The sequence below is a fragment of the Metabacillus sp. KUDC1714 genome, from assembly GCF_014217835.1.
In the GTDB taxonomy this organism is placed as follows: domain Bacteria; phylum Bacillota; class Bacilli; order Bacillales; family Bacillaceae; genus Metabacillus; species Metabacillus rhizosphaerae.
The window spans coordinates 3,969,973-4,027,643 of sequence record NZ_CP055263.1 but is presented as its reverse complement, the minus strand read 5'-3'; the positions used below and the strand labels follow the sequence as shown (position 1 = coordinate 4,027,643).

The window sequence follows — 57,671 nt, the reverse complement described above, 5'->3', positions numbered from 1 at the left end:
TCCATTGCAATCCCCTCACCTATATCTATATAGAGTATGTATGATTATACCATAAAATAGGCATGTTAAGTTGGATAAAACTACGTTTCCTCACAAACGATTAACTACTTATCTTCTCAAAAATTCTTAGCATTTTTCTCCATAAAAAAGAAACAGGCAGCGAACCCATTTCTTATCTGTATATTAAAAAGGAAATTGATTCAACCATTGTCCACCATCCATCGTGATACATTCTCCATTGATATAAGCAGCATCCTTTGATAAAAGAAATGCGGCAAGCGCGGCAATTTCTTCAGGTGTACCAAGTCGTCCAAGTGGTACACTATTAAGAGTTCTTTTTGCAGCTTTCTCTGACTCCCATAATTTTTCAGCTCCACCAGTCCTCTCGATAGGCCCTGGTGCTATAGCATTTACTCTAATACCATATTTTCTCCCCCATTCAACTGCTAAGGTTCTAGTCATAGACAAAACACCAGCTTTTGCAGCAGCTGAGTGGATTACTCCCGCACCTGCATTCCAGGCGTATGTAGCAACCATATTCAAAATGGCACCCTTCATTTGTTTTTCAATCCAGTACTTTCCAACTGCAGAACTGCAATAAAATGTCCCATTTAACACAATATCAATGACTGACCTCCACCCATTATTCGATAGATTTTCAGCTGGACAAATAAAATTCCCAGCGGCATTATTTACAAGAGCATCAATTCTACCAAATTTTTCATCGACAAAAGTTATCATTTCAGAGACTTTTTCATCATCACGAACATCCAGTTGATAATGGTATACTTGTCCTTCATACAACTCAATTTCTTTTTTGGCTGCTTCTAGCTTTTCTAATGTTCTACCGAGAATAACAACCTTTGCTCCATCAGCGGCAAAACGTTTTGCCATTCCTTTCCCCATCCCATTAGATCCACCAGTAACAATGATGACTTTATCCTTCACCATAATACCCCCCGCCTAAAATGAATGACCATTCATTTTTATTTTACCATATTTTATCACTTTATTCTATTAATAAAAAGTCAATTAAATGACAGTTCCGATTTTAAATAGAAGTCTTAATTTAAACCGTGATATACTTATACCAATACTAGTACATTTTAAAGTAGGTTGTACTTAATATTAATAAAATAAGGCTTTGTTAAAGATCACTATTGATTTTTGCACTTTGTTGATTGGAGTGGATATGTGAGACTCATGCAAGTGCAAAGCACCGAGGAGGTTCCTGAACCGCCCGTGAAAAGCGAACTCCAAAACGTAAATCAACAACCAAGTATAACAGAGCCTAAAATAACAAAATTGAGAGATACTCAATTCTTAGATAAAACTATGGAGAATGGTTGGTAATCATGACAAAACAATATTCAAGAAGATCTTTTTTAAAAGGTCTTCTTTCCTTTTCCTTTGCTGGCATTTTTACTGCAGCTGGCGGTTATACATATGCTCGATATATTGAACCATCCTTATTAGATATTACAAAATTTTCGATCATACATAAAAAAATTCCAAATGCGTTTAATGGTTTTAAAATTGTCCAGTTTAGCGATACTCATTTAAGTAGTTTCTTTACATTAGACAGGTTAGAGACAATTGTAAAAAATATTAACAATCTTTCTCCTGACCTTTTATTTTTCACAGGTGATCTGATGGATGAACCAAACCAATATACAGAAATTAATAAAATAGTCCCTATCCTAGGAAAATTAAATGCTCCCTTTGGAAAATACGCAGTTTATGGAAATCATGATCATGGTGGTTATGGAACTGAGATTTACAAAAATGTCATTAACATGTCAGGCTTTACCCTTTTACAAAACGAAGTAACAAATGTTTCGATGATTGATGGTAGTAAAATCGGAGTTGCAGGTATTGATGATTTAATGTTGGGGAAACCCAGTTATGAAGGTACACTTGGCAATTTAAACAAAGATCTCTTCAACATCTTATTAGCGCATGAACCAGATGCAGCATTAGAAGCTAAGAGATTCAATGTGGATTTCCAGTTATCTGGACATAGTCATGGTGGACAAATACAGGTTCCATTTTATGGACCTCTTATTACACCTCCGTATGCTTCCGTTTATCCAGAGGGTATGTATGATGTGGATGAAATGAAGCTATATGTGAATCGTGGCTTAGGAACGACAAGACTCCCGTTTAGATTTTTTTCCGTTCCTGAAATATCACAATTCACGCTTTATTCTGAGTGATTTATCAGTCATAGAAAAAAACTCATCTTATTCAATTCAAGTGCAAATTTGAATTGAATAAAGTCGAACATCATTAAGGATAGAATAAAACTAGCTGAACATATGAATCCAAAACTCACGTCTGCCACATTAAGTTCAAGAAAGCTGACACACAGTCAGCTTTTTTGATTTTCCCTATTTAAAACTTCAGGATGGACCGGTTTGCTAAATAAATAACCTTGCCCTTTTTGACATTTCATCCTTGAAAGAAACTCAAGCTGTTCTTGTGTTTCAATACCTTCTGCAACAACAGAGAGATCTAAATGATATGCAAGATGCAAAATCGTCGTTACAATTGCTTCATCCTTTTTGTCATTCAGTACATCTTTAATAAATGATTGATCTATTTTCAAGGAATCAATTGGGAACTGCTTTAAATACATGAGTGAAGAAAAGCCTGTACCAAAATCATCAACAGAAATCATGACTCCTAAATTTTTAAGTCTCTGTATCATCACTAATGCTTCCTCAGCATTTTGTAATGCACCCTCAGTAATTTCAAACTCAATATGTGCGGGGGTAATTGAATAAGTGTTAAATAAGGATTCGATCATATCCACTAGGTGTGGCTGCTGGAATTGTTTTGCCGATAGATTTATGGCCACAATTGTTTCCGAAACACCAGCTTCATTCCATTTCCAAAGTTGCTTACAAACTTCCTCTATTACCCATTCACCTATTGGAATAATTAGTCCTGATTCTTCAGCAATTGGAATAAACTTTGCAGGTGACATGATCCCAAGTTCAGGGTGTTTCCATCTTAGTAAGGCCTCATAGCTTACAATCTCACCTGAAGCTAGTTCAATTTGCGGCTGATAATACAAAACAAGTTCATCATGTTCAACTGCTCTCCGTAGAGCTGTTTCTATCAAAAGTAGCTCATTTGTGTTATTTTCCATTTCTTGTGCATAAAACTGATAGTCTGCTCGACTCCTTTGCTTCACATAATATAACGCCTTGTCTGCCATAGTTATTAAGACATCTTCGGTTTCACTATCATCCGGAAAAATACTAATGCCAATACTTAATGAAATAAAATAGAGAATTTCATTTATATAAAAGGGCTCCTTAAACATCCGAATCATCTGCTCAGCTACACATTCAGCACCATTACGGCTAGTATTTTGTAATACAACAATGAACTCATCACCACCATATCTATACACATTAAAATTTTGGTGATTGATTTGTTCAAGTCTTTTACTAACCTCAATTAATAGCTTATCTCCGCTGTTATGCCCAAGCGTATCATTCAACATTTTGAAACGATCTAAATCCATAAACATTAAGACTAATGGCTGTTTGTTTTGTTTACTAAGAGCAAGTAATTCTTTTAAATCTATTTTTAGCGCACTTCGATTTAATAAACCCGTTAGTGGATCATGATATGCCATATGCTCAATTACAGTTGCTTGCTTTGCCTTTTCTGTTATATCTCTAAGAAGTAAAAAGATACCGCTTACCTCTTCATTTGTAATAATAGGTACTGTTTTGTAATGAACATTCATATTTTTTTTAGCCAATAATAGGCTCGCTTCTCCCTCTGAAGCTATGCCCTTAACTGTTTGGTCAAATGATTTGTTAAGAACGCTTTGGAATTCATGCTGAAATAAATCAAAGATACTTAAGCCAATTAAGCTATTTTCAACATTCATCATAGAAATGGCTGATGGATTTACAGATCGTATTTGTCCTTCTAAATCTAGTGAAAAGACCGCATCCATATTATGATCGACAAGTGATTTATACATTTGCTGACTTTCAACTAGCAAAGCTTTTTCATTCATTCGCTCTGTAATATCTCTTGTTACACCTATAATATAAACAACTTCTTCTTTCTCATTTAAGATCGGTGTTAGAATCGTTTCACCGTAAGTAAACGTATCTTTTACAACTTCCAATTTATCCTGAAAAGAATAAGGCTGTTTTTGCTCACGTACAATAGAGTACTTTTCATGTAGATGATCGGCAATCTCTTTTGGCTGCAGATCATAAAATGTTTTCCCACTGTACTTAGATCCAAACTTTGCATGTTGGATCCCAATATCATTCACAAACAAATACGTGAACGAATCATCATTTTCTACCTTCATTATAAAAATTAAATCTTTAATATGCTTAAGAATAATCTCAAAAATGAATGATTCAATTTCAGTAAACTTTTTATCATTATGAAAATCTTTTTTTATTAAGTTAAGAAAATTGTCCATCCTTCTATATCCTATGTCTTTCTCCAATTTATATTTTAGTAACATATTTTATGCTTATTATAGTATCACAAAGAAAGATTCAAATCATAAGAATTTATATAACGAGATTTATTGAGGTGTGGAGTTAACTTCTATTAAGAATGTGATAAAGTAGCAAGTAGTTTCCCAATAGAAATACCTAGAATGCCTCCGCTTATCGTTAATAAAATATATAAAAGAAATAATAGATATTGTTTTTTTTGAATGAGTTGAACTGCCTCAACACTAAATGTTGAAAAAGTTGTAAATCCTCCACAAAAGCCTGTAGCAAAAAATAATAAAATTTGATCATTGTTTACTGTTGTTACACAAAAACCAAGCAAAAGTGAGCCGATTATATTAATGATAATAATTGAAAGTGGTAACTTCACTTTTTTAGTTACTGTTTGCAATAACTCCCCCGCTAAATATCTTACGACAGCACCTACTGCACCACCTAAAAGTACACTAACCATTACTCAAACCCCATTCTTGTGAGAATCCCAGTAGCAATCTTCATACCAAGCATGGCAAAAAGAAGACTTAATATTATGGAGCAAAACATATAAATAGCTGCTTGTTCCACCGGTAAAATAGTCAATTCTAAGCAAAAAGTTGACATCGTCGTAAACCCTCCACAAAAACCTGTACCGAGCAGTAACTTTAACCATTCCTTTTCTTTTCGTTCTATTAAAAAGGCGGTTATAAAACCGAGTAAAAAACTTCCTAAAATGTTTACAAATAAAGTAGAAAAAGGCCCAAATTGATGTACAAAAGAAATGATATATCTCAATAAAGATCCGCAAGCTCCACCAATTGCAACATAAAAGCTATTGATCAATTTTTTCATCATTCTTAACTTCCTCATTTCCTTAACACAATGATAAATCTTTTATGATTATCTCAAAGTCACGATATTTTTCAATATGTAAAATTAATAAGACTGTTTATAAAAAACATTGTTGCTATTTACCAAGTAATGCGGATTGGTTTATTCCAGTGAGATGCTCGCTTTCCGCGGGGTGGGTTCAAAAAAGAGATAAAAAAAAAGAAGCAGACATCCTTCACTGAAAGGAGTCTGCTTAAATATGTAATACAATTATTCTTCATCATCCATGACCTGATATGCTTTTCCAAATAATAATAATTGACTATCAATCACAGGTTCATTATTGCTTTCCACATAATGATAATTACCGTTTTCATCCTGTTCTCTAGCTTTTACATTGTCAGCTAATGCACTTGCTAAAATACTATTTATACGCATTTTAATATCACCATCAAATATCGGAAATAATATTTCTACTCGTTTTTCCATATTTCTGGTCATCATGTCAGCAGATGAAAGAAAAGTTTTTTCCTCACCATTATGATGGAAGAAATAAATACGACTATGCTCTAAAAATCTTCCTACAATACTTCGTACTTTTATGTTTTCACTTACCCCTTTAATCCCAGGGCGCAAGCAGCATGTTCCACGAATAATTAGTTCAATTTTCACACCAGCATTTGATGCCTCATAGAGTTTCATGATAATGACTTTGTCTGTTAATGAATTCATTTTTGCTACGATTCGACCATTAGCAAATCTTTTGTGAAAGTTTATTTCTTCATCAATAAAACGGATAAAGTCTTTTCGAATGTCAAAAGGTGCAACTGATAAATGATGAAAATCTGGTTTTTCCGTATATCCACTTAAATAATTAAAGAAATTTGTAGCATCAATACCAAACTTTCTTTTGGATGTAATTAAGCCCATATCGGTGTAAATTTTAGCTGTTTGATCATTATAATTCCCAGTACCTAAATGAACGAAACGTTCAATTCTATTATTCTTTCTTCGGACTACAAGTGTAATTTTACTATGTGTTTTCAGGTACGTCATACCATAAATAACGTGACACCCTGCCTTTTCAAGTTCTTTAGCCCATTGAACGTTATTCTCTTCATCAAAGCGGGCTTTGAGCTCAACTAAAACTGTTACTTGTTTGCCCTTTTCGGCTGCTCTCTTTAATGCATCAATAACAGGTGAATCACCACTTACACGATAAAGAGTTTGTTTTATCGCTAATACGTCTGGATCATCAGCTGCTTCAGTAACAAAGTCAACAACAGGTTCAAATGATTCATATGGATGATGTAAAAATACATCCTGTTCAGAAACTTTCTCAAAGATATCTTCATCAGATGCTATGTCACGAGGTGGTTGGGGAATTAATGTTTCATATATTAAATGCTCTCTAATTCTAGCCATTTCCTTATAAAAACCAAATAATATCGTCAAGTCTAAAGGTCCATCAATTTCATACACATCTTTTTCGTGGACTTCAAGTTCTTCAATTAAATATCGTAAAATATTTTGATCAAAACCATTTCGTTGAATTTCAAGACGAACTGCAGAACCCCATTTTCGCTTCTTCAATTCCTTTTCTATCTCTTTAAGTAAATCACGTGCACCCTCTTCATGGATCGTCATATCAGCATTTCTAGTAATCCGAAAAACAGAGACAGAAACAACCTTATATCCTTTAAATAATTTATAAATAAAATAACTTATTATGTCTTCTAATTGGATAAACTGCACTTTATTATTGGATGTTTCAAGTCGGACAAATCGATCTAAAACCGCCGGCACCTGTACAATTGCAGTTTTTAAGCGATTTTCTACAAATTCATCATAATCTTCAATAACGATTGCAAGATTTAAGCTTTTATTTAACAGCATTGGAAATGGACGATATGCATCCACAGCCATTGGGGTTAGAACAGGAAAAATATGTTCATCAAAATAATCTTCTATATTTTCCCGCTGTTCCTTTGTTAAGTTTTCCATCTTAAGAAATTCAATATTTTCTTCATTAAGCTTTGGTAAAAGTACTTTATTATATGTTTCATATTGAAGTTCTACTAGATTGTGAGTTTTGAGAGCAATTTCATTTAATTGTTGTTTTGGAGTCATTCCCGCTTTATTTTCAGGTTTATTAAATCCAGCCTTCACTTGATCCTTGAGTCCTGCAACACGTACCATAAAAAACTCATCTAGATTTGAGCTAAATATCGACAAAAATTTCAAACGCTCTAACAAAGGGTTTCGCTCGTCAAGAGCTTCTTCTAATACACGTTCATTAAAAGCAAGCCAGCTAAGTTCTCTATTGTTGTAATACATTGGACTATTAAGTTCCACCGCATTTTTATTTATTGTTTTCATTCTCTATGCCACCCTTTTATTCGACAATAACCTACAATTACATAATATCATTTACCTTTATTTCAATTGTAAATTTATTGTAAACTTATTGTTATTATTTTGTAAAAAGGAATATTCCGAATATATAAAAAAGAACTTATTCGAATTTAGTTAACTGTTAATGCTAAGTCACGAATAAGTTAATTTCAGGATGATGTATGTTATTTAATTTATTGAAAATTGCACTGTAATTGATTTTTTTATTTGTTTTTCCAAATGCTTTTTCTGTTTTTCTACTTGATAATGCTCAGGTTTCCAATCCTTGTTGCATGTAACTTCTAATAAAAGTCCTTCACCTTTTGCTTCCAATCCAATATGATCGATGATATTTCGTTTTGTTGCATGTAAACTATAAGCGAATTTTATGATTGCTCCTAATAAACGGTATTTAGTTAGCTCTTCCTTCGTAAACCATTGACTATATGGTGTTACGTTTCTTTTGAAAGCTGCCTTACTTGTAAAAGAAGCAATAAGAGCTATGATCAAACGTTCCTTATGAAGCAACCCATCTATTGTTCTGTTTGCTAATAGATAAAAAGTATGTTGACTGCTAGATTCAGAATCTATGTATGATCCGAGATTATAAACAAAGACACCACGTTTTATAAGTTTTGCATCCTCCTTGTTAATTGAAGAATATCCAGCCTTGTTCAATAATTGCGCGATCTTCATGGCACTTTCTGTCACATTGAATACATGATTTATATTAATATTATAGTCTGTTGCTAATTCATAAAAGCTTTCCTCAATGACATTTGGAAAGATAGATAGTCCAAATTCTTTTGTTAGCTCTTCATAAAATACTCCGTCTCTTAATCCTTTTCTACTTAGCGCAAACTTGTCTGTATCCACACAATCCATTAAGCACTTAAATACTTCCATAGCTGGAATTATGATGTCTGCACGATCTTTTGAAAGTCCTTCAACACGCTGCATCTCAGAAAAGGTTATTGATTGTAAAAAATGATTAATTTCGTTAACATCTTGTTTACTCATCATATATTGATGAACACCTGCAAGTGGATAGTCTGTATACTCTTGATGAACTTGCACCATATTTCTTGCACTTCCACCGATTCCAATAATCGGTAGGTTTTTATTCATGATCCAGTCTAGTGTTTTAAATTGATTGATTATAAACACTCTAAGTGAATTCAGCTCTTCCACTGTTGGCGTTTCGTCTTTTACAAATTGTTTCTTTAAAGACAGTGCACCAAAAGGAAAGCTATGATAACTTATTAATTTTCGATCCTCAAAATAAGTGAGTTCTGTACTTCCTCCACCAATATCAATGGTGATTCCGCTTTCAAATGGAGTTGAATTGACTACTGCTAAGTAACCAAAGTATGCCTCCTCAAACTCAGATAAAATCTGCATTGAGAAATCTGTTTCATTCTTGACTCTTGCAAGAACTTCGTTTTGATTTTTAGCTTGGCGAATTGTCGCAGTTGCAACACATTTTACTTCCTCTAGTTGATGATGTCTTGTTACTTCTTGGAAGCTATGCAATGTATTTATTAAAATGTCGATCCCTTTATCCTCTAAAAAGCCCGCTTCTGTTAAATAATTTCGAAGTCGTGCAACAGCCTTTACATTTTGAATTTCTTTTAATCTACCACTTTTATCTCGTAAATAAATGACAAGCCTCATTGTATTTGAGCCAATATCAACAATTGCATACTTTTCTTGGTTCACTTTCAACACTCACACCCTAACTCGATAAAATAAGGTACATTATACCACATTCAAACATAAGGTATACTGTGTTTTTTAAACATTATTAGACATAGTAATTCAGCATTTTAGGAGGGCTTCTATGATTCATATAGTTAAGGCAGGGGAATCACTTGCTATTATTGCAGCGAATTATCGAATATCTTTAAATCAATTAATAGCAGTCAATAAAATAAGCAATCCAAATATAATTTATATAGGGCAACAAATAAACATACCATCCTTACCTAATCCTGACTCAATTCCTTATTCAATTCACATTTCAGTTTCCTCTAAACGTTTAATACTAAAGAGAGAAGGACAAGTTGTAAGGGAGTATCCTATCGCTGTTGGTAAAATCGTAACTGCTACACCTGTAGGAGATTTTGTCATTGTTAATCGGGAACCAAATCCAGGCGGACCTTTTGGTGTGATGTGGCTAAGTTTATCGAAAATCCATTATGGGATTCATGGAACGAATAACCCAGCTTCAATAGGAAAAGCAGTATCACTAGGCTGTATAAGAATGTATAACAATGATGTATTAGAACTAGCATCTATGGTACCAAATGGCACTAGAGTTTTTATTAGACCTTAAGATTTTATTAATATTTTGTAAGTTGCGTATTCAAATTGAATAAAATCCCTTATAATGACAAATGAAGTAATTGATCCAAACTACAGAGCCTTGTTCAACCACGAAAAGCACTTTAAGGGACTTAGGCTAGGCACCTAACACTTCTTAAAGTCTTGCTGCGGGAGCTAAACGATATAGCAATGTAAGGAGCAAACAAATGAAAATTTTTCGTAACCGGAATTTCGTTAGATTATTTTATGCAGCTCTTTTCTCACAAATGGGGACCACAATAGGAAATATGGCATTTGCCTTTTATCTTCTTGACCACTTTAGTCATCAACCTTCCTACGCAACAATGGCAGAGCTTATGTATTCATTACCAACCATTTTAGTGTTTTTTATTGTTGGTGTTGTTGCAGATCGATTTGATCGGAAAAAAGTTGCAGAAAACTGCGACTGGATTAGAGCAGCACTAACAATTGTTTTATTTTGTGCATTGTTCTTAAACTCTGTCCCGCTCGTATTTCTTATATTATTTTTACGCAGTGCTGTAACAAAATTCTTTTTCCCTGCAGAAAATAGTCTTGTCCAAGGGATTTTAAACAAAGAACAATACGCTCAAGCGGCTGGTTTAAATCAAATGCTTTTTAGTATATTCATGGTTTTTGGTGTTGGAATTGGCGCAGCAATTTATAAAACGATTGGGATTCATGGAGCTGTAGCTGTAGATTTTGTAAGCTTCGTTATCTCGGGATTATTAATTCGTTCCTGTAAAATCCCTACATCCGCGAGACTTCCAAATGGGAAACTTGAATGGAAGGATATAAGCCTCAAATCGTCTATGGGTGACTTTAAAGCTGGTATAGCTTATATTATAAAAAACCGTTTGTTAGCCGTTTTAGTTTTTGGTTTTTTCATCTTCGGCATTGTTAATGGTGCCTTTGCAATTTTACCAATGTTTACAATGAAATATGAACTAACACCTGATAATTATGAATGGTATGCATCATTTTTTGCCATATCACTTGGATTGGGTTTATTAACTGGTAGTGGCATTGGTACTCTTGTCGCTTCAAAATTCAAACCATACCAATTAATGGTGTTTCCGATATTTGTTACAAGCTTGCTTATTTTCTTTTTAGGGTTTACCGATAATGTAACAATCTTTTTAATTATTGTCTTCGTAATTGGTACTTGCCTTGGACCAATTAATATAGCAATTGGCGGCTGGATGCCAAAAATTGTCCATCCAAAATTAATGGGAAGAGTAAGTGGCTGGATCGATCCTTTAATGATGCTAGCACAGTCAATTACTTTAGGACTAATTGCACTTCTATTCCCTAAAATAATTGAAACAATTGATTATTTGTATTATGGAATGGCAATTATCATACTTTTTGTTTCACTTTTCTATGCATTTACATTACCAAGATTAAGTAATGCATTTGAAGCTAAAGAAAAACGAGTCCAACGTAATCAACGAACAAAACCTGGTCCTAATATTAATTCAATTTAAAGAAGCTGATGTCTTACTATCAGCTTCTTTATTTTAATCACTAAATTTCCTCTACATTTTACTGACCTACAAGGTAGATATGTTTATGGTTCATTTTTATTATTTCATATTAATACCGAACCAATTCAAAGACATATTCCATACATGGTATGCCCTTTACATATTAATTTGAATCCCAACTCACTTGATTTTCCCACATGAGAAGTTTAAATCAGATAAAAAATCAGATTTTAAAGTGATTTTACAAATCATGCCTAATTACTTGTTGCAATTTACTATTCTCGAAGTATAATTTAAGTAAGAATGGCTCAAACTGAAAGTGTTCCAGAAAAGGAGAGAAACAATGGACGATCATATTCGACTCGATCCAACCAAACAACCAACAACTGAAAACCTCGCACGTGCTATTTATGTAGTAAACCGTCATGCAAAAACCGCACCAAATCCTAAATTTCTTTATGGATTAAAAAAGAAGGCCTTGATAAAGCTTGTTCATGAAGGAAAGGCGAAAAAAGAAGGACTTCATTTTTCTAACAATCCAAAATATAGTAAACAACAATCTGACGTACTAGTATCAGCTGGAGAGTATTTCTTTCATATGCCTCCTACAAAAGATGACTTCGATCAACTTCCACATTTAGGATCCTTGAATCAAACATATCGTAATCCCAAAACACATATGTCACTATCAAAGGCAAAAATCCTTTTACAAAATTATGTAGGAATGAAAGAAGACAAACTCCCACCTAATTCATTCCAGTCTAAAAAAACACGTACATACGAAAAACCAGTGTTCAAAAGACTTGGTGAAAGTTATAGGTGAATAGAAATGCGGAAGCGCATTTTTCAGCCTAGAAAAGCATAAGACGCTCCTGAATAGAAGGTGTTCTTTACCTTCAGTTCAGGAGTGGCTTATGCTCGAAGGGCTAGGCGCTGGAGCTAGACACGAAAACTTGTTGAAAAGTTTTCCATCTTATCTGTAATAAAATTGGAATCGTATTTTTCAGCCCTGAAAAGCATAAGGCGTTGGAGTTAGATATATTATAATTCCAACGATGTATTATTTCTAGTGATCAAAAACCTCCAAACAACTCTTCAATATTCCTTTTAACATCGATAAAATAACTTGGTACCTCTGAATTATCCAAACCATAATATACTGCCTCTAAAAGATTTTGGTAATACCAAGCTTGCTTATCAAAGCCACGATTAAAATAACTCCAAACCTCGTCTCCATGAAGTCTATGTTGTTTCAACAAATCAGAAGTGTTATCTAACTTATCTGCTGCAATCAATGCTTTTATCTCCAATGATGCTGTTTTGGCTTTTTCTATCGTTTCGTTTTTTCGCTCTTCCCATTCTAATGATTTATTTTCTGAATTTGCTAAAACAAGCTCCACTACCTCGTTGCCAAATAAATTCGAAATTTGCAACTTTGTTACTTTTGTATCCTCAATAATATCATGTAAATAACCTGCAGCTACTACATTATTTGAAAAGCCTGCATTGAATAATGTTAAAGCTACATTCTCAAGATGCGTAAAATATGGAGTGCCACTTATTTTTCGCAGTTGACCTTGATGAGCCTTTTCAGCAAATTTTTTTGCTTTTGTAATAATCATTCCTTCACCCCAAAAAAAGCCACAAGAACCATTATCCCAAGTGGCTTAAAAAATTTTATTTATATAACGAATTCTCTATAGGATTAATTCATCAATTTTAGCTATGAGTTCACCTATTTCTGGTTTACTTATTTGTGAACTTGCCCCAACAACTTCACCTTTATGGCGCAAATCATTAGTTATGAGAGATGAAAAAATGATAATAGGAAGAATCATTAACGATTGATCATCTTTTATTCGTTTCGTAAGATGATGACCATCCATTTGTGGCATTTCAATGTCTGTTATAACTAGCTGTATCTCGTCTTCTATTGCCTTTCCTGATTCAATAATTGAAAGTAAATATGATAAAGCATCTTTACCGTTCTCAAAGAATTCAATATTTTGGAACCCTGCTTCGTTTAATGTCTCTTGTAAGAGCTTTCGTAATAATGGTGAATCTTCAGCAACGATAAGCTTTTTGACAGAGCGTTCTCTTGTCCCTAACTTTTTCACTTGCTCAACATTAATACTAGATTCAGGATTAATATCAGCAACGATTTTCTCAAAGTCTAACATTAACACCATTTCATCATGAATTTTGACTACCCCTGTGATCTGACTTTCTAAGCCTTGATAAATGCTTGATGGTTTTTCGATTTTATCCCAAGAAATACGATGTATTTGCGTAACTGAATGAACATGAAAAACAATCTTTGTTTTATTAAATTCAGTTATGATGAATTTATCACTATTCGGATCATCACTGTGGCTGTACCCAAGTGCGTTTGCAACATTTACAACAGGTAAAATCTCTCCACGGATTTCAATTATTCCTTCTACATTAGGATGAGAATGAGGAATTTTAGTTATCTTAACAGGCTGAATGATTTCTTTTACTTTTATTACATTGATTCCAAAATTATTTTTACCTATACTAAATTCTACAATTTCTAATTCATTCGTTCCACTTTCAAGTAAAATTCCTTTTTGTTGGTCCATCTTTTTCTTCCTTCCATGTAATCAACTTTTGCATTGTTTATATCGGCTTATATTTTTGAAACTAAAGTATAATTTTAAAGTCGAGTTAGTTAAATAATAAATGACTAGCATGTCCACTTGTATTTAACGTACTACACATTTTATGTATTTATTTAATATAGTTTAATGAAAATAAAGCTTGGAAACAAATCCAAGCTCCATTAATACAAATAATTTAATACTCTTTCATCAGCAAGGTTAGTGTCAATTGGACATTTTTTTGAATTCCGCCCATATTGCCATAACCATACATTTGCTTTACAGTTTGGCTTCGCTGGATTATACCTAGGTGCCTTTCGTTCTGAAGTGGCTCCAGTTTCAGGTTCTGCACTCCAAAGAATTCCTTGAACAGCAACTTCATTATTTTGATGGACAGCCTGACAATAAGCTTGTGAAAAATCTCCTTTTAGAGGATCATGGTAAAAACCTGAACGATATTCTGAACGTAAAAGCGTTTCAACCCATCCTGTGATCCATGCTGCATCTACTTTAAAAAAATTCTCAACACTAGCAAATAATGCAATATTTTTCGGAAGTCCTAATCTCCTAGCATGGTAAACTGCATTTCTTGCAGCTACTCTCGCCTCTTCATAACCTACAGCTTCCGTGATGACATTGTAAATTGGTAATATCTTAATACCTTTACTTCTTATAAAAATAATTTCTTCTTTAGTTAGCCCACTCGAAACATTTACTTTTTCAGATAAATATCTTCCCCAATATTTAGGTAAACCAAATTGATTCTTCACACATTCATAAAATTCTTGATCAACCGGATTATTCGAGTCAACTCCCCATACCTTTCGTGCCAGAGACCTCACACCCTTTCTCTCTAAGCTCTACTCATATATATGAGATAAATGGTTGTCTCAAACATACTACGTTACAAAGTTTTAATCCTAGGTTTCGAAAAAATATCAAAAAATAGTGTTAGGAGCTTTTATCACCAAACTCTTTTCCTCTAGTTTCTGAATGGAAATAAAAAATTCATGCATGATAAAAAGAGACTTATCTTAAAAATTTGGATCTGTTAAACTTGGTTGTTGATTTCTGCTGCATGCGTTTGCATTCTGTGGGCGGTCCGGGATCTTACGTATTCGTTGCAATCAACAATTTGCCTAAAACAACAGTGAGCTTTAAAAGATCCTATAATTTATAAGAAAAATAATGCATAAATGTAACTCTCTTGATACAATCTTATGTACGATTATACGGGATGGGCTGAGGGTTACACTTAAGGAAGGTAAACATTGAATAAATTTTTTCAACTTAAAGACAACAAAACAACTATTAAAAATGAAATACTTGCAGGAACAGTTTCCTTCTTTACTATTGTTTATATTGTCGTCGTTAATGCTGCAATCTTATCTGATGCAGGTATTCCATTAGAAGCAGGAATAATCGCGACTGTGCTAACCTCGTTTGCAGGATGTTTTATCATGGGGTTCTACGGAAATACTCCAATTATCCTTGTACCAGGTATGGGAGTAAACGCATTATTTACCTATACGATTGTTTTAGGGATGGGGTTATCATGGCAAGAAGGACTAGCTGTTGTTTTTGTATCAGGTTTATTATTTACTGTTATTGCTTTTACAAAGCTAGCATCGATTATTTCAGAATCGATCCCTCATTCCTTAAAAGAGGCCATTACAGTTGGTATTGGTTTATTTCTTACTTTTATAGGCTTGCAAAAGGGTGGAATTATCATTTTAAATAAAGAGACATACGTATCATTAGGTGACTTTAGTGATCCAGCTGTTATATTAACACTAGTTACATTATTAATAACAATTGCGTTATTTGCAAGGCAGATTCCTGGTAATTTCTTAATTAGCATCCTACTTGGTACACTTTTAGCTGGATTTTGTGGTCAACTTTCATTTGAATCTGTAACACATCCAGAAAATGCCATACATGCGTATAAATATGTAATCGCCGCTATGTCTTTCGAACGAATTGCTGATTTAACTTTCTGGACAGCTACATTCTCACTAACAATGGTTATTGTTTTTGAGAATATTGGACTTGTGTTTGGACAGGTTCATATGATTGATCGACCAAACACGTACAAACGTTCATTACGAGCCAATGCATTATCAACTATTACATCTGGTTTATTTGGTTCAAGCCCAACTGTAAGTACTGTTGAAACAGCAGCAGGAATTACTGCAGGAGGTCGCACTGGCTTAACCTCTGTTACAACTGGGGTTTTGTTTTTAAGTTCATTATTATTTTTACCCTTTATTAAAGTAATACCTGATAGCGCGATAGCACCTATATTAATCTTAATTGGGAGCTTGATGATTCAAAATATACAGCATATTGATTTAACTGACTTTAGTGAAAGCTTCCCATCATTTTTAATTATCGCCTTAATTCCATTTACATATAGTATTGTAGATGGAATGGCATTTGGATTTATTATCTATCCATTTTTGAAGGTTTTATTAAATAGAAGGAAAGAAGTAAAACCTCCTCTTTATTTTATTGCAGGGTTATTTTTACTTAACTTCATCTTACATGCTCTTCATTAATTTACTAAGGCAGACCAAAAAATGGTCTGTCTTTTGTTTTAGGATTATTTATTCGCACACAGTGTTTTGTATAAAAAACCTCGACTATTTACAGAATATATAGTGTGATGATGTTTACTACAGAAGGTACTTACATTGTGAGGTGTATGATGAAATATTTAGTGATATTTATGTTCCTATTAGCCTGTACTGCCTGTAATACAGTTGATAAAAGTGAGGCATTAAATGAACGCAATAACGAAGAAAAAGGCTTGCTCCAAACTGGGAATGACAATACAAGGACGAGCGATGACTTATTAGTTGAATCAAGAGAAGAATTTAATCTAGATAATGATCGCGATCCATTGCACCCAACTAAAGCCGAAGAGCTTGTAAGAGAGAAACTCGACTTGCATGAAAATGAGGATATGATTGTTCAATATGATCACTTAGAAAAAGGTAATTATATTATCCATGTTTATTCAGTTGTGGGCGTACAAGAAAAAAGTGAAGCTTGGTATATGGTTGACTTAGAAACAGAGGATGTAGAACCACTTAAGCGTTAAAAAGAGGATGATGCAAAGGAAAAGCTTTGCGTCATCTTCTTTTTTTATCCTAAGATCTTTGTTAAAGCTATCTGTTGGTTTAGGCACCTTATTGATCGTATCGTAATGTGTCAGACTCCTGCGGGTTTGCGAGTCCAAGGGAGACCCCGCAGTTGCAAAGCACCAAGGAGTCTTCTGGATCCGCATGCAGCGGAAATCAACAACAGAGTTTAACAGAACCTTTTTTTTAAAAAAACAACTAGGTATATAGAACTATTAAAAAAAGCCATATTTAATAAGCATTACAGTATATTCCTCTTAAAAATTTACACTAACTTAACAAATTAAATGTAGGCAGTATAGTAAAATAGGAGTAAATCAAAGCCTGTAAAATAATAGGAGTCGTGAGTATATGTTAACCATAGGGGATATTTCAGAAAAGGTACCCGTTGTTTCATTAACTACCAAAAGTGCTGAAGTAAACTTACTTTTTGAAGTTAATCCCGATCTTGAAGGAATACTTGTTGTTGAAGATGATAAACCTGCTGGATTGGTTATGAAATCTCAATTTTATCGTAAAATTTCAACAAAATATGGCTTTGATCTCTTTATGGGTAGGCCGATAAATCTAGTCATGGATACAAATCCATTGATCGTTGAATTCTTTGATCCAATCACATTAGTTAGTTCTAAAGCAATGGCCCGAAGCCAAAAGAATCTTTATGATTATGTTGTTGTTTTACAAAATGAACGTTTACATGGAATTGTTAGCATTAAAAACCTACTAATTAAGCTAGCTGAAATCCAAGTAAACCAGGCTATGTACACAAATCCTTTATCTGGACTACCAGGTAATGTTCTTATCGAGGAAAAAATGCTTGATTACTTACAAAATGGAACAAAACCATTTTCTCTCTTATATCTAGATCTTGATCATTTTAAGGAATACAATGACACGTATGGTTTCAAAAAAGGCGATTTACTAATTAAAGAAGTTTCTAATCTACTAAGTAAATATGTTCTGTTAAATAATCATGAGGACTCGTTTGTTGGTCATATCGGAGGAGATGATTTTGTCGCTATTCTACCAAATCATAACTTCGAGCCAACTTGTCAAGCAATCATGCAAGAATTTAGAAATCGAATAAAAGAGTACTATGATGACAATGACTGGAAAAATAAATATGTATTTACCAAAGACCGTAATGGCCATTTTGGGAACATCCCTCTTGTGACCCTTTCTATCGCGGTTGTGACAAACGAATATCACACCTATATTTCAATAGATGAAATTAGTAAGATAGCTTCTGATGTCAAAAAACAATGTAAATCATATGATGACAGTTGCTACATTCATTTTGAAAATAAGAATAATAATTTAATCGAACAAACGAATTGTAGTTGTACATAATTTCTGCTTTTTAGACAACTCAGTTATTACAAAAATCTTTAAGAAGTTGCTTTAATAGCTTTTTTCTTTCTTTTTTATGTTTCTAATTTCTCAATCATACTGTCGGTGATTTTCTTATTCGCTTCATACTAGCTGTCATTTGATCTTACATGAACGACATTTAGTTCTATGGGTAGACATTAGCAATCAACTTTCATGAATAGACGTTCACCTATTGCTTCCCCCCTGCATATCGTAACCTTGAAGGTTCATGTGAGAGGAGAGAAATTTAGAATGTATCCATATCATCGTCAATTTACAATTCAAATCCCTGGATTCCCACAATTTGGTGGTCAAGGAGGATTTCCACCTGTTGGCCCTCCAGGTGGTTTTGGTCCTGGTCAGCCACCATTTGGTCCTCCTGGTCAAGGTGGAGGATTTGGCGGAGGTCCTGGTCAAAGCGGTCCCCCATCAGGTCCACCACCAAGTACAATTCCTCAAGAACAGGGTCAAGGACAATTTGGTGTTTTTGCGGTTGATCCAGGTGGAATTCGTGGATGTCTCTACCGCTTTACGTACATTCGCTTAAATAATGGCCGTGCGTTTTGGTACTACCCAACATTTGTAGGCAGAAACTCTGTAGCAGGCTGGCGTTGGCGCAGAAACCAATTTCGCTGGGAATACTTCGGCATTGATTTAGATCGTATTCGTTCGTTCAGTTGTAGGTAAGAAATAATCGCAAGAGCCCTTTCTCATTTTCTGCACTTGCACAAGGGATCGCGCCATTGCTAGAATTAAAACAAAATACAAAAACATTTTCAATAGGAACCGATCATTATTAGGTTCCTTTTTATGATTCCTTTTCCCCAATTCCTCTCTCATCTTTCGTTTTTTCACATAGGTTAGGTAGATATTGTAAAAATAAACCACTAACTTTTGTACAAAATTAAGTTTGTCTTTACTTTGTACAAGGAGGGAAAATGATGACAAAACGAAATCGACGAACAAAATCTGGCCTGCAAACAGCAAAAGCTATTACAGATCCAGAAATTGCAAAGGAAATTTCCCCAAATACGAATAAAAAAGCAGAAAAAACACATCCGAGAAACCAGTAACAATATAAACAATGTGATGGTAAGATTAGGGAAATAAAAAAATAAAGTTAAAGGCAAAAAATCGTCAGGAATCTAAATCAATGACTAAAATTCCCTTAACATTTTTGTTTTTCTATCTCATTAAAATATACTCGGACGGACATCATAAAATAGAGCATCTTATCGTGCTCAACGTTCCTAAACCATTCAGGAGGGGTGTTTGACGATGGCTAGAAACAAATTATTAGTGCCTGGTGCAGAAAATGCTCTGAATTCCATGAAACAGGAAATTGCGAATGAATTAGGGGTTGAACTGGGTGCCGATACGACAGCTCGTGCAAATGGTTCTGTTGGTGGAGAGATGACAAAGCGATTAATCGCGATGGCCGAAAACCAACTTCAGAATCATACACATTAATTTTCCCAAGGGAACCTCATTATATTGAGGTTCCTTTTTAAAAACTAATGTATATTAGCCAAATCCAAAGTTATTCGATTATGAAAATTTTTAAGAGGCCATTATAAAAAGAGTGCACTTATAAGCAAACAAACAAATGAGATTTTGCTGCTTTTAAGCGCACTTCTTTAATTATATAAAGTAAGTAATATCATGCATTTACTTCTTTTGAATAGTTAAGAAAGAATTGATGTCTTCGTTTGGCTTGAGAAATAATCATTTTTATTTCGTTTTTATAAAAGTTCAAATGTGCTAGTGTTAGTGCTGAAAGCATTTCTGTTTCTAATTTAGCAACAATATCTTGTTCTTCTTTTGTTAACAACCCTTTTTCAACAATCATCTTTTTCACCTCTTTTATCATTTGGCCAAAAAGTGTTTACACTAATATGTATTCGTTTGTTTGAAGTGTTTATGTCGGTATTATAATTTTGTCCCTTTATGAAAACGAAACCAGCCCATTCTGTAGAAGAACCAAATCATTGCTACACTAATGGCTAACATGATACCCAATACAATAAAATAACTATATTTCCCCGCCAATTCGGGCATATAGTCGAAATTCATTCCATAGACACCTGCAATAAATGTTAAAGGTAAAAAAATCGACGACATCACTGTCAATGTCATCATAACTCGATTCATTCGATCTGAACTAATAGATAAATAACTATCTCTAATATCTGCAGATAATTCCCGATTAGCATCAATCATTTCAACAAGCTTTAATAGATGATCATAAATATCATGAAAATAAACCTGCTTCTCTTTTAATGTATTCAATCTAGAGGATGAAATGATACGATATAAGAGATCGCGCATAGGAATTATCGTTCTTCTTAGTTTATTTAGCTCAGAGCGAATGTCGAAAACCTGCTCCATTAATTCACTAATTGTTCGATCACTTGTATTATCTTCAATTTGATTAATTAAATCTTCTAATTTATAGACAGGTGGAAAATAATCATCAACGAGATGATCGATAATATGATACATAATTTGCATTGCATTATTTTGTAAAGTTTTCTCCTTTTTCACACGGAACCAGATGTTATTTATATCTCTGATTGGCTTTTTATGAAATGTCACAACATAATTATCTGAAACAAATAAATCTACCTCATCCGCTTCAATTGTTTTCTGATTAATGGAATGAACAACAATAAAAAGATAATGATCATAAAAATCCATTTTCGGTCGTTGGACATATTCTATACAATCTTCAATAGCTAGCGGATGAAAGTGAAAATAATTTGATAGAAGCTTCACCTCTTCATTTGATGGCTCGTGAAAATCTACCCAAAACCACTGAATCTGCTGATTTTTTAGCGACTTTAGAGGTAAATCATAAACAACTTTATTGTCTGCTGTAATTGCTAATGTACGGATCAATACCTTCACTACCCTCTTTAACCATATCTTTAAAACTATTCCCCCATATTACTTTTACTAAACTTATTGTGGGATTAAAAAAATAAGCAATATTCGAAAATGATTATTGTTTTTTTGTGTTCATAGCTGTACAGAAGATGGTAAAATAACACCTATATATTCATTTAATAACGACAAATTTCGAGTGGTGATAGAAGCACCATCGAAAAATGGAGGTAATGATGGAACACTTAGTAAATTCACGTGTTAAACAAATTGAACTCTCAGGGATTAGAAAATTCTTTAATATGGTAGCAGATTATGAAGATGTTATTTCTCTCACGATAGGTCAACCTGACTTTGATACTCCAGTGCATGTTAAAAATGCTGGAATAGAAGCCATTCAACAAAATTTCACTACATACACTCACAATGCTGGTTTTATCCAACTTCGCGAGGCAGCGAGTCATTTCTTATTTAAAAAGTATGGTCTTACATACTCTCCTGAAAATGAAGTAATCGTGACAGTAGGAGCAAGTCAAGCGATCGATTGTACGTTTCGTACATTATTAGAAGAAGGCAGTGAAGTAATATTACCTAGCCCAGTTTATCCTGGTTATGAACCGCTGATTAAGCTTGCTGGAGGGACACCTGTTTATGTGGACACAACAACTAATCAGTTTAAGCTAACGGCTGAGTTACTTGCACCATATATAACTGAAAAAACAAGATGTATCGTGCTCCCATATCCATCAAATCCTACAGGAGTCACGTTGGAGGAGGATGAGTTACAAGAAGTTGCTGAATTAGTCAGAGATAAGAACATATTTATCTTATCAGACGAAATTTATAGTGAGCTTGTATATGGAAAGCACCATCATTCGATTGCTCGCTATTTACGAGAACAAACAATAGTGATAAATGGACTTTCTAAATCACATAGTATGACTGGATGGCGTATAGGTTTATTATTTGCCCCTGAAGCTGTTGCCAAGCACATATTAAAGGTCCATCAATATAATGTGTCATGTGCAACCTCTATCTCACAAAAAGCCGCATATGAGGCACTTACTACAGGTATTGATGATGCAACAGTTATGAAGGATGCATATCAAGAACGATTAGAATATGTATATACCCGTTTGGTTAAGATGGGTTTTGAAGTTGTTAAACCAGATGGAGCTTTTTATTTGTTTCCTTCTATAAAGAAATTCAATCAATCTTCCTTCGATTTTGCACTATCACTAGTTAAGAATGCTGGAGTAGCACTAGTTCCTGGTAGTGCGTTTTCTGAATATGGAGAAGGCTATGTTCGGCTTTCTTATGCATATGCTATGGAACAACTAATTGAAGCTATGGACCGGATTGAAAATTATGTGAAAAGTTTATAAGATTTTACTAAAACAGCGGCGAAGAAGCCGTTGTTTTAGTATGAAGGAAAGGGTTTGAGCCCGCTTAAACTATTTATTTTGCCCATATTAGTTTAGTTGGGAATGAAACACTCAAACTCCTCCTTCATTTTGATACCAAAATGAAAAATATTATACCGCTTTAAACAAAGACTAAATTCACCATTCAAGTTCATCCACATGGAATTTCAACCGTAAACGTACTACCTTCCCCTAGTTTACTTTCGACAAAAATGGTCCCATTATGATCCTCAATGATTTTGTATGTGATCATTAACCCTAAACCATTTCCTTTTTCTTTTGTTGTCAAAAAAGGCTCACCTATACGTTCAATTAGTTCAGAAGGTATTCCTTCTCCTTCATCTTTGACAATAATGCTGACATTTTTGTCATATCGTTTTGTGTGAACTGTAACCTTTCCACCCTTAGGCATCGCATCAATGGCATTTTTAAATAAATTGATAAATACTTGCTTAAGTTGATTTTGATCACAATTTATCATTATATTTGAATTATCATGTTTTTGTTCAATTGAAACACTATTCAAATTAGCCTGTGTTTCCAAAAGCATCGAAACATCCTGCAGTAATGTTACTAGATTAGCTTGCTTAAATTTCGTTTCCTGTGGCTTTGCAAGCATAAGCAGCTCACTCAAAATCATCTCAATTCGATTTAATTCTGAAAATATAATATGAAAATATTGATTATGATTTTTCAACTCAGGATGCATAATTTGTAAAAATCCTTTAATTGCAGTTAAAGGATTCCTGATTTCGTGAGCAATTCCAGCTGCTAGCTGCCCAGCAATGGAAAGTTTCTCAGAGCGAAGCATTAATTCTTCAGTTTTTTTACGATCTGAAATATCTCGTAAAATGACTTGAACAGCTTGTTCACCGAAATAGGTTGTTGGAATACACACCATTTCTGTATAAATTGTTTTATCCTCAAGAATTGTCCAAGATTGATTTGTTACATTAACCTCTGATTTTCCCGTTAAAATACTTTCTAATGATTCCTTCATTTGCTTATGATCATTTGGATGTAAATGTTCAAAAATATTTTTCCCAAGCATTTCTGGATAATCTCCAGCTTCGAAGAGCTTTACACCTGATTCATTCACAAACACCCATTTATCTTGATGAATTACCGCAATTGTATCGATCGAATTGTCGATTAATCGTTGGTATCGTTCCCTACTTTTCTGGAGGATTTTTTGAAAGTTTCTCCTTGAAGAAATATCAGTTAATACGATTAATTCTGCTTTTTGATTTTTGAAGGTTGTTAGATTAGCTGTTACTTCTACACTAATTTCCGTACCATCAAGTCTTCTCCACATTTGTTCAATAATGCCTATTTTTTCGCCATTATGTAACCTTTGAATTCGATTTTTAACAATATCATGGTAACTTTTATCAATAAAGTCAGCTGTATGCTTACCAATTAGTTGATCCTTAGAACTTGCACCAAGTAGATCCTTAAACGCCTTATTTACATAGCAAATTTCACCAAAAATAGACAAATACAATGGACTAGGTAAATCCTCTAGTAAAAGATCACCATCCACATTACCAATTGTATGATCACTATTACTTTCAATACGATCATTTGAATGAGTAATAACCAAATTAGTTTTCAATGCTCTCATTTTAAGAACAATTTCTTGCCCATGCTTAGAGACATTACTTCGAATAAAATCCACAGTTGCCTCAAACCATATATACCTTCCGTCTTCATGTAAAAAGCGAAATGTACAGGAGTTCAAATGATGCTCATTAAAAAAATAACTCTCAATTAAAAACAAATCTTCATTATGTATAAAATCTTTCATATATTTTCCGACTAAATCATCATTTGGATAACCCATTTGTTCAATCGAATTTGAAGAAATATATTGGAAGCGTCCGTTTGATGAAACTACAGCATATACTTCTACATCCTGTATTACTGTATCTACATTTGTTGCTTTACGATCCATAGCTTCCCCTCCTTTTCATTACCTCTTCACTAGGGAATAAGTATAAATAAAGAAAATATTAACTGTGAAACGAGATGGCTGACGCCTTACGCCACCATTGATAGAAGATCGAAACATTGTTGCACTTACGTAGTACCTACCCTTTAAAATTAGCGAGTTGACTAAACAAATGGATTAAAGCTTGTACCAGACTAGCTTAGCCTTAGCCCTTACCAAAAATGTAAAACATTGCGTTACTATATTATTATTCAATTTCAATTATTAAAAATCCTTTTTTAGGATATTCTTGACTAAAATTTTACATTCCTTGAGATGAAAGCGTTAGTTTATAAGATTATCTAATATATAGATTTAATAGGATAACTTAAATTTATAAGTCTTAACGTTAATATTAAGTGTACGTTGTTATAAACTTTTGTCAATATAGAAACCTTTATCCCTTTATAATTAACGACCATTCTACCAATTGAATGTTCATCATTTAACGCGAAAAACCCTTTATACCTCCTACTATATATCTACTAGTCAAGAGTTCAATGATTTTCACTTTGGATCACCAAATTAATTCTATTTCGTTTTACTATCTTATAATAGTCAACAGAGACATTAATTTCACTATCAATCCGTATGTAAAAATAATGCCAAACCTCTAAAAAGGTCTGACATTCTAAATTGTGTTACTTACCTATTCCATCTTGCATCAATCAACTAGTCTTCGAGGTTGGCCGTATCTTTAGAGCCATATAAATATATTAGCTAATGCTTTTTAACCGTTTCATCTCTTAACGCTCTACGCAAAATCTTACCAACATTTGTTTTCGGAAGTGCTTCTTTAAAATCAATGTATTTCGGAACCTTAAAGGCCGCTAAATGCTGGCGACAGTAAAGAATAATTTCATCACTTGTTGCTGTTTTTCCTGCTTTTAATACGATAAATGCCTTGACTGTCTCACCACGATATTGATCTGGCACCCCAATAACAACTGCTTCCTGTACGCTCGGATGCTCATAAAGAACTTCTTCAATATCTCGAGGATAAATATTATAACCACTGGCAATAATCAGATCTTTTTTTCGGTCTACAATCGATAAGTAGCCATCTTTATCCATTCTTGCGATATCACCTGTAAATAACCAACCATTACGGAGAGTGACAGCAGTTTCCTCGGGCATATTCCAATAGCCTTTCATCACTTGTGGTCCTTTAATGATTAGTTCACCTAGCTTACCTATAGGAACTTCTTGTGTTCCTGTTCCAACATCAACGATTTTATAGGCAGTACTTGGCATCCCCAAGCCAACAGTACCTGGTTTTCGTATTTCGAATGCAGGGTTGCAGTGTGTTGTCGGTGATGCTTCTGAAAGACCATAACCTTCCAAGATTTTCGCTCCAGTTTTCCGCTCAAATTCATTTAAAAGCTCAACTGGCATTGGTGCACTTCCACTATTACAAATTCGAATTGAATCAATACCATAATCTTCCGCATTAGGGTGATTTGTAATTGCTACATACATTGTTGGTACACCCGGAAAGAGTGATGGCTGCTCACGTTTGATAGTTTGAAGCACTTCTTCCAAATCAAACCTCGGTAGCATAATCATAGAATTACCACAGAGAATTGAGAGATTCATACAGCTAGACATTCCAAAAACATGGAATAAGGGAATGACAGTTAAACACTTTTCCTTCCCTAATACGATTTCATCTTTAAAAAATTCATATGATTGAACAGCATTTGCTACAATATTTTTATGTGAAAGCATTGCCCCCTTTGATCTACCAGTTGTTCCGCCTGTATACTGGAGAACAGCAATATCATGCTCTGGTTCACATTCAACTGGAAACACTTGACCAGTTTGTTTTGCTAAAAATCTATCAAATGTATAATCCTCAGGTTGATTTTTTTCTGAAGGTTGAAGGCTAACTGTAATAATATTTTTTAAATTTGTCCTTAATTGAATGGCCTTTATTCTTGGATAGAGGGCATCTAATACAACGATCGTTTCAGAATCAGAGTCATTTACAATATACTCTAGTTCCCTTTCGACTAGCATTGGGTTAATTTGTGTAACGATTGCACCAGCTGTTAGTGCACCAAAGTAAGAAACAATATATTGAGGACAGTTCGGGAGCATAATAGCTACACGATCTCCCTTTTGAACACCTGATTGCTGTAAAGAGGATGCAAACGCAAACACCATTTTTGCAATCTCGTTATATGTTAAACGAATACTATAAAATGAAACAGCTTCATGATTTCCATAGAATTGAACAGTTTGCTGAAGCATTTCGGGAACGGAAATTGGAGGTATTACCACTTCGTTTGGTATATGATCCGGATAAGTAGAATACCATTGCTTTATATCTTCCATTAATTGATCCTCCTCAAAAAAATATTTTAATAAAATCAAATAATAATAAATTGGCTATATCTTTTAAACTGAATGAATTTAGCTAGAAATTTCTCATAAAATCCTATATATCCCAACCTCTCCAATCATAGTAAGCGTTTACATTCTTTTTAAGAGCATGTGTCTCTGCTCAAATTTACCGGTACAGTAGTCATCTAATCTACCTTACTTTTTGATAAAGTAGGCATTTAACCACCATTGTTCTTTGAATGTTGAAATGCTGATAAAGAAGATTCTTTTGGGTAAATATATTCGACCATAGAAGTATGTATTCGCTCTTAATGGTTAATTCCCTTTTCTAATTTAGGGAAAGTTCACATAACTTTGTTCCTTTTCAGATGTAGAGTCGTCTTCTATTATCTTATTATAAATCTCACAAACTCTTCATTTTCTCAAATGTAATAGAAAAAAGAGACACTTGGTCTCTCTTAATGACTTCCCTTATATTCGCCGTTATTTTTGGATGCCTTTTCTTTTTTCGCTTTGTCTTTATGAATTTTATTTGTTGCAGCACTACCTAGCTCATGGCTAAATTCTGAATCAATGACGGCTGAATCAAAGCCCTTTTTATTTTTTTGTTGTGGATCGTTTTTCTTTGTACGTTTTGCCAAGTTATTTCACTCCTTTTAGTTTACACGATTATTTTGTGAAAAATAGCGGAATTTATGTACTAGAGTTAGTAGGGAAATATATGCATGCATAGCATTTAATTAGTTTAAAATTCCAGTTATTATTTGTGAATTTACTCTATTTTCCTATCCCTTATTAAAAAACAGAGTCTAAATCATGAGATTTAGACTCCGTTTTTGTTTTAAAATTCACATAGAGTTAAGCATTAGTCCATAAGAATGTTGCATTTAATCCTCTTCTTTTGTGCTTTCTTCCATGTCTATTTCAGTTGTTGTTACGTATTTCTTTTGAAGATCTATATAAGCTTTAACGATCCGATTGGCAATATGTTTGTTTACAGCATCACTATCATTACTTGCCCATGGAACAACTACACTAAATGCTACCTGAGGATTTTCTGATGGATAATATCCAACGAAGTTTAAATTATTCGTTTCTTTTCCCCAGTACTGACGTTTTGGTCCATAATAATTAGTTTGTGATGTACCCGTTTTACCAGCTACATCATAATCAATATATCTAGAAGCTGTCCCTGATGTAACGACAAGCTTAAATCCCTGTTGAACTCGTTCAATTTCTTCTTTCGTATTATTCACTTTATTTAATACTTTTGGAACTTTATCAACAACAATTGGTCCAAGTTCAGCTTCTTCGACAGGTGCATGGATACTTGTAACGATTCGTGGTTGAACACGAGACCCTCCATTTGCAATAACTGAAACGTATTGTGCCAATTGAAGAGGTGTATAAGTATCAAATTGTCCGATCGCAATATTTAATAGCTTACCTGCAGTATCAGGTACACTTTGTAAACCTGATGACTCTTGTGGTAAATCGATGCCTGTGTGAACTCCTAAGCCAAATTGTGCAAAATAATTTCGAAGCCTTTGGAAATCCGCTGCTGATACGTCAATTGGTCCATGTTTTACATACGTTACATCTGCAATTAGCATCGCAACATAAAACATATATACGTTAGATGAAAGTTTTAATGCACTTAAATCAGACATTAGTCCTAACGGCTTGTAAGAGCCAATTGGTTTTGGGTTTCCTTTAAAATAAAGGGGAGTATCATAATATGTTTTACCAATTGGCATTCCAAACTGATAGCCAGCTAGAACAGTTGCTCCCTTAACAGTAGAACCTGCTTCATACTGGGTAGCAAAAGCTCCATAAGCAAAGTCAAGCATTTCTCCACTTCGATTTTTATCATTAAGCTGCTTACCAACCATTGCTAAAACATCACCTTGATAAGGATCCATCATAACAACAAATGCTCGATCCATTAAAAAGTGACTTGAACTTGCTTTTCGTAATTCATCCTCTACGATCTCTTCGACCTTCATTTGTAGCTCCATATCAAATGATAGCTTTAAGTCATACCCTCTTTGTCCCTCATCAACAACTTCTTCAGAAACAATGCTGCCACTTTTATCTGAAACATACTCAACCTTTGCTTTTTGCGGATTTAAGTAATCTTCATATTGATATTCCAGATAGGAAGTTCCTACACGTTCGTTTCGGGCATAGCCTCTTGCGGTATAATAATCTTCACGCGATTGAAGAATTCCTTGTTCAGGTGAACTAATTCCACCAAAGATCGTTTGCAATGATTCATACGGGTAAGATCTTCCCCAATCAGTGATTACATCAACACCTGGGAGTACTTCTAAATGCTCTGCAACTAGAGATACTTCTTTATCCGTTAAATTTAAGGATTTTACAACCTGTGGTTCATATTGATAACCCGAGGAAAAACGTGTGTAAATATAGGCAAGTTCTTTTTCTTTGTTATTCCCCTTAATAGCTGCTACTTCAACTTCAGGCACACGATCAACCTGTAATTTATACGTTTCTGAAGGCTTTAATTCTAATTCTTTCTTTGAAAGCAGATTTTTAGCCTCTTCTGGATGTGACGCCAACCAATAGTCTTTTATATCTCGATCTTTTAGCTCTTCATCTAAAAATTCAGTTTCGTAATTAATATACTCCGCAAGCTTTTTTGCAGTTTCGATTTTGTCTTCAGCCTTTGTTGTTTTGTCAACAGTATATGTAATTGCTGGTACACTCTCGTTGTCAACAACTACTCTGTTGTAACGATCATACATTTTCCCTCGAGGAGCTGGTAAACTTGCATAATCTGATTCAGTTCTTGCTACTTCCTTAGAAAATTCTTCACCTTGTACAATTTGAACGACACCTAAACGAACGATAAGTGCAACGAACAGTAAGAAGACAAGGAAAAAGAATACATTTATCCTAACATATCTTGATTTTTTTAGTTTACGATGCTCAGATGCATTTGCGCCTTGTTCTGTCATAGTAGGTTCCTCCCTTTTTATTTTTTAGAATCTATAAAATAGGCTCATATTATCATTTTAGTCCACCCTTTATTTTACCACTAACATAGGTGTAGTTATAGCCTAAGATTATTAAAATAATGTGAATACAACGTAGTTACAATTGAAAAAGACAATGTGAGGTCACATTGTCTTTTAGACACATTTAATAGACGTTTTCCATTTAAATTAGTTTCAAATGGAAGGCTCTTGCTCTAGAATTTTTTTATTCGGTCTTCCATAGCTTTAGTAATGCTTGTGTTCCACTGTTCTCTTCACCTGACTTAGCAAGCTGTTCATAAAGCGTATGTGCAAGCTCTAATCCTGGTGTGTTTACATTCATGTTATTAGATTCTTCTAAAGCAATCCCCATATCCTTTATAAAATGCTTAACAAAAAATCCTGGTTCGAAATCATCTGCAAGCATCCTAGGCGCTAAATTACTAAGTGACCAACTTCCTGCAGCACCAGTTGAGATACTCTTTAGTACATTGGTTGCATCTAAGCCTGATTTTTTTGCATAAGCGATCGCTTCACAAACACCTATCATACCAGAGGCGATTGCAATTTGATTACACATTTTTGTGTGCTGACCTGAACCCGCTTCTCCTTGATAAACAATATTTTTTCCCATTACTTCAAACAATGGTAAACATGTTTCAAAAGCTGCTTTATCACCACCAACCATAATTGCTAGTCTTGCTTCTCTTGCACCAATATCTCCTCCTGAAACTGGAGCATCAAGTGAATATACTTTCCTTTCTCTAGCTTGTTCATAAATTTTTTTAGCTAATGTTGGTTGTGATGTCGTCATATCAATTACATATGTATTTGGTTTTGCAGCTTGTAAAATTCCATTTTGACCTAAATAAACTTCTTCTACATCCTTTGGGTAGCCAATCATTGTAATAATGATATCACTAGCTTTAGAAAGTTCATTTACCGAATCCTTCCATCTTGCTCCTACTTTGAGAAGTTCTTCCGCTTTTTCTTTCGTCCTTGTATAGACAGTTAAAGGGTAACCTGCTTTTAAGATATGATTTGCCATACTATTCCCCATAACCCCTAGGCCAATAAATCCAACTGTTGGTTTCATTTAAGTTTCCTCCTGATTATTAATATTTGGCTTATGACATAAAATAAAGAATTTTTCGAGTCATCCCCCATTTATTATATGGACTTCAACATACCACCATCAATTAATAAGGTTTGTCCTGTCATATAACTATTTGCATCAGATAATAGAAAGCTTACATAATTCGCAAATTCGTTTGGCTCTCCATATCGTCCTAACGGTATCGTCTTCTTCATCTTTTCTTCGATTTCTTCTTTTGTCATTCCTTGCCTATCTGCTGCATCGGCATCTAAAAACGCTACTCGTTCTGTAGCAATCCTACCTGGTGCAACCGTGTTAATTAAGATATTATATGGTGCAAACTCGCTTGCTAGTGTTTTTGTTAAGCCAACAATTCCTGTTCGAAAAGTATTGGACAGGATCAATCCTGGAATCGGTTCTTTTACTGAGGATGAGGCTATATTGACAATTTTCCCACCGTTGTTCTTCATATGTGGTAAAATTTCTCTCATAATTCTAATATAGCTTAATAGATTTAATTCAAAAGCATGTTGCCAATCATCATCTGTCATTTCTTCAAATGTTCCAGCTGGTGGTCCTCCTGCATTATTAACAAGGAAATCAATTGAACCGAATGCGTCTACCGTTGTTTCGATGAGTAGTTTAATTTCATTTGGACTTTTTATATTACACGAATAAAATTCAATTTTCCCTTTACTAGAAAGCTCTAGTTCTTTTTTTACAGCTTTTAATTTTTCCTGATCACGACTGGATATCATGACATTAACACCTTGTGCAGCAAGCTTTTGAGCAATTGCTTTTCCTAATCCTTGGCTTGATGCAATAACAAGTGCGTTTTTTCCTTGAAAACCTAGATTCATTTTTCGCCACCCCATATATAATAGATACGTTTATTTTATCACTTTCTAAATAACGTATGAAATAAAGTCTCCTGAAAATTAATACTTATTAGAAAATGAATGCCTGCTTATTTTTAATTTTTTTATTTAGGAGGTAACTCAAATGTTTCGGAAAGAACTTTATTTATTTAATGATGGAATACCTGTTAAGACTGTTTTTCGTCAATATACACAAACTGATTTTGAACAGTTGCTTTTGATTCAAAAAGAAAGCTTTCCACCTCCATTTCCTTCAGAGTTATGGTGGAATACAGACCAGTTACAAAATCATGTGAACTTTTTTCCTGAAGGGGCCATCTGCGCTGAAATTGACGGTAGGATTATTGGTTCCATGACAGGATTGATTGTTCAATTTGATCATAATGTTCATCAATATCATTCGTGGGAAGATGCCACAGATAATGGGTATATAACTAATCATCTTCCTTCAGGCAATTCTTTGTATGTTGTTGATATTTGTGTTGCACCTTCTTACCGGAAATTAGGTGTGGGTAAGTGGTTAATGCAATCGATGTATAAAATTGTTATCTCGTTAAATTTGGAACGATTGATAGGAGGTGGAAGGGTACCAGGCTATCATAAGGTTAGTAAAGATCACTCGATTAATGAGTATGTGGACGCAATATTAACTGGGAAGTTAAAAGATCCTGTTATGTCTTTCTTATTACATTGTGGTAGAACACCGGTTTGTCCTGTGGAAAATTATTTGGAGGACGAGGACTCTTGTCATTATGGTATGTTGATGGAATGGAAAAATCCGTTTACATAGAAGAAATGTAGCAGCAAAGTCAATTGTGTATTGGCACCTACTCAGGGGCTTTCCCCAGCAATTGTCGGATAACACGGTAGTCATAAAAGAAAGACAGGTTCACCTCCTGCCTTTACGTAAAATATTCAACCTTTGCATTTGGAAAGTAGTGATCGACATAATCCTCAAGTGTTTCACGAAGCTCTTGTTCTTGATCTTTTGGGTAAATGTATTTTCCAATCCCATATCTTCCCCATTTGTATCGTCTTTCTTCTTCATTTAATTCAAGCTTTGTTTTGGGGTAGTTTTTTTGGATGACTCGTTTTGCTGGTTTGGTGAAACGATGCTGAATCATTTCAAAGGTAATATCATCTCTTACATCAGATGGAAGTTGGGCATCAAGCTTTTCAAATAATACTTTATAGCCCTCCTGCCAGTTTTCATGGATATAAATTGGTGCAACAATAAAACCTAAAGGGTAACCCGCCTTTGCCACTTTTACTGCAGCCTCAATACGTAAATCCAAAGATGAGGTTCCTGGTTCAAAATTCTTAATTACATAATCAGCATTGATACTAAATCGGAACCTTGTTTTCCCATTGTGGTTTGCATCTAATAAATGATCGACATGATGAAATTTCGTTACAAAACGTAACCTTCCCATATTTGTTTGACCAAAGAATTCAATGGCTGATTTTAACGAATGTGTTAAATGATCTATTCCAACAATATCTGATGTACATGATGCTTCAAATCGTGTAATCTGTGGTGCACGCTCTTCCATATAGCTTTGAGCCTGATTAAGGATCTCATCAACATTTACATATGTCCGTATGTATGGCTTACTTCCCATTGTTGTTTGTAAATAGCAATAATGACAGTGACCCATACAACCAGTTGCGAGTGGAATTGCATATTCAGCTGAAGGTTTGGAGCTATCGAATTCTAATGTTTTTCTAACACCTACTACAAGCGTAGACTTTGCTGTGCGATATTGTTGCAGATGATTATTACCAGGAATATTTCGAACTTGATTATGAGATGTTGTTTCCCTGATCTCAAGCCCCATCTTTTCAAATTTCTCCTTCAACTCAACACCACGGGGATATTCTAAAGCTCTAGGCTCGATATATACTAATTGCGGTACAAATGGTTTAATCAATTTGATCTCATCTCCTAAATAGAAAAGACTTCTATATGGATAACCTTTGCTTATTCTCCATTTGTTAATCGAAATAAATATTTCCTGTTAATCGTATTGTTGATAATCAAATAATTGATTGTATAGCTCTTCAGCCTCATCAAAGCTTGAAAAGACAGCATCATCATCAGCTAAAGGATGATAAGCATCGTGTAGAAACAGGGCTAACTCTTTAGGATTATTTGGATGCTCTACGATTTCTGCTTTTTCAATATTGGCTACATTGGCAGCATGCGGATTTCGGTATATTACATATACCTCTTCACCAATCTGAAAATTGTTTCCTTCCATTGAAACACAACCTCCTAAAATGTACATTCTTAAAGGTAGGTTCCCCAACTTAGCTCATAATATAAAATGGAAAGTTCATCAGAAAGCACCTAGCCTCTGTTAGTACTCAATAACATTTAACCAAAATAAAAAGACAAGCTAGTAGCCTGTCCTTTTATTTTATGAAATATGGAATGTCTCTTTAACAAATTCAACAACTTCTTCAGTTGTGCTCATTGCTAAAACTTTTTCTTTAACGCTTTGAGCCTGCTCTTTAGAAAGCTCTTTAATTTGTGTACGTGCAGGAAGGATCGATGTAGCACTCATTGAGAACTCATCAAGTCCTAGACCAAGTAATAATGGAATGGCAATTTGATCGCCTGCCATTTCTCCACACATACCAGCCCATTTTCCTTCTTTATGTGCTGCATCAATAACCATTGAAATTAGGCGTAAAATCGCTGGATTGTAAGGTTGATACAAGTATGAAACACGCTCGTTCATACGGTCAGCAGCCATTGTGTATTGAATCAAATCATTCGTTCCAATACTAAAGAAGTCAACTTCTTTGGCAAATTGATCAGCCATTACAGCTGTAGATGGAATTTCCACCATCATACCAATTTCGATTGAATTTGATACTTGTACACCATTTGCAACTAGCTTTTCTTTTTCTTCTAATAGAATTGCTTTAGCTTCTCTAAATTCAGAAACTGTTGCAATCATCGGAAACATGATTTTCAAATTACCATAGCTGCTTGCACGTAATAATGCACGTAGCTGTGTACGGAAAATGTCTTGTTCTTCTAAACATAAACGAATCGCTCTAAACCCTAAGAACGGATTCATTTCTTTTGGAAGATTTAAGTATGGAAGCTCTTTGTCTCCACCGATGTCTAGTGTACGAACAACAACAGGTTTTCCTTCCATTCTTTCTAGAACAGCTTTATAAGCATCAAATTGCTCGTCCTCTGTTGGAAGCTGATCCCTACCCATGTAAAGGAACTCAGTACGGTATAGACCTACTGCTTCTCCCCCATTTTCTAATACACCTTTAACATCATCAGGTGTACCAATATTCGCTGCAAGCTCTACATGTTGGCCATCTTTTGTAACAGTTGGCTCGTTAACTAGCTTCGCCCACTCTGCTTTTTGAGCTTCGTATTTTGCTTTTTTCTCTTCATATTGAGCAATAACTTCTGATGAAGGATCAATAATTACATCTCCATCAAGTCCATCGACAATTACCATGACACCATTCTCAATACTGGATGTAGCTTGTTTCGTACCAACTACTGCTGGTATTTCCATTGAGCGGGCCATAATTGCTGAATGAGAAGTACGTCCGCCAATATCTGTTGTAAATCCCTTTACAAATTGACGATTTAACTGAGCTGTATCAGAAGGTGTTAAATCTTCTGCAATAATCACAACTTCCTCGGATATTATGCTAGGATTTGGAATTTGAACACCTAACAAATGTGCGATTACACGTTTTGTAACGTCACGGATATCTGCTGCGCGCTCTTTCATATACTCGTTGTCCATTGATTCAAACATAGAAACAAACATATCAGCCGTTTCTTTCATTGCAAATTCAGCATTAACACCTTCAGTGCTTACCTTATCTAATACAGGATTAAGCAGCTCAGGATCACTTAATACTAATAAATGAGCTGCGAAAATTTCAGCTTTATCCGCACCTAACTCACGGTTAGCATGCTCTTTAATTTTTTCAAGCTCAGCTTTTGATTGGTTGATTGCCAGTTCAAAACGCTGTTTTTCAGCTTCTTTGTCTGTTATCTCTTTTTTTTCAATCTTTAGTTCAGGTTCCTCCAAGCGGTACGCTTTTGCAATCGCAATACCCGCTGAAGCTCCTATCCCTTTTAAGTTCGCACTCATTATTCGCCAAGCCCCTCATTTTTAAGTGTTTGTTCGATACCTGCGATTGCTTCGTCCGCATCTCCACCAGATGAAATAATTTTAATTTGAGAGCCTTGAGGAATACCTAAAGACATTACACCCATAATTGATTTTAAGTTAACTGTTTTGCCATTGTATTCTAAGTTAACATCTGCATCAAATTTGCTTGCTGTTTGTACTAATACTGTTGCTGGTCTAGCGTGAATACCTGTTTCTGCTGTTACTGTAAATGTTTTTTCTGCCATTTTTCATCATTCTCCTTTAAGTTACAATATTCTACAAAATACTATTTTATCAGCCACACGAATCAAAAGACAAGTGTGGCGTATTTATTTCTTATTGTTCAATCGAGATTATGTTCTCGTCTTTAGCAGTTACATTACCATTTGCTTGTAGTTTTATTGTTTGTCCTTCTTTAAGGTTAGTGAAAACTATTGGAGTCATAACTGTTGGTGCGTTTTGTTTCACATATTCAAGATCTACTTCAAGCAATTTTTGACCTTGCTCTACAATGTCACCTTCTTGAACAAATGTTTCAAAGCCTTCACCTTTTAGATTTACTGTATCAATACCGAAGTGAATTAAGATTTCTTTTCCACCATCTGATTGAATTCCTATTGCATGCTTTGTCGGAAACACATTTAAAATTTTACCGTTGACAGGTGAAACAACCGTTCCATTTGTTGGTAAGATTGCAAATCCATCACCCATCATTTTCCCTGAAAATACTTGGTCAGGGACTTCAGTAATTTCCTTTATTTCCCCTGTTAGAGGTGAAACAAGTGTTTCTTCAACTACATTATTTTTCAAACCGTCTGCCACAACATCTTCAACTTGTTCTTGTACTTCTTGAGTTTGCGAATGTGTTTTATTTACTCTTGGTTTTTTTCCAGCCATTACATCTTGAATTTGCGTTTTCAAGTTATCTGACTTTGGTCCGAAGATAGCTTGGATATTATTACCAACTTCTAATACTCCAGATGCACCAAGCTTTTTCAAGCGGTTTTTATCTACCTCTTTTGCATCATTTACAGTTACACGTAGACGAGTAATACATGCATCAAGATGTTTGATGTTTTCTTGTCCACCAAGTGATTCTAAAATTTGCACTGGTAATTCACCAGCAGTTGTTGGTTTTGAATCGCGTGCATCAGTTGTTTCGACCTCAGTATCTTCACGACCAGGTGTTGCAAGATTCCATTTACGGATCGCAAAACGAAATCCGAAGTAGTAAATAACCGCGAGAACTAAGCCTACTGGGATTACTAACCACCAATTTGTTTGTGAGTTTAATACACCAAATAATAGGAAGTCAATTAATCCACCAGAAAATGTCATCCCTATTTTAACATCTAAAAGATGCATGGTCATAAATGATAAACCAGCAAAAACTGCATGTATTCCAAATAAAACCGGAGCCACAAATAAGAATGAAAATTCAAGTGGTTCTGTAATACCTGTTAAGAATGAAGTTAATGCTGCAGAACCCATTAAACCAGCAACAATTTTTTTATTCTCAGGTTTTGCTTCATGATAAATTGCTAATGCTGCAGCAGGTAATCCAAACATCATGAATGGGAATTTACCAGTCATAAATGTTCCTGCAGTTAAATCTTGTACACCATCTTTAATTTGGTTAAAGAATATCGTCTGGTCACCACGTACAGTATCACCAGCAGCATTCACATAAGAACCAAATTCAAACCAGAATGGCGAATAGAAAATATGATGTAAACCGAATGGTATTAATGAACGTTCAATCACACCGAAAATAAAAGCAGCTAATGTTCTATTTGCATCTAACAAGTTTGTTGAGAATGCATTTAAGCCAGATTGAATTGGCGGCCATACAAAGTACATAAGAATTCCAAGTAATACAGCTGAGGCTGCTGTTGCAATTGGAACAAATCGTTTTCCGGCAAAGAACCCTAAGTATTGTGGCAATTCTATTGTAAAGAATTTATTGTACATATAGGATGCTAAAACACCTACAATAATCCCACCGAAAACACCTGTTTGCAATGTTGGGATACCAAGTACATTTCCATAAGCAGCACTATGACTTGCTAAAAACTCTGCTAATGCTGCCGAATCTGTAGGCATTACACCTAAGCCTTTTAAAATACTGCTCATCGTAACATTCATAATTAAATAACCGATTAAAGCAGCAATACCAGCAACTCCATCTCCGTTAGCAAGACCAATTGCAACCCCAACGGCGAATAAGACAGGTAGATTTGAGAATACGATATTACCTGCGTTTTCCATTACACTCGCAATCAAAACAACCCAATCGCTTGTTAAAAATGGAGCAAGATCAGTTAATGTTTCATTTTGTAAAGCATTACCCAATGCCAATAATAGTCCAGCAGCTGGTAATAATGCAACCGGCAACATTAGAGCACGTCCTATTTTTTGAAGGACGCCGAAAGCATTTTTAAACATGTTAATAACCTCCATATATATTTTGATGACAAAGAGCAACAAAAAAACAATGAAATAGTAAAATCACTTTGTGCTTTAACCGTTTACAACCTAGACTGGAGTCTAAAAACAAATAAAAAAGGCATGGTGAACAGAGATTTATCTGCTAATAGGTATACTTCCCCAAAATAGCAAATAAAAACACCTCTTGTTCACTCATGCCTGATCGAATCAGTAACACGTGAATAATATCGGTTACATTTATTTTATTATTTATTAGTTAGACGATATAAGTGCATTGTTAAATAAACAACCTCTGCATCATAAACAGGTTTTTTCAATGACTGTTGCATTACTTTAATCATTTTCCAAGAAGTATTGTAGCACAGCGGATATTCCTTTTTCAACAAAAAAGCTAATTTTTCTGGTTCTGCTACTGATTCACCAGAGTTAACCCTTTCAATTGTATAACGAAGATGTCGAATTAGCCTTAAATAGTTAACACTTTCTCGATCAACTACAATTTTTAAAGATTCCTCAATGACATCTGTTAATTTACTAATTAATTGTGAGTACTGATTGACTTCTGATAGGGGCTTATTTGTAATTGAACTATGAATGTGTAATGCGATAAAGCCAATTTCACCATCAGGTAAATGTACATTTAGTCTTTGATTGATTCGTTCGATAACTTCTTTAGCAAGCTGAAATTCAAAGGGATAAAGCGATTTTGTTTCTATTAAGAATGGATTTTTCAAATCCATCCCTTGCTGTAAACGCTTTAAAGCAAAGGTTATGTGATCAGTTAATGATATGTGAATATGTTCGTTTAATGGCTGCTCAACACGTTCAGATATATATTGGATTGCATCTTGAACGACATCAAGCATGTCCTCATCAATATCTGATAATAGCATTTTATATTGTTCCTGCTCCTTTTGATTGGTTAACACAAACATTTTTTCATAACCAGAATCCTCAATGACATCGCCTTGTTTTTTCCCAAAGCCAATTCCTTTACCTATTAAAACAACCTCACCGAATGAATTATGCTTGGCAATTAAAACATTGTTATTTAGTGATTTTTTTATTTCAAAGGACTCCTTCACGAAATCCACAGCTCCTTTTCATTGAATCTTTTTTATCGTACATAAGTTAACAAGGAACGTCAATGAATTTGTCACTTTTTGTAGAAAAAATTAGTGAAAAAAACCCTTGACATTTAAATGGTTTATTTTTGAGGTTTGTCATTTTTATTTACATATTTTTTAGCCAATATTTACACATGTAAAGTGGAATTTTTAGGGGATGGTAAAGACGAGGTGATTAGATTGAGAAAAAGCATAAAAATCATTCTTTTTCTTTTTTGTATTAGCTTATTTTTAAATATTAAAACAATCTCTGCATCAGATGGAACGATTAAAGTTTTAGATATTGAGACTAGTACAATTATAAAGGAGCTCGAGAGTACAGAAGAAATAGATAAGGATGTGGAGAATGCAATTAAATCAATAACTGGGGTAACTGTACAAGCAAACCCAGTACCAAAGCAGGGTTACTTAATAAAAATTCCTTTAACAAAATCACTTAAAATAAAAAATAAATGGTTTGAAGATATTGTGAGCGAAGTCTTACTATTATATAACCCTGCAGCAAAAGGACAGGGTAAAGTTATTTTATATAATGATGAGAATACACCAATGTTTTTTGATATTGAATATGACTTTTTGCCACTTTTTGAAAAATTAAATGTTAAGTAGCACGTATATTTTTTTACGTTTTAACTAACACTTATGAGCGGGTTAAAAATAGTTATTTTCGGAGGTGAGTCAAATTGAAGAAAAGCAATGATAGTAAAGAACAACAATTTCAACAACAACAGAATCAAGCTATGGAAACTGAATTTTCAAATGAAATGACATCTAAAAAGCAAAAAAAGAAAAACAAATAAATCTTTGTAAAAAGGCGGATTATTCCGTCTTTTTCATTTTACAGTTCTTTACTGAATCATATTTCGCTTTATGATATAATATATGTAATATTGACCGTGGATGTTGCCGCATCCACAGTCTGCAGTCGTAAATCACACATAAGATTTGTAGACCTATACAAGGTCTATTTTTTTTGTGAAAAAGCTAAAATCGTCACAATTAATGAAGCAAAACTAAACATAACAATTAAGCTTTCATATATTGTCAACAAGCATCACCCCCTTTCAAAAGGGGCTTGTTTGATCTAGCTGACTGCAAATTAATTGTATCATAAACTTAATGAATTATGGAACATATGTTCTTATTTAGTTATTTCATCCTAAGGGACAACTTAAATATCCTGCTTTCGCACAACCAATTAACCACTTTTTTTAATTGTTTATTCTTGTTACGACAACATTTGTTTTTTTCATTCGATCTAATATATTAAAAGCAATTTTCACCTTAGCAACAGTCCCCTTCAGCGCTTCTTCATGAAGCGACTGTGGTGATAAATATAATGCTGAAAAATCATATAATGCCCTTGCTAATAATTCAACCGCCTTTTCATGGTCACTATTATTCTTACCTTTTAGATCTTTTACAGAAATTCGAATGATATCCTCTGAGATTTCTTGTATTAACTTTACTTTTTCCTGTTCAGTCATCTTCATTCTCCCCTTTCAACTCTTTACCATGAGAAAGTGAAATACCTAACTAATTCCAGGTATATTCCTATTATCATCATACGTTCTCAAAATGGAAAATATGGTAAAACTTAAAACTTAATAAGAAAGAATAAGCGCCCTACTGTCTCATACAAATTTAGCTAAATTGATAAATGACGAACGTATTTTCGGTTTTTTTGCATAAAGGAATGTATGTTCTTGTATAATAAAATTAGATTTGTATGGGAGGTGAAATTGTTGAAACAATATCTAAATCTTAGCTTAGAAAATCAGGTACCTATTGAAATTATTTATTTATCAAAATGTGGGGAGTTTTCTCAAAGAAAGGTTCTGGTGAGGAGAATAAGTAAAGAAAAAGTAGTCGCATATTGTTATTTACGTAATCAAATTCGTAGCTTTTCATTAGATCAAATTTTATCAGCAAGCTGGAGCAAAAAAATTAAAGTCTCATGAAACAGACAAATACACTGATTACTTCGTCTAAGATAATTTACTTACTACATCCCCCAATGTACCTACCAATCTTTTCTTTCAAGAGTTCTATCATTATTTATCACTTAAAGCAAAATTGAAAGCTGACTAACTAGACAACGTTAGCCAGCTCATTATTAAACAGTTATTCTGGATTTTCAATTAGTAACACTTCAGCGTTAAACACATATTGTAAAGAAAAGTTATGAATATAAAATAATAGGTTTTCTCAATAAAATTGAGGGTATTACATAAGTAGCGCGCTACGAAATGATGACTTCACGAAGATACCAGCAGACGCTAGTGTTTAGTGGCGCGGCCTAGGAGCCGTATCGATATAAGAGAGGAAGGGCTTATATCTTAAATGCGTCAAACAATTGGAATGCTTCACTCATCATATTCGTTTCATTTAAACTGCAGCTTTAATGATGCCAAAATATGTTTACATAGTTATACTAATCAATTGTAAGACTGTTCACTAGTTGACGGTTTTATAATTTAAATGAACCGACTAAAAGAAGCTGACTAATCAAAGTCAGCTTCTTTCCATTTTCCAATTCTAGATCGATAATTGTTGTGATAACGTATAAACACCCTCTGGTAGAGCATCTTTTTGCTTAAGAATTTGTATAATATCGTGGTCAACAATTTCCTGCTTTTGCATTCCGATCGCACGTCCCCCTTTTCCTTCTACCAATAACTCAACTGCTCGAGCACCTACTCGAGAAGCCAATACACGATCAAAGCCTGTTGGCGAACCACCACGTTGAATATGACCTAACACGGAAATTCGTGTTTCTAATTGGTATTTTTCCTTTAATTCATTTGAGAGATCATTAGCAGAACCTACACCTTCTGCTAGGACAATAATGGAATGCTTTTTCCCACGTTTAATCCCTTTTTGAAGCCTCTGAACAACATCCTCAATTTCATATGGTCTTTCGGGAATTAATATTGTTTCAGCACCAACTGCAAGACCTGAAAAAAGAGCAATATCACCAGCATGTCTTCCCATAACCTCAATAATGAATGTTCGATCATGTGATGTTGCTGTATCACGAATTTTATCAATACTACCTATAACAGTATTTAAGGCAGTATCAAACCCAATTGTGTAATCAGTCCCAGGAATATCATTATCAATCGTTCCTGGTAAACCAACACAAGGAAAGCCCTTTTCAGTTAATTTTGCAGCACCTCGATATGAACCATCCCCACCAATGACAACAAGTCCTTCAATCCCAAGTGCTCTAAGTTGCTTAATTGCCTTATGCTGTGATTCATCCCTTTTAAATTCTTCCGATCTTGCTGAATACAAAATCGTCCCACCACGATGAATAATGTCACCAACAGAACCTAATTCAAGCTTTTTTATATTGCCTTCCATAAGACCAGCATATCCATAATAAACACCATAAATCTCAAATCCAGAATATATTCCTTTCCTAACAACTGCACGGATGGCAGCATTCATACCAGGTGAATCTCCTCCGCTTGTTAAAACTGCAATTTTCTTCATGAAATTGCCCCCTTAATAATTAGAAACAGTTACGATATTATAGGCCTCACTACCGTTTTGGTTCAAAATATGTATATTGAAATCACATTGTTTATCAAATTTTCTACAATTACTTTTCCGTTTTACCCAAATTTAAAGTATTGTAAAATGCACACTCATAGGCATCTCACTATATCGTTTCCTGTTCATAGCTTTCTAAACAATTTAGATAAAGTTTTTCCTACATTAAATTAGCTAATTATTACACCCTTTAAATTCATTAATACACAGAGGAGATCTCCTGTACCTTCAGCAGAAAGCGAACGTCTGCATCGGATACAACACCTTAGTTTAAAGTTTGTTACAAAATTGTAAACTTTTAGAAATAATGTAGAATAAACGGTTATTCGACGCGGTTTTTAAATTAGATTTCACGAACCTAACTGCATTTAAAAGACCTTCAAAATCTTTAATCGTTTTACTTTTGGATAAAATTTGATAAAATTAGAAAAATCAAATTTTTCGAGGAGTGAGGGGATATAGTTGGACGTAATGTGTCATTCAAATTTTCAACCACTTATAATCTATCCTGAAGGATATTTTTCCATTTTTCCAAACAATGACATGAAATTAATAAAGGTTTTAAATAAGCTATATTTTTCTCAAATAACATCCACCCACTATTGTATTGCTTATAAAACGAAAGCAGATCTTAAAGAATACCTTTCATTTATCCACTATGAAATGGATAATATTTCTACATACGAAGGATCTATTCATCAAGAGGAACTTCCAGACTCATTTGACATATTTTCATTGAAAACAATTTATGAACATACATTACATGAAAATACGGTAGATATCATTAAACACGGAGAATTTATCAGTTTTCTTCAACCGATTGTAAACTTGAAAAATGAATCAATTTTAGGGTTTGAGTCCTTACTTCGTGTAAAGGATCAATCGATTTTCCCAAGTCAATTATTCGAGGTAGCTAAAAAAACAAATATGCTATCTCTTTTAGATCAGAAAGCTCAAGAGGTCGCCATTCAAGGACGCTACAATAAACTTCAAAAAGGGATTAAAAGCTTTATTAATTTTATACCATCTACAATATCTAATCCAGAGCTTTGCATCAAACAAACCTATCAAATTGCCATGAAATACAAGGTATCTCCAGACGATCTTGTTTTTGAAGTAGCAGAAACTGAAAACATTGTAAATTTAGATCATTTAATAAACATCCTAAAAAAGTATAAAGATTATGGAATGAAGGTTGCACTCGATGATGTAGGCTTAAACTTCTCAATTTTAGACAAGCTATCAAAAATTCAACCAGATTATTTAAGTATTAATAAGAAGTTTATTCAAGATTGTCATCTAAACGAGGATAAACAAGCTTTTTTAAATAGTATTCTTCAAATTGCTAATAAGCTAAATATTTGTGTCCTAGCCAAGGGGATTGAACACAAGGGTGAATATGATTATTTAAAATTGCTAGGCGTTCATTTAGGTCAAGGATATTATATTGGTAGACCAAGCGAAACACCGAGTACTCTTGGTCTTAAAAATACAAAATTGAATGTGTAGTCAACTAAAAGAGGAAGCACCATCATTGATGGGTCTTCCTCTTTTTTTACGTTTCATCTTATCTTTTTACTGCTCGATAACCTGCTGAAATTGCTTCTGCTTCAGAGCAAAACATTTCTTCAGGCTTAGTAACTTTATATGAAGAGGATTCTTCTGTATGATATATCTTTTCCCCTTTATAATTAATATTTCCTTTAATTGTGCAGCCTTCAGTGGCTTTTACTGTTTCATCAGTTCTATTTACTTGAATCTCATTTTCAGCAAAGCCTTGGTCTGTTGCATAATTCTCAATACTCCAAATTCCAATTCCCTGTTGCTGTGCCTGCTTTTGAATAGTAGAAAAATCGTCAACATATTTTGTATTTGGCTCAAAAACATACGCTAACCTTGCTAAACCTTTTTCAAGAAGCATTTCATTGACCATCTTATCGTCAATATATACATAAGCTAGCAGTCTCCCGTATTTATCACGTTCACCAATATCCATCTCTAATTGAACGTTTGCTCCATTCAACAACTCTTTTACAAAGCTACTAGCCTCGGGACCAAATGGTTGTACTGGTTTAGTAGGATGAACTGTTTCAGGTGTATCAATTAATAAAAGTCTCACTGTCTCCTTTTCCCCATTTATTTGTACATTTATTGTATCACCATCTACAACTCTTATTACTTCAGCTGCAATAAAACGAGAATCATTTTGGTGAAGTGAACAACCAGATGTAAGTAATAAGATAATGACTACAACTATCCATTTTTTCAATTTTCTTTTCCCCTTCAAAACACTAATTACGATTATTTAATAATCGTAAACTCCTTTGGAAATTTCGTTAATGTTTCAAATCCATTATTCGTAATGAGCACATCATCTTCAATTCTAACTCCACCAATATTCGGTATGTAGATTCCAGGTTCGATTGTGTATACCATACCTTCCTTTAGTAGCTCGTCATTTGTATGACTCATTGATGGATATTCATGAACATTTATCCCTAAACCATGTCCTAGACGATGAGGGAAATAATCTCCATACCCTGAATCAGTAATAATTGCTCTTGCAGTTGAATCAAGGTCACCAATGCGGATTCCTGGTTTACTTGATTGTAATGCAGCTAATTGCGCTTTTAACACGGTATCATAGATTCGCTTTTGTTGTTCATTATATGTTTTATAAACAAATGTCCGCGTAATATCAGAACAATAGCCATCAAGGATAACACCTAGATCAAATAAAACAAAGTCCCCTTCACTTAACTTCTTTCCTCCTGGATTCCCATGAGGCTGACCTGATTTTTCTCCAAATAACACCATAGTTGAAAAGGACATTTCGCGGATACCCTTTTTCTTTAGTTCGTACTCAATTGTAGCAAGAACTTCCATTTCGGTTACACCGTCTTTAAGTGCATTAATCCCAACTTGAACCCCATAGTCTGCAAGTTCTGCAGCTTGTTTTAAGATGGAAACTTCTTTTTCATCTTTAATAACACGAAATTCATTTAAAATATTTTCAACAGGTACAACTTGACTAGGTTTGACAATTTGTAGCAAGCTTTCAACTCTACTATACGATGTTACTTCTTTTTCAATCGCTAGTGTTTGAATAGTTAGTTTCTGTTTGATAAGGAATTGGTGGATTAATTCCCATGGATTTTCATGATCACCATACCCTACAATCTGATAATTCCAGCCTGCCTCTTTCGCTTGTCTGGCTTCCATTTGCGGACAAACGAAGAACGGCTCAGTATTTTTGAACAAAAATAACCCCATTAATCGTTCATGTGGATCTGTATAAAAGTTCGTTAAATAAAAGACATTTTCCTTTGATTGGATAAAACACATATCAATTTTACTTTCTTGTAACCAATTTGTTAGTTTCGTAAGACGCTTTTGCACTTTCCCACTACCTTTCAAACTATATTACTATAATGATACCATATCTAAACTTTTAGAAAAAACTGATTCATCACGAAGTACATTTAACAAAATCCACATATAGCTTATAACTCAATATATTAAAGGATTTATGAAATATAGGTCATTTTTCTTGTTATGTTTCACAAAATGATGGACAAAATAGAAAGTTGAAAGCAGATTACTCTTTCATAAAATGATATTTTACTTCCAGTTCTCATTTATGTTGGTTTTCTAACTATACCTATACTTTACTATTACCTTGTCTTGTCAATCATCCCATATCAAATGATAGGAGGTTTTTAAAATTAAAAAGAAAGTTATTATCATTGGTGGTGGTTTAGGTGGTATGTCAGCTGCAATACGCCTTGCTGTCGATAATTATGATGTCACCATCCTTGAAAAAGGTAAACGACTTGGCGGAAAACTCAATTCACACTGTGAACAGGGGTTTACTTTTGATACAGGTCCATCTATTCTTACGATGCCTTGGGTACTAGATCATCTCTTCCTAAATGCTAATCGAAAGCTATCAGATTACATAACCATAAAAAGAATTGAACCACAATGGAAAGCTTTTTTTGAAGATGGAACATTAATTAATTTAACAAGTGATTTGCCAGAGATGATTAAACAGCTTCAGTCTTTGTGTAAGGAAGATGCTAGTGAATTTTTCAATTTTTTGCATTACTGCAACAAAATGTATGACTTTCATGTAAAAAGCACATTTAAAAAAAGTATATCAGGTATTCAAGACTTACGTACAATGCTAAGTGTAAAAGATTTGTTTTCAATGGAACCAATGAAAACTACGAACCAGAGTACAAAGAAATTCTTTAAGAATAAAAAAATTCAGCAGCTTTTTAATTATCTAACTATGCAGAGTGGCTCATCACCTTATCAAGCACCTGCTAACTTATCAAATCTTGCACATATTCATCTTGGTTTAGGTAGTTATTATGTCGAAGGTGGGATTTTTAAAATTGCTGAAGCACTCTCAAAAATACTTCATGAACTGCAAGTTAATGTCCATCTTAATTCCAAAGTAAAACGAATTGTTACACAAAATTCTTACGCACATGCGATTGAGCTAGAAAACGGATGTTTATTTGAAGCAGATATTGTTGTATCCAATTTGGAAGCTGTTCCCACTTACGACACACTATTAAACAACCAACCAATAACTCCTGAGGAACACAATGGGTTAGAAAAATATCCACCTACGGTTTCAGGACTCTTATTACTATTAGGTGTAAACAAGACATATTCGCATTTAGCACATCATAATTTTTTCTTTTCTGAATCTCCTAAGAAGGAGTTCCAACAAATCTTCACAGAAGGAATACCGGCTACAGATCCAACTATTTATGTTGGTATTTCAGCTAAAACAGATCCAAACCTAGCACCTATTGGAAAAGAAAATCTTTACGTATTGACTCATGTGCCTTCACTAAAAAAGGACGAAACATGGGAAGAAAAGAAAGACGAATACCGCCAAATCATTCTAAATAAGCTAGAACGTATGGGAATAGAAGGGTTAAAAGAAAATATAGAATATGAATATACATTAACCCCAAACGATTTCCAACAAGATTATGGTGCAAACGGTGGCTCCTTATATGGAGTTGTATCAGACCGAAAAAAGAATGGCGGATTTAAAATCCCTAGCAGAAGTCCGCTGTTAAAAAATTTATACTTTGTTGGTGGATCAACACATCCCGGTGGTGGAATTCCCTTGGTTACATTATCTGGACAACTAACAGCGGATTTAATCTTGGAACAGGATCTTAAATACAAAAAGGGAATTGGGTAAGCAACAAAAGACCAAGCGACTTTCTCACTCTTTTGTAAAGAAAGTTCAATTTTACCTATTTTTAATTAAAACAGTACATTTGTAACATGTTTTTAATATTTCTTATGTACTCGAAATAATTTTTTTCTTGTATAATATCTACTATACATTCGTGTTTTATAAAGGGAGGAAAAAAGAGCCGAGGAGCTCAAGAATGTGTAGCTTTGTTTAGCTACTTCTATTTGATGGAGGCCCTTGAAGTCCTGAAAATAGAAAAGAATACTTTCAGGAAGATAGACCACTATTCTTAGTACATAAGTAGCGAAACAGAAGACTATCTTTAGAGGCTTCATTGTTATTTCTCGGACTTTTTGAACAAACTCTATATATCTTTCTTCCTACTAAGGAGTTGTTGTTCGTGCTTCAATGGGTAAAACGTTACTTAGTTCCAATTCTTTGTATTATAGGAGTTTTTTCACCGATTATCGGTATGTCATTAATTGATACTTTTTATTATAGTACAGTGTTCGGCTGGATCTTTGGTTTTTGCTGTTTTGTTATTTCTTATATTATTGTCAGCAAAAGACCTGATGAAGAAGAAACAACTTCCCCACCCTCCGCTACTGAATCTTAAATTAAACGAGTCTTCAATCAGTGGGGATTTAACTGCCTAATTTGAAAGAGTTAAATAAAACTAGTAAAGCACAAAAGGACTTACCTTGATCTCAGTCCTTTTTGTGCTTTAGCTTTTTAATTTCCTCTTAGTAAACGTAGGCCATTTAAGATAACAAGAATTGTACTTCCTTCATGACCAATTACACCCAATGGAAGATCTAACACTTGGATAAAATTCGAGCAAATAAGTAGTGCAATAACAGCCATTGAAAAAACTATATTCTGCTTTACTATACGATTCATCTTTTTCGAAAGCTTAACAGCCTTTGTAAGCTTAGATAGTTCATTTTTCATTAAAATAATATCCGCTGTTTCAAGAGCAACATCTGTCCCTTCTCCCATCGCAATTCCTACATCTGATGTAGCAAGAGCTGGAGCATCATTGATTCCATCCCCAATCATTGTAACATTACCATATTTTTCTTTTAACGCCTTAATTTCATTTACTTTATCTTCTGGTAAGCATTCACCAATAAAGTGGTCAACCTGCAATTCTGTTGCAATTGCCTCTGCCGTTGATTTGCTATCACCTGTAAGCATAATCGTTTTAATCCCATTTTGTCGTAATGTATATATAGCTGATTTCGCTTCTTCTCTAACAACATCTTTCAGTGCTAAAAGTCCAACTATTTGTTCTTCACGAACAACATAAACTATTGTTTTCCCTTCCTTTGCAAACTTCTCACTTACTTTATTTTCATAAACTAATGCTTCGCGACGACCTACAAAGTCTGCTTTTCCAATTTTCCAATTGATGTCATTCAAAACAGCACTAACTCCAAAACCTGATTTTTCATCTACTGAAGTCATATTCGCAATACGCTTTGGATAATCCCTTTGTATTTTTGCAACAATCGCCTTTGCTAATGGATGGTTTGATTGGTTCTCAATTGATAGGACAGCCTCATAAAATGAGTCAGCATCCACTGTGTCCGACACGATAATATCTGTTACTGTAGGTTCACCCTTTGTTAAGGTACCTGTTTTATCGAACACAACAACTTTTGTTTTACTTAATTGTTCTAAATGAACTCCTCCCTTAAATAAGAGGCCATTTCTAGCTCCATTAGATATTGCCGATAAAGTAGCCGGCATAATCGAGGCAACTAACGCACAAGGTGAAGCTACTACCATTAAAACAAGTGCACGATAAATCGTTTCGTTCCAGCTCCACCCCAGCGCGAAATGTGGAAGCACCATCATAATCGCAACAAGCGCTAATACTGTTTTTACATATGTTCCTTCAAATTTTTCAATAAATTGTTGTGATGGTGATTTTTCCGATTGCGCAGATTGTACAAGATCTAGTATCTTTTGAAACATTGTTTCTGTACTTTTTTTCGTTACTGTAACTGTGATCGAACCGTTCCCATTCACAGTTCCTGCAAATACTTCATCGTTACTCTCTCTTTCAACAGGCATTGATTCACCAGTTATCGCTGATTGATCAATATTTGTTTTTCCCGTAACTATTATTCCATCTGTAGGAATTCTTTCTCCAGGTTTTACTAGGATTGTATCTCCAATATGTAAAGAAGATACATGGACTCGACTTTCATTTCCATTTTCAATCAAAAGGGCCTCTTCAGGCTGAAGGCTCATTAATGCAGAAATCTCTCGCTGACTTTTATTCATCGTATACGTCTCAAGTGCGCCACTTATCGCAAAGATAAATATTAAGATGGCACCTTCAGTCCAATATCCAATCATAGCAGAGCCAACTGCTGCAAAAATCATTAACAGTTCAACATTTAAGTTTTTTTCTGCAATGGTTTCTACAATACCTTCCTTCGCTTTTGCATAACCACCAATCACAAATGCTAGAATAAACAACGGTATTGAAACTGTGTCATTTCCTTGGCTTTCAAAGAACCATCCGAATCCTATAAGAATCCCAGAAATAATTGCATTTATAAGTTCGATCTGTTCGCTCCATTTCACAAAAATCCCACTGTCTTTATTTGACCGAACTGAATTAGTTATTTGACCAACACTATTTAGTTCCATTCAAACCACTCCCTCTAATTGAGAATAAAATTCATAATCATTATTTCAATTTTTTGATATAAAACACAGAAATTGAGTAAATCCATTGAATTATTTAATATATTATCAATTATAACAAACAAATTTACATTTTCAAGTAATAATTATTATAATTACTAAATAATAATTATTATAAATTAATGATAACTTTTCTCATTTGTTTTTATGATTTTTTTATTCTTTGTCATTAATTGGAGTGGTTCTCTGATCCATACCCTTTAGTATAATAAATGAAGCTTGGAAAAGTTCGATAAATCCAAAGCGCAAGGAGTACTTAATATGTGATAAAAACTTAAACAAGAGCACGTGGAGATCTATGTAGACTTAGCAGTTGGATCTCTAGAATATCCATACCTCGGAATTTTTCTAAATTCCGGAAATAAAAAAGCTAGAAGATCGAAATTGTTCACTCTGATCTTCTAGCTCTTAAATTTGCCCTTTACATTATTACTGTGAAACCAATTCCTTAAGCATATCTGAGGTAACCGGTCCTAACAGCTTTTTTTTAACAATCCCCTTTCTATCAATAATAAAGGTTGTCGGTATCCCAATAATTTGATACGTCTTTGAAACTTCCCCATGCACATCTAGTCCAACTTGAAATGGAAGTTCAAGGTCTTTCACAAATTGAATGACTACATTTTCACTTTGTTCTGATGATGTAACATTCACACCTAAAAGCTCAACGTTTAATGACTTAGCCTCTTCCCGAAATTTAATGAGCTCTTCCATTTCTTCTTGGCAATATGTACACCAGGTAGTCCAAAAATTCACAACTACAATTTTTCCAGTATAATCAGATAAATTGAATGCTTTCCCCTCAACCGTTTTTAAGGTGAAATCGACTGCCTTTTCTCCTTCGATCATTATCCTATTTTCAGCTGCATCTACGATTTCTGAGATAAACAAATTACTTATAAGGAAACCCAAGATCATGCTGACTAACAATTTTTTATTCAGCTCAATCACCCTTTTGACAAAAGTTTTTAAAACATTTTTTTATTAGTTTCTGCTAAATTGAACGAAACATACAATTCTAATTGAACTATACGCAATCCGTTCCAATCAACCAATTAAAATTTGTTATAAAATGAACAATCGCTTAGAAAAAGAGCCTTTTTATTAAACCAAAAAGACGGTTCGCACTAACGCTCACCGTCTATCTAAAATTAATATGTAAATTTTCTTTTCATGAAATAAACACTTATTCCTAATTTTCTACAGATTGTAACATAATGCATTAACATCATGAGCACAGCACCCATGTTCATACCTAAAATGATCCCTTTCATATGAAGAAACTCTAATGATCCCAATACATACATCATCCCAAATGATATCACATGGGACCATATCGTATGAAAGAGCGCATCCTTTACTAGACCTAATCCAATTAAATAAGCTTGCATTGGAATAATAAAGAAATGAAAGAGAAAATATGGCCAAAGTAGTTTTAAGTAAAATGATGCAGAGGTTGATTTAAAAAACAAATGTGTTAAAGGCTCTGCAAACATATACATAGCAACAACAGCAATAGTCCCGTACACCATCGTAATCATCATGGCCTGCTTTAATAAACGAATTAGCTTGCTTGAATCATTATTTGCATATGCTTCAGAGACATTCGGTATAAGCATGATCATTAAAGAATGGCCGATAAATGCAGGGAAAAATCCAATCGACATCGCCACTCCCGCGAGCATTCCATAATGCTCATTCGCCATTACACTTGAAAACCCAGCACCAATTAATGCTGCTTTTACTAAAAACGGCTGGACAGCATGTGTAAAAGAATGGAACAGCCTTAATCCAGTTGTTGGAAATGAAACTGCAAACAGTGCTTTTCTCACCTTTTTTCCTTTTATAAATTGCTTAGGTTCTTTTCTTAACATTTGATATTGAAGAAAGTATGCAGCAACTAAATAGGTGCATACAAGAAGTTCACTTGCAATTAAAGTAGTTAAGGCAATTAGTAATGCCATCTGTAAATCAAATTGGAAGGTTTGATATACCCAATTTAAGAGTAAAAGTTGGGCAACCTTTTTAATAAAATTGGAGAATGCTATCTTCCCCATATGCTGTACTCCCATAAAATAACCTCTTGCAATAGAAGAGAACGAAACAATTGGAATGAGTAGCACAACCAACCACTTTATGTAAGGATGATATCCTTGAAAAACTGGTATATATGGGATAAGCAGTGTAGTAGCTATAACAAAGGCAATTGTAAATAATAAGGTTAAAAAAAGCGTATGCTTTAGCATATGGTAATGTGTTTCACGTTGTTTCTCAGCAATAAATTTCGAAATTGAAATTGGAAGCTCTAAACTGGCAATAATGACAACAAAAAAGATCATTGGAAGAATTGTCATATATAAGCCCATTCCTTCCTCTCCTAACTCTCTGGCCAAAATCATATTAACGAAAAACTCGAGACATTCTCCAAAAAAAGCAGCTATCACAAGTAATAATGTACCTTTAACAAATGAATTCATGATGTCGTCCTCTCATAATAAACTAGTCCATAATTAAAACATATGAGACAAGACATCAAAATATTATTGGAATGCATAAGCATTTAGGAGAGTTGATCTAAAATAGATGTTGTTTAGACTAATCGATTACACCTGTTTCTGAAATAACAACGTCAGCTTTGACATCTACGGTCAATTCTTGAATCCTATCACGCCATTCATCAATGTTAAAGCTCCGTGATTGTGAGCGAATATCATCGCCTATTCCAAGCGGGTCAATTTTTAATTCTTTGAATTTCTCAATAAGTACTAAAGATTCCTTTTCTACTTCATCCTTAAAAGATTTTGTAACGTCTTTAACAACCTTTGGAGTGATCTTCTTTCCTGTATATTCATTTATAAAACCTTCTATATGCACAGAAATTTCTACCTTAAGTGGCTCAGTTGAGACTAAATTTAACTTTCTTGAAGTTGAAATACTCTTAATTCCTGCTTTTTCCCCTGATTCTGAAAGGTTTAAGGTATATGAACCTTTCGAGTATTGATCAGCTAATACCTTAAAGAAAAGTAATTTATCATTTGATATCTCACCAACTAGCTTTACATTATCAAATAATGCTAAACCATCAATTTCAATGCCATTATTATTATTTTTAAGAATCGGCAAGTAAGGATCCTGCCCTTTGGAATAATATTGAAACAAAAACAAATGTAAATTTGTTCTTGGTAAATCACGATATAGTTTATTTTGCATGATTAAGTCTGATAAAAATCTTGAAGCACCTTGAGTTCCAAAGTCTGCTCCTAAAATATTTTTAGAATCCCCTCTCGTAACAGCTAATAAAAGCCTTTCACTGATTGAAGCATCACGTTGTAGTGTATCAACAAGATCCGTTACTCCAGACTTTGATAACTCTTCACCAAATAAGACAATTTGTAACTTACCTAGCACTAGTGGATCTGGGGACTTTTTTTGCATATCTGAAATAATGTCTCTACTCATTTCAGACTTTCCCTCTAATTTATAATCTTGTACTGGCTGATCCTTCAAATAGGTGTTGATAATAGCAGTTCCTTCAATACGATTATCCTCGGATTTATCAAAACCAGTAACAGTAATCAGATTTACATCATCAATTATTTCCTTCTCCACACAACCTGTTAATAGAAGAATAATAACTAAAAGGAAGAATTTTTTCATTAAATTTTCTCCTTTCCTTTGCGAACTTTTCGAATGATGAAAGTAAGAAAAAATATGATTGGAATATAGACAAACATAATATAAAAACCTATTTGACCAATGATATCATTTATTAAACTAATTTCTGCTCGTGTTTGATAGAAATTCACACAAAAATATGCAATCATAAGCACGAAAAGGAGGGAATATTTTTGATTAAATGCAAATGCATCTTTTAAACAACGACTTGCAGCCCAGAAAGATAAACAAATATTTGGTAGGATAATAATACTCCAATTAGCAATTCCTATGTATTCAAATCTCTCAACAAACGGTAATTCAATAATTTTCCATATTGTTAAAGTAGCCCAGACATTTTTCCCAAGCTGTTCCTCACTAAAATAAATGATTGTAATGATACAAATAAAGGTATATACAAACGTACTAAAGGCAACTGCTAGATGCGCCCATTTTTTTGATTTTTGAATATTTTTTATAAATGGATAATAAACAAGCAGTGCTTCAAAGCCAATTATCGTTAATGACATCTTTTTAGTTGATATGGCTATATCTTTTACTGAATGATCAAATATCGGAAATAAATTCTTTATATCAGCAAATTGGAGTGGGAATAAGAATGTAAAAAGTAGATAAAAAGGCAACACTACTCCAAAAAAACTTATTCCTGTTACAACTCGAAAACCACCACTAATTATGTAATAGACTAACAAAAAAAAGATAAATGAAAACACCCAGATATTAATGTCAGGAAACATCCATACCTCAAGAATTTCAACATAGGTTCTAAGTACAGTGATCGCCATAAGACTAAAATACAACGATAAAAGAATGCTAAAAAATCCACCAACCCATTTTCCAAATATCTCCTTATGAACCGTCACAATATTACCGTTAGAATTCTGTAAAATTCGGTAAATCATCCATAAGGAAGCATGTACGAGTAGGCCTGACAAAATAACAGCAATCCAAGCATCTCTTCCAGAGTTTTCTGCAATTATTCGTTGAAACCCTAATACACCTACTCCGAATTGCAGTGAATGGATTAAATAAAACACCAAAAAATGCGATACCTGAAAGCGCTCTGCAATTTTAATCATAGACCTTTCACCTCACTTACTCATCGATGTCTTTGTTCTTTTTAGCATTTTCAGATGAAAAACGCTTTGGTTTATTAGTACGTAATTGTTGTGGTCGTTTTGACATTAATGAAAATGGGAGCCTGATAAGGGCATCCTTCATATCAATTGTTCTGGGTGGATAAATTGGCTCTAAAAAAGGTCTTCCTAAAGATGTTAACCTTAACAAATGTGCTGTCAAAAAACTAAAGCATATAACTATGCCAAGCAAACCAAACCATTGTGCAAAGAGTAAAAATGGAAATCTAAGCATCCGGATCGTATTACCCATAGCATAAATTGGTGTTGTAAATGAAGCTAGTGCAGATAGAGCTACAATAATAAGCAAAATGTTACTCGTTAAACCAGCCTCAACTGAAGCTGTTCCGATAACAATCCCTCCAACGATACCAATTGTCTGACCAACCTTCGTTGGCAATCTCGCTCCTGCCTCTCTTAATAATTCAATTGTTAATTCCAAAAATAATGCTTCTAATATAGGTGGCAACGGAACATCCCTACGAGATGAGATAAGAGTGTTTAATAAATCACTTGGGATTAATTCATAATGATAAGTTAAAGCCGCTACATAAACAGGTGTTACCAATATCGAGAATGCAACTGCAAATAGACGAATTAAACGAAAAAATGAGGCACTAAGCCAATTATAAAAATAGTCATCAAAAGCTGAAAAAAATTCAACTAATGTAGTTGGTCCAATTAGTACATGAGGAGAACCATCTACAATAATCCCAATCTTTCCTTCAGCAAGTATAGATGAGACCCTGTCAGGGCGTTCTGTATCCAAAAGCTGCGGGAAAGGTGAATTGTGATTATCTGAGATCATCTGTGAAATAAAAGAGCTATCACTGATTTGATCAAATTGTATATCTTTTATTCGTTGTATTACTGTATGTACATTCTGTTCATCACATATATCCTCAACATATAAAATCGCAAGCTTCGTATTAGATAAATCCCCAACCTTCATTTCAAAAATTCGCAATTTATCACTAGTTACCCGTTTTCTAATCAAGTTAATATTTGACTCAATCGATTCAACGAATGCCTCTTTTGGACCAACAACACTAAATTCTACTTCTGGAAGTGATACATCACGAGCCTTATTTATTGTTGCCTTAACAAGAGCACAAGGTAGACCATATTCAGACAAACATACTACTATATACCCCTCAAGAAGCTTTTCCTTAATCACATCTGTATCAATTGTAAGTATGATATTTTCAATAGGGATCCCTTTTTTTAACTCCTCTAATGTTTTCCATTGATCACTTTTCAAGAAAGGCATGATTGTTTGTTGAAGTGTTTGTACATCAACTAATGTTCTTATATATGAAACCCAATATT

General features: G+C 34.1%; 52 protein-coding genes (2 of these 52 only partly in view). 17 read left to right on the top strand and 35 right to left on the bottom strand.

Going from position 1 to position 57,671, the window contains the following annotated elements:
- Window positions 1-5 carry the start of an EAL-associated domain-containing protein gene (locus HUW50_RS18475; RefSeq protein ID WP_185653100.1) on the bottom strand. The gene continues 1,213 nt to the left of window position 1, outside the view, so 5 of the gene's 1,218 nt are visible here — the first part of the coding sequence; it begins with the start codon at window positions 3-5; its stop codon lies off the left edge, out of view.
- Between the two features lie 178 nt (window positions 6-183).
- Window positions 184-948, bottom strand: a complete 765-nt coding sequence (gene fadH / locus HUW50_RS18470; protein ID WP_185654077.1) for a 2,4-dienoyl-CoA reductase — start codon at window positions 946-948, stop codon at window positions 184-186.
- 407 nt (window positions 949-1,355) lie between these two features.
- Between fadH and HUW50_RS18465 the strand changes: the two genes are divergently transcribed.
- A complete protein-coding gene (locus HUW50_RS18465) occupies window positions 1,356-2,216 on the top strand; it encodes a metallophosphoesterase (RefSeq protein WP_066330820.1) in 861 nt (286 codons plus the stop codon).
- A gap of 155 nt (window positions 2,217-2,371) precedes the next feature.
- Here the strand turns inward: HUW50_RS18465 and HUW50_RS18460 are convergent, their stop codons facing one another.
- The 5 genes from HUW50_RS18460 to ppx all read right to left on the bottom strand — a co-directional run bounded on the left by HUW50_RS18460 (window position 2,372) and on the right by ppx (window position 9,425).
- Window positions 2,372-4,465: a sensor domain-containing protein gene (locus tag HUW50_RS18460; RefSeq protein WP_185653099.1), complete on the bottom strand. Its 2,094-nt coding sequence runs from the start codon at window positions 4,463-4,465 to the stop codon at window positions 2,372-2,374.
- Window positions 4,466-4,599: 134 nt separating this feature from the next.
- A complete protein-coding gene (gene crcB, locus HUW50_RS18455; protein ID WP_066330823.1) occupies window positions 4,600-4,959 on the bottom strand; it encodes a fluoride efflux transporter CrcB in 360 nt (119 codons plus the stop codon).
- A complete protein-coding gene (locus HUW50_RS18450) occupies window positions 4,959-5,336 on the bottom strand; it encodes a fluoride efflux transporter FluC (protein WP_083964581.1) in 378 nt (125 codons plus the stop codon). Before HUW50_RS18450 ends, crcB begins: the two co-directional genes overlap by 1 nt.
- 246 nt (window positions 5,337-5,582) lie before the next feature.
- A complete protein-coding gene (locus tag HUW50_RS18445; protein WP_066330826.1) occupies window positions 5,583-7,691 on the bottom strand; it encodes an RNA degradosome polyphosphate kinase in 2,109 nt (702 codons plus the stop codon).
- 204 nt (window positions 7,692-7,895) lie between these two features.
- The gene (ppx, locus tag HUW50_RS18440) at window positions 7,896-9,425 is read right to left on the bottom strand and encodes an exopolyphosphatase (protein WP_157094377.1); all 1,530 of its coding nucleotides are present in this window, start codon (window positions 9,423-9,425) and stop codon (window positions 7,896-7,898) included.
- A gap of 121 nt (window positions 9,426-9,546) precedes the next feature.
- Here ppx and HUW50_RS18435 point away from each other — a divergent pair, with 121 nt between their 5' ends.
- From HUW50_RS18435 to HUW50_RS18425, 3 genes are all read left to right on the top strand, one after another.
- Window positions 9,547-10,041 carry a L,D-transpeptidase family protein gene (locus HUW50_RS18435; RefSeq protein ID WP_066330829.1) on the top strand — a complete coding sequence of 165 codons (495 nt, stop codon included), beginning with the start codon at window positions 9,547-9,549 and terminating at the stop codon, window positions 10,039-10,041.
- Window positions 10,042-10,237: 196 nt separating this feature from the next.
- Window positions 10,238-11,536 carry an MFS transporter gene (locus HUW50_RS18430; protein WP_066330833.1) on the top strand — a complete coding sequence of 433 codons (1,299 nt, stop codon included), beginning with the start codon at window positions 10,238-10,240 and terminating at the stop codon, window positions 11,534-11,536.
- 343 nt (window positions 11,537-11,879) lie between these two features.
- Window positions 11,880-12,359, top strand: coding sequence for a YkyB family protein (locus HUW50_RS18425; RefSeq protein WP_066330836.1), 480 nt, complete (start codon window positions 11,880-11,882; stop codon window positions 12,357-12,359).
- A 250-nt stretch (window positions 12,360-12,609) separates the two neighbouring features.
- Here HUW50_RS18425 and HUW50_RS18420 read toward each other — a convergent pair whose 3' ends face one another.
- The 3 genes from HUW50_RS18420 to HUW50_RS18410 all read right to left on the bottom strand — a co-directional run bounded on the left by HUW50_RS18420 (window position 12,610) and on the right by HUW50_RS18410 (window position 14,990).
- Window positions 12,610-13,158, bottom strand: coding sequence for an HD domain-containing protein (locus tag HUW50_RS18420; RefSeq protein ID WP_066330839.1), 549 nt, complete (start codon window positions 13,156-13,158; stop codon window positions 12,610-12,612).
- Between the two features lie 75 nt (window positions 13,159-13,233).
- Window positions 13,234-14,139 (bottom strand): chemotaxis protein, encoded by a 906-nt coding sequence (locus tag HUW50_RS18415; protein WP_066330842.1) that lies wholly within the window; start codon window positions 14,137-14,139, stop codon window positions 13,234-13,236.
- Between the two features lie 200 nt (window positions 14,140-14,339).
- A complete protein-coding gene (locus HUW50_RS18410; RefSeq protein ID WP_066331620.1) occupies window positions 14,340-14,990 on the bottom strand; it encodes a glycoside hydrolase domain-containing protein in 651 nt (216 codons plus the stop codon).
- Between the two features lie 438 nt (window positions 14,991-15,428).
- On the opposite strand from HUW50_RS18410, the gene HUW50_RS18405 reads away from it, so the two are divergent.
- The 6 genes from HUW50_RS18405 (at window position 15,429) to HUW50_RS18385 (ending at window position 20,141) form a co-directional block, all read left to right on the top strand.
- Window positions 15,429-16,715 carry an NCS2 family permease gene (locus tag HUW50_RS18405; RefSeq protein ID WP_066330846.1) on the top strand — a complete coding sequence of 429 codons (1,287 nt, stop codon included), beginning with the start codon at window positions 15,429-15,431 and terminating at the stop codon, window positions 16,713-16,715.
- Window positions 16,716-16,861: 146 nt separating this feature from the next.
- Window positions 16,862-17,260, top strand: a complete 399-nt coding sequence (locus HUW50_RS18400; protein WP_185653098.1) for a hypothetical protein — start codon at window positions 16,862-16,864, stop codon at window positions 17,258-17,260.
- A gap of 391 nt (window positions 17,261-17,651) precedes the next feature.
- Window positions 17,652-18,650, top strand: a complete 999-nt coding sequence (locus HUW50_RS18395; protein ID WP_066330853.1) for a GGDEF domain-containing protein — start codon at window positions 17,652-17,654, stop codon at window positions 18,648-18,650.
- A 273-nt stretch (window positions 18,651-18,923) separates the two neighbouring features.
- Entirely contained in the window at window positions 18,924-19,358 is a 435-nt protein-coding gene (locus HUW50_RS18390; protein ID WP_066330855.1) for a hypothetical protein, read from the top strand.
- A gap of 251 nt (window positions 19,359-19,609) precedes the next feature.
- On the top strand, window positions 19,610-19,744 hold the full coding sequence (locus HUW50_RS27155; RefSeq protein ID WP_260445540.1) for a hypothetical protein: 135 nt from the start codon (window positions 19,610-19,612) through the stop codon (window positions 19,742-19,744).
- 205 nt (window positions 19,745-19,949) lie between these two features.
- Window positions 19,950-20,141: an alpha/beta-type small acid-soluble spore protein gene (locus HUW50_RS18385; protein ID WP_066330858.1), complete on the top strand. Its 192-nt coding sequence runs from the start codon at window positions 19,950-19,952 to the stop codon at window positions 20,139-20,141.
- A 190-nt stretch (window positions 20,142-20,331) separates the two neighbouring features.
- On the opposite strand, the gene HUW50_RS18380 is transcribed toward HUW50_RS18385, so the two are convergent.
- On the bottom strand, window positions 20,332-20,520 hold the full coding sequence (locus HUW50_RS18380; RefSeq protein ID WP_066330860.1) for a hypothetical protein: 189 nt from the start codon (window positions 20,518-20,520) through the stop codon (window positions 20,332-20,334).
- An 80-nt stretch (window positions 20,521-20,600) separates the two neighbouring features.
- Entirely contained in the window at window positions 20,601-21,569 is a 969-nt protein-coding gene (gene corA / locus HUW50_RS18375; protein WP_066330861.1) for a magnesium/cobalt transporter CorA, read from the bottom strand.
- Between the two features lie 221 nt (window positions 21,570-21,790).
- Between corA and HUW50_RS18370 the strand changes: the two genes are divergently transcribed.
- Complete coding sequence (locus HUW50_RS18370; RefSeq protein WP_066330865.1) at window positions 21,791-22,939, top strand: aminotransferase A; 1,149 nt, start codon at window positions 21,791-21,793, stop codon at window positions 22,937-22,939.
- Window positions 22,940-23,129: 190 nt separating this feature from the next.
- On the opposite strand, the gene HUW50_RS18365 is transcribed toward HUW50_RS18370, so the two are convergent.
- The 6 genes from HUW50_RS18365 to HUW50_RS18340 all read right to left on the bottom strand — a co-directional run bounded on the left by HUW50_RS18365 (window position 23,130) and on the right by HUW50_RS18340 (window position 32,269).
- Entirely contained in the window at window positions 23,130-24,932 is a 1,803-nt protein-coding gene (locus HUW50_RS18365; protein ID WP_066330868.1) for a PAS domain S-box protein, read from the bottom strand.
- 756 nt (window positions 24,933-25,688) lie between these two features.
- Entirely contained in the window at window positions 25,689-27,305 is a 1,617-nt protein-coding gene (locus HUW50_RS18360) for a long-chain-fatty-acid--CoA ligase (RefSeq protein ID WP_066330871.1), read from the bottom strand.
- Between the two features lie 467 nt (window positions 27,306-27,772).
- Window positions 27,773-27,955, bottom strand: coding sequence for a hypothetical protein (locus tag HUW50_RS18355; RefSeq protein WP_066330880.1), 183 nt, complete (start codon window positions 27,953-27,955; stop codon window positions 27,773-27,775).
- A 246-nt stretch (window positions 27,956-28,201) separates the two neighbouring features.
- Window positions 28,202-30,295 (bottom strand): peptidoglycan D,D-transpeptidase FtsI family protein, encoded by a 2,094-nt coding sequence (locus HUW50_RS18350; protein ID WP_066330885.1) that lies wholly within the window; start codon window positions 30,293-30,295, stop codon window positions 28,202-28,204.
- 244 nt (window positions 30,296-30,539) lie between these two features.
- Window positions 30,540-31,409 (bottom strand): NAD(P)-dependent oxidoreductase, encoded by an 870-nt coding sequence (locus HUW50_RS18345; RefSeq protein WP_066330888.1) that lies wholly within the window; start codon window positions 31,407-31,409, stop codon window positions 30,540-30,542.
- A gap of 74 nt (window positions 31,410-31,483) precedes the next feature.
- The gene (locus tag HUW50_RS18340) at window positions 31,484-32,269 is read right to left on the bottom strand and encodes an SDR family oxidoreductase (RefSeq protein ID WP_066330891.1); all 786 of its coding nucleotides are present in this window, start codon (window positions 32,267-32,269) and stop codon (window positions 31,484-31,486) included.
- Between the two features lie 142 nt (window positions 32,270-32,411).
- Here HUW50_RS18340 and HUW50_RS18335 point away from each other — a divergent pair, with 142 nt between their 5' ends.
- On the top strand, window positions 32,412-33,077 hold the full coding sequence (locus tag HUW50_RS18335) for a GNAT family N-acetyltransferase (protein ID WP_185653097.1): 666 nt from the start codon (window positions 32,412-32,414) through the stop codon (window positions 33,075-33,077).
- A 112-nt stretch (window positions 33,078-33,189) separates the two neighbouring features.
- Here HUW50_RS18335 and splB read toward each other — a convergent pair whose 3' ends face one another.
- The 6 genes from splB to glcT form a co-directional block, all read right to left on the bottom strand.
- Window positions 33,190-34,218, bottom strand: a complete 1,029-nt coding sequence (gene splB, locus HUW50_RS18330) for a spore photoproduct lyase (RefSeq protein WP_066330897.1) — start codon at window positions 34,216-34,218, stop codon at window positions 33,190-33,192.
- Window positions 34,219-34,305: 87 nt separating this feature from the next.
- Complete coding sequence (locus HUW50_RS18325) at window positions 34,306-34,548, bottom strand: transcriptional regulator SplA domain-containing protein (protein ID WP_066330901.1); 243 nt, start codon at window positions 34,546-34,548, stop codon at window positions 34,306-34,308.
- Window positions 34,549-34,707: 159 nt separating this feature from the next.
- Window positions 34,708-36,429 (bottom strand): phosphoenolpyruvate--protein phosphotransferase, encoded by a 1,722-nt coding sequence (gene ptsP, locus HUW50_RS18320; protein WP_066330904.1) that lies wholly within the window; start codon window positions 36,427-36,429, stop codon window positions 34,708-34,710.
- A complete protein-coding gene (locus HUW50_RS18315) occupies window positions 36,429-36,695 on the bottom strand; it encodes a phosphocarrier protein HPr (RefSeq protein WP_066330906.1) in 267 nt (88 codons plus the stop codon). Before HUW50_RS18315 ends, ptsP begins: the two co-directional genes overlap by 1 nt.
- Window positions 36,696-36,786: 91 nt before the next feature.
- Window positions 36,787-38,895 carry a glucose-specific PTS transporter subunit IIBC gene (ptsG, locus tag HUW50_RS18310; protein WP_066330916.1) on the bottom strand — a complete coding sequence of 703 codons (2,109 nt, stop codon included), beginning with the start codon at window positions 38,893-38,895 and terminating at the stop codon, window positions 36,787-36,789.
- A 248-nt stretch (window positions 38,896-39,143) separates the two neighbouring features.
- Window positions 39,144-39,983, bottom strand: a complete 840-nt coding sequence (gene glcT, locus HUW50_RS18305; protein ID WP_066330920.1) for a glucose PTS transporter transcription antiterminator GlcT — start codon at window positions 39,981-39,983, stop codon at window positions 39,144-39,146.
- Window positions 39,984-40,205: 222 nt separating this feature from the next.
- On the opposite strand from glcT, the gene HUW50_RS18300 reads away from it, so the two are divergent.
- A complete protein-coding gene (locus HUW50_RS18300; RefSeq protein WP_066330924.1) occupies window positions 40,206-40,634 on the top strand; it encodes a hypothetical protein in 429 nt (142 codons plus the stop codon).
- A 355-nt stretch (window positions 40,635-40,989) separates the two neighbouring features.
- On the opposite strand, the gene HUW50_RS27605 is transcribed toward HUW50_RS18300, so the two are convergent.
- Both HUW50_RS27605 and HUW50_RS18295 read right to left on the bottom strand, forming a co-directional pair.
- A complete protein-coding gene (locus HUW50_RS27605) occupies window positions 40,990-41,073 on the bottom strand; it encodes a putative holin-like toxin (protein ID WP_372442211.1) in 84 nt (27 codons plus the stop codon).
- A gap of 163 nt (window positions 41,074-41,236) precedes the next feature.
- A complete protein-coding gene (locus tag HUW50_RS18295; RefSeq protein ID WP_066330927.1) occupies window positions 41,237-41,512 on the bottom strand; it encodes a hypothetical protein in 276 nt (91 codons plus the stop codon).
- 258 nt (window positions 41,513-41,770) lie between these two features.
- Here HUW50_RS18295 and HUW50_RS18290 point away from each other — a divergent pair, with 258 nt between their 5' ends.
- Window positions 41,771-41,986 carry a hypothetical protein gene (locus HUW50_RS18290; protein ID WP_157094367.1) on the top strand — a complete coding sequence of 72 codons (216 nt, stop codon included), beginning with the start codon at window positions 41,771-41,773 and terminating at the stop codon, window positions 41,984-41,986.
- Window positions 41,987-42,563: 577 nt separating this feature from the next.
- Here HUW50_RS18290 and pfkA read toward each other — a convergent pair.
- Window positions 42,564-43,523 (bottom strand): 6-phosphofructokinase, encoded by a 960-nt coding sequence (gene pfkA / locus HUW50_RS18285; protein ID WP_066330934.1) that lies wholly within the window; start codon window positions 43,521-43,523, stop codon window positions 42,564-42,566.
- 531 nt (window positions 43,524-44,054) lie between these two features.
- On the opposite strand from pfkA, the gene HUW50_RS18280 reads away from it, so the two are divergent.
- Window positions 44,055-45,092 carry an EAL domain-containing protein gene (locus HUW50_RS18280; RefSeq protein WP_260445716.1) on the top strand — a complete coding sequence of 346 codons (1,038 nt, stop codon included), beginning with the start codon at window positions 44,055-44,057 and terminating at the stop codon, window positions 45,090-45,092.
- A 58-nt stretch (window positions 45,093-45,150) separates the two neighbouring features.
- On the opposite strand, the gene HUW50_RS18275 is transcribed toward HUW50_RS18280, so the two are convergent.
- Both HUW50_RS18275 and HUW50_RS18270 read right to left on the bottom strand, forming a co-directional pair.
- The gene (locus tag HUW50_RS18275; RefSeq protein WP_066330938.1) at window positions 45,151-45,852 is read right to left on the bottom strand and encodes a thermonuclease family protein; all 702 of its coding nucleotides are present in this window, start codon (window positions 45,850-45,852) and stop codon (window positions 45,151-45,153) included.
- Window positions 45,853-45,884: 32 nt separating this feature from the next.
- Window positions 45,885-46,982, bottom strand: a complete 1,098-nt coding sequence (locus tag HUW50_RS18270; RefSeq protein ID WP_083964583.1) for a M24 family metallopeptidase — start codon at window positions 46,980-46,982, stop codon at window positions 45,885-45,887.
- 325 nt (window positions 46,983-47,307) lie between these two features.
- Here HUW50_RS18270 and HUW50_RS18265 point away from each other — a divergent pair, with 325 nt between their 5' ends.
- Window positions 47,308-48,813, top strand: coding sequence for a phytoene desaturase family protein (locus HUW50_RS18265; RefSeq protein ID WP_066330941.1), 1,506 nt, complete (start codon window positions 47,308-47,310; stop codon window positions 48,811-48,813).
- A 397-nt stretch (window positions 48,814-49,210) separates the two neighbouring features.
- Window positions 49,211-49,426, top strand: coding sequence for a hypothetical protein (locus HUW50_RS18260; protein WP_066330944.1), 216 nt, complete (start codon window positions 49,211-49,213; stop codon window positions 49,424-49,426).
- Between the two features lie 116 nt (window positions 49,427-49,542).
- Here HUW50_RS18260 and HUW50_RS18255 read toward each other — a convergent pair whose 3' ends face one another.
- The 6 genes from HUW50_RS18255 to HUW50_RS18230 all read right to left on the bottom strand — a co-directional run.
- Complete coding sequence (locus HUW50_RS18255) at window positions 49,543-51,474, bottom strand: heavy metal translocating P-type ATPase (protein WP_066330948.1); 1,932 nt, start codon at window positions 51,472-51,474, stop codon at window positions 49,543-49,545.
- A gap of 486 nt (window positions 51,475-51,960) precedes the next feature.
- Window positions 51,961-52,461, bottom strand: coding sequence for a peroxiredoxin family protein (locus tag HUW50_RS18250; RefSeq protein ID WP_066330951.1), 501 nt, complete (start codon window positions 52,459-52,461; stop codon window positions 51,961-51,963).
- 221 nt (window positions 52,462-52,682) lie between these two features.
- Complete coding sequence (locus tag HUW50_RS18245) at window positions 52,683-54,008, bottom strand: polysaccharide biosynthesis protein (RefSeq protein WP_066330958.1); 1,326 nt, start codon at window positions 54,006-54,008, stop codon at window positions 52,683-52,685.
- Between the two features lie 118 nt (window positions 54,009-54,126).
- The gene (locus HUW50_RS18240; RefSeq protein WP_066330960.1) at window positions 54,127-55,188 is read right to left on the bottom strand and encodes a Ger(x)C family spore germination protein; all 1,062 of its coding nucleotides are present in this window, start codon (window positions 55,186-55,188) and stop codon (window positions 54,127-54,129) included.
- Entirely contained in the window at window positions 55,188-56,285 is a 1,098-nt protein-coding gene (locus tag HUW50_RS18235; RefSeq protein WP_066330962.1) for a GerAB/ArcD/ProY family transporter, read from the bottom strand. The genes HUW50_RS18240 and HUW50_RS18235 overlap by 1 nt, the downstream gene beginning before the upstream one ends.
- A 16-nt stretch (window positions 56,286-56,301) precedes the next feature.
- Window positions 56,302-57,671: the 3' portion of a spore germination protein gene (locus tag HUW50_RS18230; protein WP_396652546.1), read on the bottom strand. The gene runs 115 nt beyond the window's last position; only the last 1,370 of its 1,485 coding nucleotides appear in the window; the start codon falls outside the window, past its right edge; its stop codon occupies window positions 56,302-56,304.

Excerpts from the sequence above, each read along its gene's own strand:
- HUW50_RS18465 (WP_066330820.1), top strand. The coding sequence starts at position 1,356 with ATGACAAAACAATATTCAAGAAGATCTTTTTTAAAAGGTCTTCTTTCC.
- HUW50_RS18460 (WP_185653099.1), bottom strand. The coding sequence starts at position 4,465 with ATGGACAATTTTCTTAACTTAATAAAAAAAGATTTTCATAATGATAAA.
- crcB (WP_066330823.1), bottom strand. The coding sequence starts at position 4,959 with ATGGTTAGTGTACTTTTAGGTGGTGCAGTAGGTGCTGTCGTAAGATAT.
- HUW50_RS18450 (WP_083964581.1), bottom strand. The coding sequence starts at position 5,336 with ATGATGAAAAAATTGATCAATAGCTTTTATGTTGCAATTGGTGGAGCT.
- HUW50_RS18445 (WP_066330826.1), bottom strand. The coding sequence starts at position 7,691 with ATGAAAACAATAAATAAAAATGCGGTGGAACTTAATAGTCCAATGTAT.
- HUW50_RS18435 (WP_066330829.1), top strand. The coding sequence starts at position 9,547 with ATGATTCATATAGTTAAGGCAGGGGAATCACTTGCTATTATTGCAGCG.
- HUW50_RS18430 (WP_066330833.1), top strand. The coding sequence starts at position 10,238 with ATGAAAATTTTTCGTAACCGGAATTTCGTTAGATTATTTTATGCAGCT.
- HUW50_RS18425 (WP_066330836.1), top strand. The coding sequence starts at position 11,880 with ATGGACGATCATATTCGACTCGATCCAACCAAACAACCAACAACTGAA.
- HUW50_RS18420 (WP_066330839.1), bottom strand. The coding sequence starts at position 13,158 with ATGATTATTACAAAAGCAAAAAAATTTGCTGAAAAGGCTCATCAAGGT.
- HUW50_RS18415 (WP_066330842.1), bottom strand. The coding sequence starts at position 14,139 with ATGGACCAACAAAAAGGAATTTTACTTGAAAGTGGAACGAATGAATTA.
- HUW50_RS18400 (WP_185653098.1), top strand. The coding sequence starts at position 16,862 with ATGATGAAATATTTAGTGATATTTATGTTCCTATTAGCCTGTACTGCC.
- HUW50_RS18395 (WP_066330853.1), top strand. The coding sequence starts at position 17,652 with ATGTTAACCATAGGGGATATTTCAGAAAAGGTACCCGTTGTTTCATTA.
- HUW50_RS18390 (WP_066330855.1), top strand. The coding sequence starts at position 18,924 with ATGTATCCATATCATCGTCAATTTACAATTCAAATCCCTGGATTCCCA.
- HUW50_RS27155 (WP_260445540.1), top strand. The coding sequence starts at position 19,610 with ATGATGACAAAACGAAATCGACGAACAAAATCTGGCCTGCAAACAGCA.
- HUW50_RS18385 (WP_066330858.1), top strand. The coding sequence starts at position 19,950 with ATGGCTAGAAACAAATTATTAGTGCCTGGTGCAGAAAATGCTCTGAAT.
- HUW50_RS18380 (WP_066330860.1), bottom strand. The coding sequence starts at position 20,520 with ATGATTGTTGAAAAAGGGTTGTTAACAAAAGAAGAACAAGATATTGTT.
- HUW50_RS18370 (WP_066330865.1), top strand. The coding sequence starts at position 21,791 with ATGGAACACTTAGTAAATTCACGTGTTAAACAAATTGAACTCTCAGGG.
- HUW50_RS18365 (WP_066330868.1), bottom strand. The coding sequence starts at position 24,932 with ATGGATCGTAAAGCAACAAATGTAGATACAGTAATACAGGATGTAGAA.
- HUW50_RS18360 (WP_066330871.1), bottom strand. The coding sequence starts at position 27,305 with ATGGAAGATATAAAGCAATGGTATTCTACTTATCCGGATCATATACCA.
- HUW50_RS18350 (WP_066330885.1), bottom strand. The coding sequence starts at position 30,295 with ATGACAGAACAAGGCGCAAATGCATCTGAGCATCGTAAACTAAAAAAA.
- HUW50_RS18345 (WP_066330888.1), bottom strand. The coding sequence starts at position 31,409 with ATGAAACCAACAGTTGGATTTATTGGCCTAGGGGTTATGGGGAATAGT.
- HUW50_RS18340 (WP_066330891.1), bottom strand. The coding sequence starts at position 32,269 with ATGAATCTAGGTTTTCAAGGAAAAAACGCACTTGTTATTGCATCAAGC.
- HUW50_RS18335 (WP_185653097.1), top strand. The coding sequence starts at position 32,412 with ATGTTTCGGAAAGAACTTTATTTATTTAATGATGGAATACCTGTTAAG.
- HUW50_RS18325 (WP_066330901.1), bottom strand. The coding sequence starts at position 34,548 with ATGGAAGGAAACAATTTTCAGATTGGTGAAGAGGTATATGTAATATAC.
- ptsP (WP_066330904.1), bottom strand. The coding sequence starts at position 36,429 with ATGAGTGCGAACTTAAAAGGGATAGGAGCTTCAGCGGGTATTGCGATT.
- HUW50_RS18315 (WP_066330906.1), bottom strand. The coding sequence starts at position 36,695 with ATGGCAGAAAAAACATTTACAGTAACAGCAGAAACAGGTATTCACGCT.
- ptsG (WP_066330916.1), bottom strand. The coding sequence starts at position 38,895 with ATGTTTAAAAATGCTTTCGGCGTCCTTCAAAAAATAGGACGTGCTCTA.
- HUW50_RS18295 (WP_066330927.1), bottom strand. The coding sequence starts at position 41,512 with ATGACTGAACAGGAAAAAGTAAAGTTAATACAAGAAATCTCAGAGGAT.
- pfkA (WP_066330934.1), bottom strand. The coding sequence starts at position 43,523 with ATGAAGAAAATTGCAGTTTTAACAAGCGGAGGAGATTCACCTGGTATG.
- HUW50_RS18280 (WP_260445716.1), top strand. The coding sequence starts at position 44,055 with ATGTGTCATTCAAATTTTCAACCACTTATAATCTATCCTGAAGGATAT.
- HUW50_RS18255 (WP_066330948.1), bottom strand. The coding sequence starts at position 51,474 with ATGGAACTAAATAGTGTTGGTCAAATAACTAATTCAGTTCGGTCAAAT.
- HUW50_RS18245 (WP_066330958.1), bottom strand. The coding sequence starts at position 54,008 with ATGAATTCATTTGTTAAAGGTACATTATTACTTGTGATAGCTGCTTTT.
- HUW50_RS18240 (WP_066330960.1), bottom strand. The coding sequence starts at position 55,188 with ATGAAAAAATTCTTCCTTTTAGTTATTATTCTTCTATTAACAGGTTGT.
- HUW50_RS18235 (WP_066330962.1), bottom strand. The coding sequence starts at position 56,285 with ATGATTAAAATTGCAGAGCGCTTTCAGGTATCGCATTTTTTGGTGTTT.